The 57,259-nt window shown below is 59.4% G+C and carries 52 protein-coding genes and 1 tRNA gene (2 of these 53 only partly in view); 27 read left to right on the forward strand and 26 right to left on the reverse strand.

What is annotated here, in order from left to right:
* Positions 1-237 carry the beginning of an RNA polymerase sigma factor gene (locus tag RGV06_RS00210; RefSeq protein ID WP_072022833.1) on the reverse strand. 261 nt of this gene lie to the left of the window's left edge, so 237 of the gene's 498 nt are visible here — the first part of the coding sequence; its start codon is at positions 235-237; its stop codon lies beyond the left edge, outside the window.
* 393 nt (positions 238-630) lie between these two features.
* On the opposite strand from RGV06_RS00210, the gene RGV06_RS00215 reads away from it, so the two are divergent.
* On the forward strand, positions 631-1,341 hold the full coding sequence (locus RGV06_RS00215) for a trypsin-like peptidase domain-containing protein (RefSeq protein ID WP_148561536.1): 711 nt from the start codon (positions 631-633) through the stop codon (positions 1,339-1,341).
* A gap of 295 nt (positions 1,342-1,636) precedes the next feature.
* Here the strand turns inward: RGV06_RS00215 and RGV06_RS00220 are convergent, their stop codons facing one another.
* From RGV06_RS00220 to RGV06_RS00235, 4 genes are all read right to left on the reverse strand, one after another.
* The gene (locus tag RGV06_RS00220) at positions 1,637-2,095 is read right to left on the reverse strand and encodes a GNAT family N-acetyltransferase (RefSeq protein WP_019821859.1); all 459 of its coding nucleotides are present in this window, start codon (positions 2,093-2,095) and stop codon (positions 1,637-1,639) included.
* Positions 2,096-2,243: 148 nt separating this feature from the next.
* On the reverse strand, positions 2,244-2,609 hold the full coding sequence (locus tag RGV06_RS00225; RefSeq protein WP_019821858.1) for a cupin domain-containing protein: 366 nt from the start codon (positions 2,607-2,609) through the stop codon (positions 2,244-2,246).
* Positions 2,610-2,672: 63 nt separating this feature from the next.
* Positions 2,673-3,191 carry a hypothetical protein gene (locus RGV06_RS00230; RefSeq protein WP_019821857.1) on the reverse strand — a complete coding sequence of 173 codons (519 nt, stop codon included), beginning with the start codon at positions 3,189-3,191 and terminating at the stop codon, positions 2,673-2,675.
* Positions 3,192-3,224: 33 nt separating this feature from the next.
* Positions 3,225-3,920, reverse strand: coding sequence for an RraA family protein (locus tag RGV06_RS00235; RefSeq protein ID WP_322149040.1), 696 nt, complete (start codon positions 3,918-3,920; stop codon positions 3,225-3,227).
* 575 nt (positions 3,921-4,495) lie between these two features.
* Here RGV06_RS00235 and RGV06_RS00240 point away from each other — a divergent pair.
* Positions 4,496-5,068 carry a nucleotidyltransferase family protein gene (locus tag RGV06_RS00240; protein ID WP_322149041.1) on the forward strand — a complete coding sequence of 191 codons (573 nt, stop codon included), beginning with the start codon at positions 4,496-4,498 and terminating at the stop codon, positions 5,066-5,068.
* Between the two features lie 87 nt (positions 5,069-5,155).
* Here the strand turns inward: RGV06_RS00240 and RGV06_RS00245 are convergent, their stop codons facing one another.
* Both RGV06_RS00245 and RGV06_RS00250 read right to left on the reverse strand, forming a co-directional pair.
* Positions 5,156-5,995, reverse strand: a complete 840-nt coding sequence (locus RGV06_RS00245) for a hypothetical protein (RefSeq protein WP_019821851.1) — start codon at positions 5,993-5,995, stop codon at positions 5,156-5,158.
* Between the two features lie 101 nt (positions 5,996-6,096).
* A complete protein-coding gene (locus RGV06_RS00250) occupies positions 6,097-6,597 on the reverse strand; it encodes a GNAT family N-acetyltransferase (protein ID WP_173667394.1) in 501 nt (166 codons plus the stop codon).
* Positions 6,598-6,737: 140 nt separating this feature from the next.
* Here RGV06_RS00250 and RGV06_RS00255 point away from each other — a divergent pair, with 140 nt between their 5' ends.
* Complete coding sequence (locus RGV06_RS00255) at positions 6,738-7,220, forward strand: GNAT family N-acetyltransferase (RefSeq protein ID WP_019821847.1); 483 nt, start codon at positions 6,738-6,740, stop codon at positions 7,218-7,220.
* Between the two features lie 763 nt (positions 7,221-7,983).
* A tRNA-Gln gene (locus RGV06_RS00260) sits at positions 7,984-8,058 on the forward strand.
* Positions 8,059-8,211: 153 nt separating this feature from the next.
* On the opposite strand, the gene RGV06_RS00265 is transcribed toward RGV06_RS00260, so the two are convergent.
* The 10 genes from RGV06_RS00265 to RGV06_RS00310 form a co-directional block, all read right to left on the reverse strand.
* A complete protein-coding gene (locus RGV06_RS00265) occupies positions 8,212-9,624 on the reverse strand; it encodes an amidase (RefSeq protein ID WP_019821845.1) in 1,413 nt (470 codons plus the stop codon).
* A complete protein-coding gene (locus RGV06_RS00270; protein WP_322149042.1) occupies positions 9,621-10,901 on the reverse strand; it encodes a Zn-dependent hydrolase in 1,281 nt (426 codons plus the stop codon). Before RGV06_RS00270 ends, RGV06_RS00265 begins: the two co-directional genes overlap by 4 nt.
* A 16-nt stretch (positions 10,902-10,917) precedes the next feature.
* Positions 10,918-11,613, reverse strand: coding sequence for an ABC transporter ATP-binding protein (locus tag RGV06_RS00275; protein WP_019821842.1), 696 nt, complete (start codon positions 11,611-11,613; stop codon positions 10,918-10,920).
* Entirely contained in the window at positions 11,613-12,371 is a 759-nt protein-coding gene (locus tag RGV06_RS00280) for an ABC transporter ATP-binding protein (RefSeq protein WP_048352062.1), read from the reverse strand. The genes RGV06_RS00275 and RGV06_RS00280 overlap by 1 nt, the downstream gene beginning before the upstream one ends.
* Positions 12,368-13,378 (reverse strand): branched-chain amino acid ABC transporter permease, encoded by a 1,011-nt coding sequence (locus RGV06_RS00285; protein ID WP_019821839.1) that lies wholly within the window; start codon positions 13,376-13,378, stop codon positions 12,368-12,370. The genes RGV06_RS00280 and RGV06_RS00285 overlap by 4 nt, the downstream gene beginning before the upstream one ends.
* Position 13,379: 1 nt before the next feature.
* On the reverse strand, positions 13,380-14,240 hold the full coding sequence (locus RGV06_RS00290; protein ID WP_019821837.1) for a branched-chain amino acid ABC transporter permease: 861 nt from the start codon (positions 14,238-14,240) through the stop codon (positions 13,380-13,382).
* A gap of 69 nt (positions 14,241-14,309) precedes the next feature.
* Positions 14,310-15,512, reverse strand: coding sequence for an ABC transporter substrate-binding protein (locus RGV06_RS00295; RefSeq protein WP_019821835.1), 1,203 nt, complete (start codon positions 15,510-15,512; stop codon positions 14,310-14,312).
* Positions 15,513-15,603: 91 nt separating this feature from the next.
* On the reverse strand, positions 15,604-16,374 hold the full coding sequence (locus RGV06_RS00300; RefSeq protein WP_322149044.1) for a FadR/GntR family transcriptional regulator: 771 nt from the start codon (positions 16,372-16,374) through the stop codon (positions 15,604-15,606).
* Positions 16,375-16,563: 189 nt separating this feature from the next.
* On the reverse strand, positions 16,564-17,421 hold the full coding sequence (locus tag RGV06_RS00305; protein WP_322149045.1) for a GNAT family N-acetyltransferase: 858 nt from the start codon (positions 17,419-17,421) through the stop codon (positions 16,564-16,566).
* Between the two features lie 53 nt (positions 17,422-17,474).
* Complete coding sequence (locus RGV06_RS00310; protein ID WP_019821829.1) at positions 17,475-18,194, reverse strand: murein L,D-transpeptidase catalytic domain family protein; 720 nt, start codon at positions 18,192-18,194, stop codon at positions 17,475-17,477.
* A gap of 144 nt (positions 18,195-18,338) precedes the next feature.
* On the opposite strand from RGV06_RS00310, the gene RGV06_RS00315 reads away from it, so the two are divergent.
* Both RGV06_RS00315 and RGV06_RS00320 read left to right on the forward strand, forming a co-directional pair.
* Positions 18,339-19,898 carry a L,D-transpeptidase family protein gene (locus tag RGV06_RS00315; RefSeq protein ID WP_322149046.1) on the forward strand — a complete coding sequence of 520 codons (1,560 nt, stop codon included), beginning with the start codon at positions 18,339-18,341 and terminating at the stop codon, positions 19,896-19,898.
* A 602-nt stretch (positions 19,899-20,500) separates the two neighbouring features.
* Positions 20,501-21,580 (forward strand): NAD(P)H-dependent flavin oxidoreductase, encoded by a 1,080-nt coding sequence (locus RGV06_RS00320; protein WP_322149048.1) that lies wholly within the window; start codon positions 20,501-20,503, stop codon positions 21,578-21,580.
* On the opposite strand, the gene RGV06_RS00325 is transcribed toward RGV06_RS00320, so the two are convergent.
* From RGV06_RS00325 to RGV06_RS00350, 6 genes are all read right to left on the reverse strand, one after another.
* Complete coding sequence (locus tag RGV06_RS00325) at positions 21,553-22,866, reverse strand: spinster family MFS transporter (RefSeq protein ID WP_048352066.1); 1,314 nt, start codon at positions 22,864-22,866, stop codon at positions 21,553-21,555. The two genes, RGV06_RS00320 and RGV06_RS00325, sit on opposite strands and share 28 nt — an antisense overlap.
* Positions 22,867-22,937: 71 nt before the next feature.
* Positions 22,938-23,960: a 4-hydroxy-2-oxovalerate aldolase gene (gene dmpG, locus RGV06_RS00330; protein ID WP_019821821.1), complete on the reverse strand. Its 1,023-nt coding sequence runs from the start codon at positions 23,958-23,960 to the stop codon at positions 22,938-22,940.
* Positions 23,961-23,970: 10 nt separating this feature from the next.
* Positions 23,971-24,900, reverse strand: coding sequence for an acetaldehyde dehydrogenase (acetylating) (locus tag RGV06_RS00335; RefSeq protein WP_198822066.1), 930 nt, complete (start codon positions 24,898-24,900; stop codon positions 23,971-23,973).
* Between the two features lie 21 nt (positions 24,901-24,921).
* Positions 24,922-25,713 carry a fumarylacetoacetate hydrolase family protein gene (locus tag RGV06_RS00340; RefSeq protein WP_322149050.1) on the reverse strand — a complete coding sequence of 264 codons (792 nt, stop codon included), beginning with the start codon at positions 25,711-25,713 and terminating at the stop codon, positions 24,922-24,924.
* A 102-nt stretch (positions 25,714-25,815) separates the two neighbouring features.
* On the reverse strand, positions 25,816-26,589 hold the full coding sequence (locus RGV06_RS00345; RefSeq protein WP_048352068.1) for a glucose 1-dehydrogenase: 774 nt from the start codon (positions 26,587-26,589) through the stop codon (positions 25,816-25,818).
* Between the two features lie 30 nt (positions 26,590-26,619).
* The gene (locus RGV06_RS00350; RefSeq protein ID WP_019821814.1) at positions 26,620-27,600 is read right to left on the reverse strand and encodes a flavin reductase family protein; all 981 of its coding nucleotides are present in this window, start codon (positions 27,598-27,600) and stop codon (positions 26,620-26,622) included.
* A 173-nt stretch (positions 27,601-27,773) separates the two neighbouring features.
* On the opposite strand from RGV06_RS00350, the gene RGV06_RS00355 reads away from it, so the two are divergent.
* The 8 genes from RGV06_RS00355 to RGV06_RS00390 all read left to right on the forward strand — a co-directional run bounded on the left by RGV06_RS00355 (position 27,774) and on the right by RGV06_RS00390 (position 39,184).
* Entirely contained in the window at positions 27,774-29,210 is a 1,437-nt protein-coding gene (locus tag RGV06_RS00355; RefSeq protein ID WP_019821812.1) for a coniferyl aldehyde dehydrogenase, read from the forward strand.
* A 66-nt stretch (positions 29,211-29,276) separates the two neighbouring features.
* On the forward strand, positions 29,277-30,851 hold the full coding sequence (locus RGV06_RS00360; protein WP_046809707.1) for an amidase: 1,575 nt from the start codon (positions 29,277-29,279) through the stop codon (positions 30,849-30,851).
* A 186-nt stretch (positions 30,852-31,037) separates the two neighbouring features.
* Positions 31,038-32,225, forward strand: a complete 1,188-nt coding sequence (locus tag RGV06_RS00365) for an acyl-CoA dehydrogenase family protein (protein WP_322149051.1) — start codon at positions 31,038-31,040, stop codon at positions 32,223-32,225.
* Positions 32,226-32,284: 59 nt separating this feature from the next.
* Positions 32,285-34,030, forward strand: coding sequence for an FAD-binding protein (locus RGV06_RS00370; RefSeq protein ID WP_322149052.1), 1,746 nt, complete (start codon positions 32,285-32,287; stop codon positions 34,028-34,030).
* Positions 34,027-35,787, forward strand: coding sequence for an FAD-binding protein (locus RGV06_RS00375; RefSeq protein ID WP_322149053.1), 1,761 nt, complete (start codon positions 34,027-34,029; stop codon positions 35,785-35,787). The genes RGV06_RS00370 and RGV06_RS00375 overlap by 4 nt, the downstream gene beginning before the upstream one ends.
* Entirely contained in the window at positions 35,784-36,545 is a 762-nt protein-coding gene (locus RGV06_RS00380; RefSeq protein WP_048352074.1) for an SDR family oxidoreductase, read from the forward strand. Before RGV06_RS00375 ends, RGV06_RS00380 begins: the two co-directional genes overlap by 4 nt.
* 1 nt (position 36,546) lies before the next feature.
* Positions 36,547-37,578, forward strand: a complete 1,032-nt coding sequence (locus RGV06_RS00385) for a ferredoxin--NADP reductase (protein ID WP_019821803.1) — start codon at positions 36,547-36,549, stop codon at positions 37,576-37,578.
* Positions 37,579-37,597: 19 nt separating this feature from the next.
* Positions 37,598-39,184 (forward strand): FadD3 family acyl-CoA ligase, encoded by a 1,587-nt coding sequence (locus RGV06_RS00390; protein ID WP_322149054.1) that lies wholly within the window; start codon positions 37,598-37,600, stop codon positions 39,182-39,184.
* Between the two features lie 1,517 nt (positions 39,185-40,701).
* Here the strand turns inward: RGV06_RS00390 and RGV06_RS00395 are convergent.
* Together RGV06_RS00395 and RGV06_RS00400 are read right to left on the reverse strand one after the other, a co-directional pair.
* A complete protein-coding gene (locus tag RGV06_RS00395; RefSeq protein WP_048351816.1) occupies positions 40,702-40,971 on the reverse strand; it encodes a hypothetical protein in 270 nt (89 codons plus the stop codon).
* A 691-nt stretch (positions 40,972-41,662) separates the two neighbouring features.
* Positions 41,663-42,448: an enoyl-CoA hydratase gene (locus RGV06_RS00400; protein WP_019827398.1), complete on the reverse strand. Its 786-nt coding sequence runs from the start codon at positions 42,446-42,448 to the stop codon at positions 41,663-41,665.
* A gap of 143 nt (positions 42,449-42,591) precedes the next feature.
* Here RGV06_RS00400 and RGV06_RS00405 point away from each other — a divergent pair, with 143 nt between their 5' ends.
* The 10 genes from RGV06_RS00405 to RGV06_RS00450 all read left to right on the forward strand — a co-directional run bounded on the left by RGV06_RS00405 (position 42,592) and on the right by RGV06_RS00450 (position 54,000).
* On the forward strand, positions 42,592-43,365 hold the full coding sequence (locus tag RGV06_RS00405; RefSeq protein WP_019827399.1) for an SDR family oxidoreductase: 774 nt from the start codon (positions 42,592-42,594) through the stop codon (positions 43,363-43,365).
* Between the two features lie 53 nt (positions 43,366-43,418).
* Positions 43,419-44,396: a bifunctional MaoC family dehydratase N-terminal/OB-fold nucleic acid binding domain-containing protein gene (locus tag RGV06_RS00410; RefSeq protein WP_198822052.1), complete on the forward strand. Its 978-nt coding sequence runs from the start codon at positions 43,419-43,421 to the stop codon at positions 44,394-44,396.
* Between the two features lie 12 nt (positions 44,397-44,408).
* Positions 44,409-45,542, forward strand: coding sequence for an acyl-CoA dehydrogenase family protein (locus tag RGV06_RS00415; protein WP_019827401.1), 1,134 nt, complete (start codon positions 44,409-44,411; stop codon positions 45,540-45,542).
* Entirely contained in the window at positions 45,514-45,933 is a 420-nt protein-coding gene (locus RGV06_RS00420) for a MaoC family dehydratase (protein ID WP_019827402.1), read from the forward strand. Before RGV06_RS00415 ends, RGV06_RS00420 begins: the two co-directional genes overlap by 29 nt.
* 18 nt (positions 45,934-45,951) lie before the next feature.
* Entirely contained in the window at positions 45,952-47,130 is a 1,179-nt protein-coding gene (locus RGV06_RS00425) for a lipid-transfer protein (protein ID WP_322149056.1), read from the forward strand.
* On the forward strand, positions 47,131-48,300 hold the full coding sequence (locus RGV06_RS00430) for an acyl-CoA dehydrogenase family protein (RefSeq protein WP_019827404.1): 1,170 nt from the start codon (positions 47,131-47,133) through the stop codon (positions 48,298-48,300).
* A 140-nt stretch (positions 48,301-48,440) separates the two neighbouring features.
* Positions 48,441-49,631, forward strand: coding sequence for an acyl-CoA dehydrogenase family protein (locus RGV06_RS00435; RefSeq protein ID WP_198822039.1), 1,191 nt, complete (start codon positions 48,441-48,443; stop codon positions 49,629-49,631).
* Between the two features lie 11 nt (positions 49,632-49,642).
* The gene (locus tag RGV06_RS00440; RefSeq protein ID WP_322149057.1) at positions 49,643-50,803 is read left to right on the forward strand and encodes an acyl-CoA dehydrogenase family protein; all 1,161 of its coding nucleotides are present in this window, start codon (positions 49,643-49,645) and stop codon (positions 50,801-50,803) included.
* 37 nt (positions 50,804-50,840) lie between these two features.
* Complete coding sequence (locus RGV06_RS00445; protein ID WP_322149058.1) at positions 50,841-52,529, forward strand: class I adenylate-forming enzyme family protein; 1,689 nt, start codon at positions 50,841-50,843, stop codon at positions 52,527-52,529.
* 88 nt (positions 52,530-52,617) lie between these two features.
* Positions 52,618-54,000 (forward strand): DUF1329 domain-containing protein, encoded by a 1,383-nt coding sequence (locus tag RGV06_RS00450; RefSeq protein WP_401016403.1) that lies wholly within the window; start codon positions 52,618-52,620, stop codon positions 53,998-54,000.
* Between the two features lie 84 nt (positions 54,001-54,084).
* On the opposite strand, the gene RGV06_RS00455 is transcribed toward RGV06_RS00450, so the two are convergent.
* Complete coding sequence (locus RGV06_RS00455; protein WP_019827409.1) at positions 54,085-54,441, reverse strand: VOC family protein; 357 nt, start codon at positions 54,439-54,441, stop codon at positions 54,085-54,087.
* 228 nt (positions 54,442-54,669) lie between these two features.
* On the opposite strand from RGV06_RS00455, the gene RGV06_RS00460 reads away from it, so the two are divergent.
* The 3 genes in view from RGV06_RS00460 to RGV06_RS00470 are tightly spaced (at most 33 nt apart) and all read left to right on the forward strand, a layout consistent with a single transcriptional unit that may run on beyond the window.
* Positions 54,670-56,334, forward strand: a complete 1,665-nt coding sequence (locus tag RGV06_RS00460) for an AMP-binding protein (protein WP_322149059.1) — start codon at positions 54,670-54,672, stop codon at positions 56,332-56,334.
* A gap of 33 nt (positions 56,335-56,367) precedes the next feature.
* Entirely contained in the window at positions 56,368-57,135 is a 768-nt protein-coding gene (locus RGV06_RS00465; RefSeq protein WP_019827411.1) for an SDR family NAD(P)-dependent oxidoreductase, read from the forward strand.
* Positions 57,136-57,145: 10 nt separating this feature from the next.
* Positions 57,146-57,259, forward strand: partial view of an acetyl-CoA C-acyltransferase gene (locus RGV06_RS00470; protein WP_019827412.1) — the 5' portion only. The gene runs 1,080 nt beyond the window's last position; the window shows 114 of its 1,194 coding nt (coding positions 1-114); its start codon is at positions 57,146-57,148; its stop codon lies off the right edge, out of view.

The raw sequence follows: 57,259 nt of genomic DNA on the forward strand, positions 1-57,259 counted from the left end.
GAGGTGCTCTCGGATTTGGCTGCTGCGCGCGTGGTCAATGACCAGGTTTCGGGCAATTTTAAAGATAAAACCGCGTAAATTCAGCACAGGCTTGCGTGGCGGTTGACGGAGCAGGCGCAGGTAGGTTTCCTGAGCCAAATCGGCAGCGGTCTCGGGATTGCGCAACTGGCGATGAAGAAAAGAGCGCAACTCTGTTGCATGGGCCCGAAAGGCCAGCTCAAGCTCTTCGGTGGTCATGCTCGTCATAAGCAGAGATCACGCAGCGGAAGGTCGCACACTTTAATGATAACGAGTCGTATTAACAATATTTATTTCGCTGCCGCCAAAAACAGCCTGTAACTGATGGGTGGCTGCTTTTAGCCCCAGGCAGCTCTTAGTGACAGGGAGCAAGCGTCCATAAGCGGCCGCTCGGATATATCCACGCATCTAGGTGCCATTCACAAGGGAATCCAGGCCAACCTGGACATTGTCTACCGTGTCGCAGTTGGATTTAGAAATTCATGTTATTAGAAATTCGACTATAAGTAATACGGCGACCACTAAGATAGAGGATTAGGTGCTATACCCTGCATTGTCAAATGACTGACAATAACATTCGACCGTAATATTTCTATGAGCCGATAATTTATAATGATCAAGATAACAGTGATTTTACTAGTGGCACTTTCCACCGTGGGATGCAATGGCTTTGTAAAGCCCGATTTGTCGGGAGAATATAATGATTCGTACTTTGTGGTCTTCTCAGGCTTTCCAGCACCGTTTCTATATACGGCCTCGGCAGTGCAGTGGAACGATGATTACGCCGTAACGACCCGGCATACTCCATTCTTGCCCGATATTGCATACTCCTGCAGTACAGGCTGTGACCTCGCCTTCATCAAGCACAAAGCAGACGGCAGCTACCCTTCATGGCGAGCACCATGTCTGGGTGAGGAAGTAACGGCCGTGGGGGTAAGCCCCTACATGATGACCACAACAGGCAAGGGTAAGGTGTATCAAACTCCCTTCCTCAATGTAAAAGAAAATAGCGGTGATCTTTATGGTATTCACGATGCCCCAGTGATCAAAGGGATGTCGGGTGGGCCGGTCATCGGCGTTGACGGTAGTGTGGTTGGTATTAATGAAGGGTACTACTCGGTCACACCACACGATATACCTGCTCAGACCGATTTAAGAGGTGCTGAGAGGGTAAGTATCTTTGTCCCTTACTCCATTATTGCGCGTGAGTGGAGATTGTTCCAGGCTCAGCTTAATCACGACACTCGCCCGATAGGGCCGACCCCGAAAACTGATTTCTGCCCTGAGTTGGGTTTGAAGCCGCTGAACATAAAAGCCAAATAAATAATAATTTTTATGCCAACTGCAGCGCAGCGTGAGCCAGTTTGTTCTTATATGCGTTCCGAGTGGGCTCTCACTCGCTCTGAAAAATTACTGGATGGATCACGTAATTATTTCGCACTAGCCCTGGGGGCCGCCTGTCTGTCACTCAGTGCCCCCAGCTGTGATTTAGATGCCGTTGTACCTGGGATCGACTGAGGCGAAAAAATTGATACATACCCGGTTCACTAGGTAGTGGCTTGCAAGGTGCCCAGAAAATCCGGTGTGTTTCACCACCACCACCTGCTGCTGGTTGGAGTCAGAGAGTCCGGGTCATAAGCCACTGTTCCTTCTCCCATGCCTGGAAGCACTCCAATACCTGCCATCCGCGCCTCGCGTAGTAATCGTGGCGATCATGAGTGTGCAGGTAGAGTTGTGAGCAACCGCCGCTCTTTGCTGCGATGCAGATACCCTCAATCAGTTGCTCCGCCAAGCCTCGCTTTCTTGCATGCGTGGCTATGAACACGCATGCGAGCCACGGGCCGAGTTCCGGACGCTCCGGCAAGTCGTTTGTTGCGAGTGCCGCCCCTCCGAGAAGCTGGCCATCTTCTAAAGCAATCAGGCTTGGCCAATCGCCGTTAGTCTGCCCCTCAGCGAATTCATGTTGCCAGTCAGCCAAAGGTTGCCCGGTGAACTCGTAAGTGAACTGTCGGTGTAACCACTCGGCCATGGTGTTGCTGAACTGCATATGGTCACGGAGCCAAACCAGCTGGAGCATGGGGGTCTTCCTTGTTTGATTGCGATGAACAAGCATGGGGCTTAAGGAGGGTTGAAGCTGATTCTATCGCTGAACTGTCGTTCGGGAAGTGGGAGCGATGATGCCGCTCGGTCCTGACAGGTGAGCGGCATCTTTTCGCATTGCGTGTCTACGCAATTACATCCCAGGCCACTTTGTGGAAGTCGAGCTTCTTGTAGTCTTCCCGAACGGGGGAATAAATTTCAAGTATCTCGCAAGCTTCCAGGGCGATTGCTTCGTGTCCGATATTGGATTGAACAATGGCGCATTGTCCGTCGGTCAATACATAGGGGATGTTGTCGACGATTAGCTTCAGCGTTCCTTTAATGATGATGGGGCAGGCTTCTTGTACATGCTGGTGGCGAGGGATTATAGCGCCTTTGTCCAAAGACCAGAATGCGATCGTGCAATGCTCTGTATGGATGAAGCGCGCTCGCGCGGTGCCCTCGGAGTTAATGTTGTGTTCAGTCAAATCTTGAATGGTTATCTTGCCCATGACGGTCACTTTCTCCATAAAGTTTCAGAAACGGCTAAAGAGATCAAAGACAGTAGCGTGCGATCAGGTTTTAAGGTGGATGCTGAATCCCATCGGCACCGGACCAAAGTTCCTGGCAATCTCCAGTTTGTTGGCGTGTGCCGCAGCCATTGTAGTGATGCAAGCGTCGATACTTCCTTGCGCGCACTGCAGGGCCGCCTCACTGTTCGATGTGCACAGAACTATATCCGGGGAGGCGCCTAACGCTTTAAGTTGGTTCAGCAGGCTGACGGGGGCGGGGTGCGATCCAATACGGTTAATCGTATGGCTCTGGTTTGTGGCGAAAACCATATCGTGAGTATCCATCAAGTGGTGGTCCACAAGCTTCAAACAGTCGAGGTGACGAAACACCAGTTCATGCAGTTGTGGGTACACGATACAGCCCATCAAGACACCAGGCTCGGGCGAGCTCAGTAAATCGTCCAGAGCATCCTCGAGGGTCGTGCGAAGATTTATTTGGCCGGACCAGTGTTGTTTTTCCATGTACTGGTGGGCTGCTTTTTCACAGTTTGTTCCGGCAGGTCCAAGCGTATATATATTCATGCCCAACTATTCCTTGTAGGGATGGTGAATGATTTAGATGCGGTTGCGTTCTTCTACCAAGGTGATCAAACTCCGTGTGTCATGTTTGTCATGCAGGATGTCTAAAATCTCCCTCTCTGTCTTCTCGATCTCGAGTGCCAGGTAAACGATGTCTGTCAATACATCAGGCGGCAGTATGACTGTCCCGTTGGCATCCGAAATGATGACGTCTTTTGTCTTTATCAGGCAGCCGTCAATCATGCAGCTGTCACCCACGGACTTGACCCGATAGCTGCCTTGGGTATCCACGGGGGTGAAGTTAGTGGCAAGGACTGGCATCGCAAGGGCTTTTAATTCCGATACGTCGCGTACAGCGCCACCCAGCACGACGCCTTCGAAACCCAGTTTAGCGAAATAACTGCAACTCAGACCTCCGGCGAGCGCCTCTTCCTTTATTAAGTGGCCTCCACCGGCCACATAAACAAGGCCGTCGGCAGAGTGTATGTCTGGAACCAGGAAGTTTTTTACTTGGTGCCATGTAGGCGGTTGAGACTCAGAGATATTGCCTGTTTTTCTAACGCGCTCCCACTCTATCGTATAGGCTTCGCCCACAAAGTAGTGCTGTTCGGTATTGACTGATTTTATGCTTCGGCAAATAACGCTTCCGATGCCTTTGGCGTCCATGATGTCTGCAAAAGTAGAAGTGCTTATCTTGTTGAATTTTATAAGTTCAGTAAGGCTCTTGTTCACGTAAATTTCCTTTTTAAGTGAATTGTCCATGTGTCTTGTTTGAATGCTCGAGGTGCCGTGGGAATGCAAGAGAGGCGCTGTATTTGTATTGGCTTGTGTTCGGGAAGTCAAGGATGAGCCGATTGATTTCCATATGATAAATCGGAATAACTAATCCTTGGTTTTTGAGGTGCGAAACCAATTTTATTGCCTTAAACAAAAAAAGCGCTACATGTTATAGCTGCTTGCATAGGTTTTATGAGGTGGTGATTGATTGGAGTGCTATGTTGGAGGGGGTAGCGTAGCCGTTAGTTTGCACGAGGCCTGCTAAAGTTGATGCTCTGCGTGAAAATATTTATATGTTGACTGTACGATTTGTCGATTTTTTTACTATTGGGTCAATGGCAATGTTGGTGTTCTTTATTTCGCGTTTGTAATAGGCTTTCGCAAAAGAACCTGGCGCGCAGTGGTCGCGAGAAAAACTGCAAGTGGCTATTATATGAGGCCTGTATTTAAAAGAGCTGTATATCCGGCATCTTCATTCTGCAAGGCATCACTTTCAGCAAGGTGCGGGGTATTGAAACTGAGGACCCACTGTGAAATTGACGCACGAAAGTCTGGTCAAAATAGCAATGAACAACCCTGTTAACGTGCAGATCTCTGAGCGGCTGCTTTTGTTGGGGCTGAACCAATGCATGCTGACAGCGGGTTGTTTATTTCAAGCCGTCTGGAATCATCATTCGAATCTGCCACCGGCATCAGGTGTGAAGGACTACGACATTTTTTACTTTGACACGGACCTGTCCTGGGAGGCTGAGAACGGCGTTATTGTTCGAACCCGGCAGCTTTTCCAGGACCTGGACGTTAACGTTGATATCAAGAATCAGGCTCGTGTCCATCTATGGTACGGCGAACGGTTTGGCAGGGCTTATCCGCGACTTGAGTCGTCAAGAGACGGCGTTGATCGCTACCTTGTTGCCGGTACGTGTATTGGTTTGGTCCCTGAGACGGGTGAGGTGTATGCACCCTACGGACTGGATGATGTGGCACTGGGGCTTCTACGCCCCAATCCCAGAAATCTGCAACCTGACTTGTTCACACAGAAAGCCAGAAGCTATCAAGCGCGCTGGCCGTGGTTGCGGATCGTTGAGTCCAGCTCACATGGCTAGATTTTGAAGGTAAAACCCGGGGAGGAAACCGGAACACAACGATCGCACTCGGCTTGATTTCCACAGTAGCGGCAAGCAGACCGTCTTCTACGAAAGCAGGATGATGGTCGTGCTTTCTAACAGCACGGGTCGCACCAGAATCTTGTAGCAGTCGGCATCGAATGCTTGCCCCGTGAGCTTGGGGGCCTTTCTGGCATCAGCCTCGCAGGCGTAAGTCCCAATGTAACGCCAGCTGTCTACGACGTGGTATTCCTCGGCCTGCCCATGCCGTTCGTGCAAAGCGATTGGGCCGGGGAACGGCCAGTGATGCACTGCCCAGCGTTCTAAAGCAGCGAGCAAGCGTTCGGTATGCGCCTCATGACTTTCTGCGCCTTTGCAGGCCCCGGCGCACTTTCCAATTTGTGCCCTGAAGCAGGCGCGTCCCGAGGATTTATCAATCCCTAGCAGGGTATGGCAGAGGCGATGCTCGTCCGCAATCAGCATCAGAGCGTCGGTAGCCATTCGCCGGTTACGGAAAAGTCCGTACAGCTGAGGTCCTGCGCCAATCGCGGTAGTGTCGATGATCTCCAGCACCCCGTCGCGAATACGCAGCGAACACAGGCGTTGCTGACGACGAAGCCGCTTGTTCTTCAAGGGTTGCAGTTCTTTGATCAGTCGGGATTCAAGCAGCAGGGCGCCTATTTCCCCTGCGGTTTGCTGGTACTCGATTCGTTGCGCCTGGCGCAGCATTCTGGCTTCTTCGGGCGCGCGCAGGTGGGCAAGCAGTCGGCTGCGAATATCGATGCTTTTGCCGATATAAAGCGGTATCGAATCGCCTTCAGCGTAAAAGAAATAGACCCCTGGCGCCCGGGGAGCAGCTTCGACCTGAGCACGCAGGTGCGATGGGTATTCATAAATGAGGTCTGGGCGAGCAGGGGGGGCGGGCATACCGGAAACCTTCGTGGCGGATCAGTGTGGCTGTTAGCCAGATCATCGATCTTCAGACACTTATCTGATTGGCTAGTTTCGACACCACGCGGTCTACCCGTTTATGCAACGTAAGAAAACACGGCATAAACAGATCCCTTGAATGAAAACGATGCAACTTGATTCATGCCCATTTTCACGTGCGCGCGCAGTGAAGGTTCGTTGTCCTGACGGATGAAAAGAATCCCCTCACGGCCTGGTTCAAGGCGCTTCAGGGCGGCGAACATTTTTTGCGCCAAGCCCTTGCCACGTTCCTCCTCGCCAACACAGACCGGACCATAGACATAGGCCTCAGGGGTGCCTTGATAGGCGTCGAACATGGCTTTTACGATGGGTATATCCGCATTCATTGTCCGGCTGGTGCTCATCAAAAAGCCGGTTACGTGGGCGCCGCGCCGGGCAACGATTAACGGCATTTCTTGCATCATGGCTGCGATACGCGAGCGGGGCAGGCTTGCAGACAGTGAGCCGCCACGGGCTGTCTGATTAGCTTCTTGAAGCTCAAGAATGCCGTCCAGATCGCTCTCGACAGCCGTACTGACAATGCTTTCATACTCGGTCATGGGTACTTCTCCGTCAGTTTTAAAAAATTACAAGCCGAGCCTCAAGGCAGCGAGCCCCTGGTCTGCGCTCGAAACAGCCAGGTGCTTGAGCAAATGGCGGTGAGCTAGAATGCCGGGGCCATAGATCTCAAGGACGCGCTATGAAAATACACCACCGGCCTGTGAAAGCGGATGACATCAAAACAATCTGCGGCCTTCCTCAGGGCGCTCAGGAACTGTTTTATATGTTCCCAAAAGCGCAATACCCACTGACGGAGTCACAAATGGCCGACGCGATTGCGCAGCGGTTCGATTCAACGATTTTCGAAGCCGATAATAGAGTTGTCGGTTTTGCCAACTTCTATCGGGCTGAGCCGGGCGGGACTTGCTGTATCGGCAATGTCATCGTTGCCCCGCAGGCGCGATGCAAAGGTGTGGCGAGCTTCATTGTGGAGACGATGACAGCGCTGGCGTTCGACCGATACGACGCCTCTGAAGTACAGCTCTCGTGTTTCAACGGTAATACTGCGGGCTTGCTGCTTTATCCAAAGCTGGGATTCCAGCCCTTTGCTATCGAAGAGCGAGCTTCACCGGAGGGCGACAGATTGGCGCTGATCCATATGACCCGCAGAAGGGCAGGCTGAAGAGATCGGCCAGTGGTGAAGGTAATGCTGACAGTACATCTGTGGGGCCGAGCCTGCTCGCGAAGGCATCACCGCGATCATTCGGATAAGCCGTGTCGCCTGCATCGCGAGCAGGCTCACTCCCACAATATTCCCTGCAAGGCACACATTCTGTGGGCGCCGAAGTTGAAGTGGGGCCGAGCCTGCTCGCGAAGGCATCACCGCGATTCTTCGGATAAACCGTGTCGCCTGCATCGCGAGCGGGCTCGCTCCCACAATATTCCCTGCAAGGCACACATTCTGTGGGCACCGAAGTTGAAGTGGGAGCGAGCCTGCTCGCGAAGGCATCACCGCGATCATTCGGATAAGCCGCGTCGCCTGCATCGCGAGCAGGCTCACTCCCACAATAATTCCTGCAAGGCACACATTCTGTGGGCACCGTAGTTGAAGTGGGGCCGAGCCTGCTCGCGAAGATCGGTGTTGACTGGGGATAGCCGAGGCGCTTTTGCAGTCTTCGCGAGCGGGCTCGGCACCACAGTTGAGGTGTCACGGATTTTTAGTGGGGTGGCCCGCATTACGGCCAAAAGGGCTTAATTTTGCCCCGAGAACCACTAAGTAGCTGTTTTTGAATAAATTTATTTAAAAAGTGCTTCCCCAATCCAAAGAGTGTTGGTATATTTGCGCCCGTTCTTGCAGCGAACCCTTACAGGCTCGCAGCAAATGGCGACATTTGCAGGCTGCAAGCATCAGTAAAAGAGTGCCAGGCACTCATCGCTACAGATACAGGGGCGTCGCCAAGCGGTAAGGCAGCAGGTTTTGATCCTGCCATGCGTTGGTTCAAATCCAGCCGCCCCTGCCATTTTCAAGAGTTCATCCGCCACGTGATGGATATCTTCACGTTCAGCGTCAACGCCATCGGGCCTGACGCGCACTTATCAGCAAACAATCCTTCTGCTTCAACGTCTTCTGCGTGCCATGCCGGCTCATGCAGCATGGCAACGTTTTGCCCGGATCAGTCCTGGCCGTTTTTCGGCACCAAGGGGTGTGTGGCCGGGAAGTGTTGTTCATACGCCCGGCAGACCCGCAGCACCTGATCATCCGCAAACCGTGCAGCCACCACTTGCAACCCCACCGGCAAGCCGTTTTGAGCCAGGCCGCACGGGATTGACGCCGCCGGTTGCTGAGTCAGGTTGAAGGGGTAGCTGAAGGGCGTCCAGTGCATCCACTCGGTATAGGCCGAATCCGGCGGTACGTTATGCCCGGCGGCAAACGCCGTGATGGGCAGCATCGGTGAGACCAGCACATCGTAGCGCTCATGGAACGTCGCCATCTGTGCCACCAAAGCCGCTCGTGCTTCCAGGGCTGCGCTGTATTCGCTCAACGTGATGCGTTCACCTAGCGACGCAATGCGTTGCAAGCCTGGGTCGAGCAAGGCGCGCTGGCTGCTGTCGAGTTGTCCGGCCAGGCGGGCGGCACCTGCAAACCACAGGGTATTGAACGTATCCAGCGGATCACTGAACCCCGGGTCGATCTGCTCAACATGGGCTCCCAGCTCCACCAGCCGCTCGACGGCGCGAGCTACCACGCTGGCGACCTGCGGATCGACCCCCACATGGCCGAAGTCCGGGCTGTAAGCGATGCGCAGCCCTTTGAGGCTGTCACCTTCAGGCAGCCACGGCAGGCTGCGCGGTGCGCCGATCAAGCCGTCGCGAACGTCCGGTTGTGCCACGGTTTGCAGCATTAGCACGGCATCTTCCACCGTGCGGGTCATTGGTCCGAGGTGGGAGAGGATGGTCATCGAGCTGGAGGGCCACTGCGGCACATAGCCAAATGTCGGCTTGATGCCAAAGGTGCCAGTAAAGGCGCAGGGGATACGGATCGAACCGCCCGCGTCGCTGCCCTGGTGCAACACCCCCAGATTGAGTGACGCAGCGGCGGCTGCACCGCCCGAGGACCCGCCCGCAGTCAGGCGGGTGTCCCACGGATTGCGGGTGATGCCGTAAAGCGGGTTGTCGGTGACACCTTTCCAGCCGAATTCCGGGGTGGTGGTTTTGCCCAGCAGCACGGCTCCGGCCTGGCGCATGAACGCCGTGAACGGTGCATCCACCTCCCACGGTCCCTGGGCCGATGTGGTGCGTGAGCCTTTACGCGTGGGCATGCCGCGGGTCAGGGTCAGGTCCTTGATCGATGACGGCACGCCATCCAGCGCGCCGCAGGGTTGGCCTTTCAACCAGCGCTGCTCGGATTCCCTGGCAGACTGCATCGCACCTTCGGGGTCCACGTGGCAGTAAGCGTTGACCGCCGGGTTGTAGCGCTCGATACGCAGCAAGGCATCTTCAGTGACTTCTACCGGCGACAGGCTCTTGTCGCGAAAGCGGCTCAGCAGTTCAACCGCGTTCATTTGCCCGATATCCGTCGTGCTCATTGTGCAGCTCCTGCTTGCGCGGCATTGACCATTGCCCGCAGTAATACGGCGCACCCGTCAGCCAGATCCTGAGGCGCAGCATTTTCGATTTCGTTGTGGCTGATGCCACCTTCACAGGGTACGAAGATCATCCCGGCGGGGCCCAACTCAGCGATGAAAATCGCGTCATGGCCAGCGCCGCTGACGATGTCCATATGGCTCAGGCCCAGCTGTTGCGCGCCCTGGCGCACGGCGTCGATGCAGGCGGGGTTGAAGTCCAGCGGCGGGAAATCTGCAGTAGGTGTCAGCTCGAAACTCAGCCCATGCTCGGTGCACGCGACGTCAATAGCCTCGCGGACCTCATTGACCATCGCTTGCAACCGGTCGGTATGCAAATGCCGCAGGTCGATGGTCATGTGCACCTGCCCCGGGATTACATTGCGCGAACCCGGGTGCAGGGTCAGGCAGCCGACAGTACCGCAGGCGTGGGGTTGATGCTGATGGGCAATACGGTTCACGGCGCTGACCACATGTGCGGCGCCCACCAGCGCATCCTTGCGCAAATGCATCGGTGTTGGGCCCGCATGGGCTTCGACGCCGGTCAGGGTCAGGTCAAACCACTTCTGCCCCAGGCATCCCATCACCACACCCAAGGTGATGTTGCGGTCTTCCAGCACCGGACCTTGCTCGATATGCGCTTCAAAATAGGCCCCAACCGGATGGCCGAGTACTGCACGGCTACCGGCGTAACCAATGCGCTGCAACTCCGCACCCACTGACAGGCCTTGCTCATCCTGTTTGCTCAGGGTCTCGTCGAGGTCGAATTTACCGGCGAAAACTCCAGACCCCATCATGCACGGCGGGAAGCGCGAGCCTTCTTCATTGGTCCATACCACCACTTCGATCGGGGCCTCGGTGCTCAAATTCAGGTCATTGAGGGTGCGAATCACCTCCAGCCCGGCCATAACGCCATAACACCCGTCGAACTTGCCGCCTGTGGGCTGGGTATCGATATGGCTGCCGGTCATCACCGGTGGCAGGTGCGGTTGGCGACCGGCGCGACGGGCAAAAATATTGCCGATGGCATCAACCGTGACGGTGCAACCGGCTTCTTCGCACCATTGCACAAACAGGTCACGGGCCTGACGGTCGAGGTCGGTCAGGGCCAGGCGGCATACACCGCCCTTGGCTGTGGCGCCGAGTTGCGCCAGGTCCATCAGCGATTGCCACAAGCGATCGCGGTTGATCAATGGCGCGTTGCTGTTGAAAAGGTCGGATAACAGGATTGGTCTGTTCATTGACACAAATCTCCCTTCAGGCGCTCAGGGCCAGGTAACGGTTCTTGATGGTCGGGTTGGCGCGAAAATCGGCGGCGCTGCCTTCATACACCACACGGCCTTGCTCCAGTACGTAATGGCGGTCGGCCAGTTTGTCGCAGACCATCAGGTTCTGTTCCACCAGCAGCACAGGCAGACCATCGTCCTTGATCTTGCGCAGGATTTTTACCAACTCGTCGACGATCACCGGGGCCAGGCCTTCGGTGGGTTCATCGAGGATCAGCAGCTTGGGGTCATTGAGCAGCGCCCGAGCGATGGCGAGCATTTGCTGCTCGCCGCCAGACAGCGCATGACCGGCATTTTTTCGCCGTTCCTTGAGGCGCGGGAACATGGTGTACACATCCTCCAGCTGCCAGCGGCTGGTTTTGCGTTGCGCAATGCGCAGGTTCTCCTCGACGCTCAGCAGGCGGAAGATCCCGCGATGCTCCGGCACGAGCGCCAGCCCTTCACGGGCGATCTCGAAGATCTTGCGCCCGACCATATCCTGGCCGTTGAAGAGGATCTGGCCTTGACGCGGGCAAATGATCCCCAAAATGCTGCGCAACGTTGTGGTTTTGCCCGCACCGTTACGGCCCAGCAGCGTCACCAGTTCCCCGGGGTTGACCTGCAGCGAGACGCCTTCAAGGACATGGCTTTTGTCGTAATAGGAATGGATATTCTCGACGGTCAGCATCAGGCGGCTTCTCCCAGATAGGCGACACGCACGCGCTCATCGGCGCGAACGAATTCGGGTGTGCCTTCGACCAAAATCTGGCCGTGGCTCATCACGGTGATACGTTGGCTAATGGACATAACGATGCTCATGTTGTGTTCGATCAACAGCACCGTGTGGTCGCGCCCCAGGTCACTGATCAACTGGGTCATGATCGGAATGTCGTCAATGCCCATGCCGGAAGTTGGCTCATCGAGCATCAGCAGCTTGGGTTTGGAGCAGATCGACATGCCCACCTCCAGCACCCGTTGCTGGCCGTGGGACAACTCACCGGCCAGGGTGTCGGCGCGCTGGGTCAATTGCAGGCGCTCCAGCACCTGATCGGCCATCTCCAGGTGTTCGCGGCGACTGTCGACACGGCGCCAGAAGTTCAGCGCAGCCAGACCATCCCGGCCTTGGGCTGCCAGGCGCAGGTTTTCCCGAACACTGAGGTTTTGAAACAGGCTGGTCAGCTGGAACGAGCGGGCCATGCCCAGGCCAACGCGGCCGTGTGACGGTTTTTTGATGATATTCCTGCCATCAAACATGATTGCCCCGCCTGTGGCCTGACGCTCTCCGGTCAGGCAGTGAAACAGGCTGGTCTTGCCCGCACCGTTGGGGCCAATCACGGTATGAATGGTGCCTTTTTCGACGTTGAGGCTCACGCCGTTGACTGCCCGAAAGGCGCCATAGGCCAGCTCCAGATTTTCGGTTTGCAGCAGATACTCAGGCGCGCTCATGGCTGCTCCTCCTGCACGGGCAAGCTGGGTTTGCGTTGCCCCTTGATACGCTCGAACAGGCTCGAAAATCCGCCCCACAGGCCGCCGCGCATAAACACCACCACCAGAATCAAAATGACCCCCAGCAGCATCAGCCAGCGTGGCCACAGATCAGACAGGAATTCGCCCAGCAACACGATGGAACCTGCGCCCAGCAAGGAGCCGAACAAGGACCCGGTACCGCCGACGATGGTCATGATCAGAATGTTTTCCGACATCGCCAGGTCGATATTGGACAGCGGAACAAAGTGCAGGAGCATGGCGTACAGCGCCCCTGCAATACCGGTGACTGCCCCCGAGAGCATGAACACCAGAATCTTGAAGTGCCGGGTGTCGTAGCCAATGGCGGCCGCGCGGGTTTCGTTTTCTCGGATCGCCATCAGCGTACTGCCGAAAGGCGAAGCGATAACGCGGCGTGCACCGATGAAAATCAACAGGAACAACACCGCGACAAAGCCGTAAAAGTATCGCGCATCACTCAATGACATCAGCACGGTGTCACCGATGCGAATTTCTGGCCGGGGCACATTCAGCAGTCCGTTGTCGCCGCCAGTCCAGTCACTCAGGGTGTAGGTCAGAAAGTACGCCATCTGACTGAAAGCCAGGGTCAGCATGACGAAGTAGATGCCAGTCCGGCGAATCGCCAGGGCGCCCACCAGAAACGCCAGGAAGCCGCCGGCCAGCGCTGCGCCCAGCAAGGCACTGAACAGGCCCAACTGCAAATGGATCATCAACAATGCGGCGCAGTAGGCACCGGCGCCAAAGAAGATCCCTTGGCCGAATGACAACAGCCCGGTGTAGCCCAGCAGCAGGTTGCAGGCCAGTGCCGCCATGGCGAAAATCAGGATTTCGGTGGCCAGGGTTGCGGAAGGCAGCACCAGTGGCAGGCCGACCAGTACCGCCACCACCAACAGCAGCATGGAACGCGACTGGGTTTTGGCAAAGGGCAGGGGGTTTTTCTCGCTCATGTCAGGCTCTCCCGAACAGGCCGTAAGGACGCAGCAGAATGACCACGGCCATCGCGCCGTAAATCATCAGGCTCGCACCCTGGGGCCAGATAGTTGTCATCAGGCTTTGCACCACGCCCACCAACAGGCCGCCCACCAACGCACCGCTGAACGAGCCCATGCCGCCGATCACCACCACGACAAATGCCACCCCGAGAATTTCCGGGCCGACGAAGGGCTGGGCACCGCGCAATGGCGCGAATAGCACGCCGGCCACACCGGCCAGCCCGGCGCCGAGGGCGAACGTCATGGAAAACAGGCGGAAAATATTGGTGCCCAGTAGCGACACGGTTTCCGTGCTTTCACTGCCGGCGCGCACCAGGGCGCCAAAGCGCGTGCGCTCCAACAGCAGCCACAAGCCGAATCCCACCAGGGCTGAAAACACAATCAGGAACAGGCGATAGTAGGGATAGACGAAATCGCCGATCACCAGTACGCCACGCAACAGTTGCGGTACGGCGACGCTTTTGCCCACGGGGCCCCAGATCATCACGCTGGCTTCCTGGATGATCAGGGCGATACCCAGGGTCACCAGAATCTGGAACATGTGGGGCAAGTGATAAATCCGCTGGATCAGCAATCGCTCAATCACCCAGGCCAGGGCGGCGACCAGTAAGGGGGCAAGCAGCAAAGACAGCCAAAAATTGCCGGTCAGGCTGACCGCGGTGTAGCAGATGTAAGCGCCCAGCAGGAAAAACGCACCGTGGGCGAAATTGACGAAGTTTAGCAGGCCGAAAATGATCGTCAGTCCGACGGCAATCAGAAAGTAGATCATCCCCAGGCCCAGGCCATTGAGAATTTGAAACAGGTAAAGTTCGAGCATGCAGATACCCTCTGCAGGCGATCACGGGTGATCGGCTGCCAGTAGCAAAAGCTGAAGAAGTGCCGGGATTCAGCCCAGAACGCAGCCGGTGTCTTGTACCGGGGCAAATGACTGACCGGAGCTGACCACTTGAGCCAGATCGTCCTTGTCACTCATTTCGTCAGCCGGTTTTCCGATCAGCAGGTAGTAATCCTTGATCACCTGGTGGTCACCGGCGCGGATCGACTCGGTACCGGTCGGGCCCTCATAGCTCAAGCCCTGCATGGCTTTGGCCACCGTGGGGCCATCGAAACTGCCGGTGGCAGCGATGGTGTCGAGCATGACCTTGGTACTGATGTAGTCAGCGGCCAGGGGGTAGGTGGGGTTGATCCCGTACCTGGCCTTGGTGATCTTGACCAGTTCGCGATTGAGCGGTGTATCCACCTGATGCCAGTACTGGGCACCGAGGTACACTCCTTCAAGTATGTCGCTGCCCAGCTCCTGGAATTGATCCAGACCCGCCGACCACACCAGCAGGACCTTCATCCGCTCCTTGATCCCGAAGTTCACCGCCTGGCGCAGGGTGTTGGACGATTGGCTGCCGAAGTTGAGCAGCACCAGTACATCGGGCTTTGCCGCGATGGCATTGGTCAGGTAGCCAGAAAACTCCTGCTCCTGCAGGGAGTGATAGCTGTTGCCGACATGTTCCAGGCCATGCTCCTTTAGCACCTCTTTGGTGCCATCGAGCAGCGCTTCGCCGAATACATACTGCGGGGTGATGGTGTACCAGCGCTTGGCTTCGGGCAAACGCTTGATCAGCGGCACCAGGGTTTCGCGTACCGCACCGTAGGTTGGCACCGACCAGCGAAACGTGGCTTTGTTGCAATCCTTGCCGGTCACTTCGTCGGCACCCACGGGCGTCATGAAGACACCGCCTGCCTTGTCCACTTCCTTGGCGACTGCCAGTGCTGAAGACGAGAGTGTGCAGCCCTGAAAGAAGCGCGCGCCATCCTGTGCAATGGCTTCCTGCACCTTGCGTACCGCTTTGCCGGCGTTGCCCTCGGTGTCGATCACCTTGTAATTCAGGGGCCTGCCCAGCAACTGCGGATACTGCTCCACTGCCAGGCGCGAGCCCATGTCGGCGAACTTGCCGTAACTGGCAAAGGCGCCGGACATGGACTTGAGGCCGTAGAAAGTAAAGGGCTCGGAGGCGAAGGCATGGCGTATGCCCAGCGGAAGGCTCAGGGCACTGGCAGCGGCCAGGCTTGCTTTCAACAAAGTGCGACGTTGCATGGGGAAACTCCCTGGTTTGATTAGTTATTGGCAGGAGTAGCAATGGCAAACGGCGGAACATGGCCTGTGGGCAGGCCTTTTATTGGCACAGTTAGTGGTTGTGATCGAATTCCAGGAGGAAATGCGGGCTGACCTGGCCCTCGAGGGCGGTCATATGGTGTTCGGCGTCACACATGTGTTCGTGCATCAGGTTGCGCACAGAGGCTTCATCCTCGGCCTGCAAGGCAATCAACAGTTGCTTGTGATAATCCAGGTTGGCGGCGTCGAACTGTTTGCGCTTGGGTTTGTAGGCTTTCTTCAGCACCACCAGATCGCGCAGCAGGTCATTGAGAAACTGCGCCATAAAACTCAGGAGCGGGTTAGGGCAGGCCCGTGCCAGCAGGTTATGAAACTCCAGTTCCGCCAGACGCTGTTCGCGCTGTCCGGCTTCGCTGTCTTCGGGAGCGCTGCAAAAATCCACGTTGGCCTGCAGGGCCAGATAGTCTTCGGCACTCAATCTGCCAATCACCGATACCGCGAGTTCGACTTCGATCACCTTGCGCAACTGATAGACCTGCTCGCCGTCCAGATGCTGAAAGTGCAAGTAGTTACGCAGTGCGCGACTGGCGGGCTCGGTCCCGGCCTGGTTCAGATAGGCGCCACCGCTGGGGCCAGTGCGGGTGTTGACCAGGCCTTCGACTTCCAGCGCCTTGAGTGCTTCGCGGGCAGAACCCTTGGAGCACTGAAAGCTCCCCATCAGCTCCCGTTCGGTGGGCAACCGGTCACCGGGCTTGAGTGCATCGGTGACAATCGAGCGTTTGACCGACTCGACAATCACATCGGAGAGCTTCTGGCGTTTACGGTGCAGGGGGCGACTTAGCATATGTTCTATTTATCGTATTAATGCGGATTAATAGTAATAAATAGCGCCGAGCCCGATGAGTCAACAACAGGCCCGGGGCGGTGTCGCTTTCAGTGGAAAAGGGTCGGTAACGGATAAGAAACGGCAGGGCGGGGTACTGCGGTGATGCTATCGCGAGCAAGCCCGTTCCCACATCCTTCGCTCGACAGCTCAACCAATGGCCTGTGAAACCAGTGCGAACTGGCGTACGAGCGGGTTGGGTTGCGGGGGCGACCCCAGAGCCATCTGGGTTACGCGGTCCACCGGTTCAAGGCCGGCCAGTGTCAGCCACTCACACAGTCCGCTGTCCATCGGGACATCGATGCGCACAAACTGATTGGGGATTTGGGCGAGCAGGGTGGTGATCAGGTGTCTGGCCTGCCGGGTATTTTGTGCAATGACAGGACCAATGCAGTGTCCGCGCCCGGCCCGGCGCAATAAAGCAAACGCCTGTAGCTGGCCATCTGTCTCGATGCCTGCCGTGTGTTCGATCGTATCGTGCAACTGTGCGAAGAGGGCGCTTCGGTCCAGCCCGCTGCCCGCGTTGGCCAATGCCAGTTGCCGGACCTGATCCTGTTCGCAGAGGGCCCGCAGATGCTCATCTTCGGCCAGGGGTTCGAGTGCGACGGCCCGGGCCAGGCCCTGGCGCTGTTCAATGGTGCCGAATTCGACAAAGCCCTGACTCAGATACAGCGGTGCACCAGCAACGGAGGCATTTAGGATGGGAGTGCCCGGTTGGCAAGCATCAAGTGCCAGCTCCATCAGCAGGCGGCCGATGCCCTGGCCCTGGAAGTCGGGATTGACCACCACCAGGCCGATGGTTGCAAAGTTGCCTTGGGGGCAGGCGAATGCCGTGCCGATCAAACGGTCATCGACAGTCGCTACAAATCCTTTGAAGACCCGATGCAGCAGGCCCCAGTCTTCGAGGCGGTGGGGCCAGTCGAGTTGCGAGGACAGCCCGTGGGCTGCGGGTAAATCGGACTGGGTCATGGGGCGATAAATACAGGCACTCGTGTGCAACGCGGACATGGTGAATCTCCTTGAACATGTACGCACTATGTACCGGTATTGCTTCCGGGCTTTCAACCCCCTGGCATGACCTCATGCTTGGCCGACACAATACTTGCCACCTGCCGTGACTGGCAGTTGAGGTAAGCCGAGGATTGCAGCCAGCGCTTGTCGGGGTACCAGGCGAACATGAACTGGCCATTCTTGAGTTTGTCCACCACCTGGCGCGCCACTTGCGGGCGTACTGCCGGGCAGCCAAGGCTGCGACCGATTCGGCCCTGGGTTTTGCTCCACAGCGGATTAACGTAATCGGCAGGGTGAATCACGATTGCACGTTCGCGAGCTTGATCATTGATGCCCGGCTCCAGGCCGTCCATGCGCAACGAGTAGCCGTGGCTGCCCACATAGCTTTCCTGGGTACTGAACAGCCCCAGGCTTGACTGATTGCTGCCTTCGGTATTGGAGAAACTGGTGGCGAAGTTTTCACCGGATTTTTTGCCGTGGGCCACCAGATCTCGCAGAACCAACGTCTTGCGATTCAGGTCAAAGATCCAGAGACGACGCGCAGTCGAAGGTTGCGAGTAATCGATTACGGCCAGATGCTGGGCCTGCTTTGCGCCATTGTTGACCGCGCATTGCATGGCGCTCAGGGCGCTTTTAAGGGCCTGTGGGTTCAGCTCGGGGGCAGCATGGCTGAGTTTGCTGAGTAATAGAGGGTTGGCTGCGTAGGCAGTGCTGCAGGTTGCACTCAGTGCAAGGGCTGCCAAACAAAAGCGACGTAAAAAGTTAAGCATAAATAGCGTGTTCTCGATGATGTCAGGCCAGCAATCCTGCGCCGATAACTTGGCGATCCTGCGTTAGCTGCTAGCCTGTGGGTTTACCGTGACTGCAGATTCAGTTGATGTACCAAGTGACGGCCCTTAATTGGAGTTAAGCAGTTGTTCAAAAAACGCGCATTTTACTTGAGCATTGCCTTGCTGACTGCGCCATTGGTCGCTGTAGGCGATCCCCTACCTGTGAGTTCACTGAATCCGGTGCAGCAGGCGCTCAGTCAACTGCCTCAGGACTGCCCGGGGCTGGCGGCGCGAGTCAGCGAGTCTTCTAAACAACTGCTGCAGGGTTTTTATCTGGGGCATAACGATCAGTTGGTCTGGACCGACAATCAGCGCCTGAGCGCCTTGCAAGCAGCACTGGCTCAGTTGGCCGATGACGGTCTGAACCCTGGCGACTACACACTGCCCTCGACTCGGGATCTGTGCGCCGATATCGAGACCAGCCAGCAGTACCTTCAAGCATTGCAGGACCTGCACTATGGTCGCCTGCCACAGGCAAAGTTTGAGCCGGTATGGCATGCCAGCGAAGTGCCCCAGGACCGTCAGGCCCGGATTCTGGCCCTGGCAGGACCGGGCCTGAATGATATTCCGCGGGCCTTTGACCAGGCGCGGCCGCAAGGGGAGATGTATCAAAACCTGCGCCGGGTCTATGCCCGCCAGCGTCTGCAACCGTTGCCACAATGGCAGCCGCTTGCGAGCGGTCCTTTGTTGCGACCCGGCATGCAGGATGCACGGGTGCCCGAACTGGCAAAGCGGCTGTTCAGTGAAGGCTACCTGAATCAATTACCGGCCTCTGTCGATCACACTTACACCAATGAGTTGGCTGCAGCCGTGAAGAGCTTTCAGCTCGATCACTCGTTGCAGGCCGATGGTGTGATCGGTGCGGGTACCTTGAAAGAGCTGAATATCAGCCCTCAGGAGCGGCTCGAACAACTGCGCATCAACCTTGAGCGTTTTCGTTGGATCGCCCAGGATTTTGAGCCCGACAGCTTGCTGGTCAACGTGCCCGCTGCGCAATTGACCGTGTACCAGAGTGGCGTGCCCGTGTGGCAGACCCGCACACAAGTGGGGCGTGCCGAACGCCAGACACCGTTGCTCAAGTCCCGGGTCAATCGCCTGACCTTGAACCCGACCTGGACCATCCCGCCGACCATTTTTCGTGAAGACAAACTGCCGCAGATCCGCCGCGATCCGTCTTTCCTCAGCCGCCAGGATCTGCAGATCGTGGACAGCAACGGCCAGCCGTTGGCGGCCCAGGATATTGACTGGGACCGCCCGGGCAATATCCTTCTGCGCCAGGGCGCCGGGCCGAGAAACCCTCTGGGGCGAATTGCAATCCGGTTTCCCAATCCGTTCTCGGTCTACTTGCACGACACCCCCAGCCAGGCGTTGTTCAGCAAGGGACCACGGGCTTTCAGTTCGGGCTGTGTACGGGTCGAGTCGGTGTTCCAGCTGCGTGACCTGCTGGTGACCCCGGCCGAAAAGACCCGCACCGAAGAACTCTTGAGCACGGGGTTGACCCATGAATTCAGGCTGTCCCGACCGGTGCCGATCCTGATGACTTACTGGACGGCCCAGGCGAGCAAAGATGGAAAAGTGACCTATGCGCCGGACATCTACAACCATGACCCGGCTTTGATTTCGGCGTTGGCCGGCAAGAAATAAGAGGCCTGTAGCCGCTGACGCAGGAACGAGGCTGCGATCGGCTGCGTAGCAGTCGTAAGGTCGGCTTCCACGGTTAATCAGGCAAACCGCGTGTACCGGTTTTGCGACCGCTGCGCGATCGAACGTAGCCTCGTTCTACTCGTCAACTGCTACAAACGCGGGGTAGGTATCCGTAGCAGCTGACGAGCCGTGCGAGGCTGCGTCCGGCTGCGAAGCAGTCGTAAGGTCGGCTTCCACGGTTAATCAGGCAAACCGCGTGTACCGGTTTTGCGACCGCTGCGCGATCGAACGTAGCCTCGTTCTACTCGTCAACTGCTACAAACGCGGGGTAGGTATCCGTAGCAGCTGACGAGCCGTGCGAGGCTGCGTCCGGCTGCGAAGCAGTCGTAAGGTCGGCTTCCACGGTTAATCAGGCAAACCGCGTGTACCGGTTTTGCGACCGCTGCGCGTTCGAACGTAGCCTCGTTCTACTCGTCAACTGCTACGTAGAGGGTTAGCGGGTCAGACGACGAATGTGTAGCCGCTGACGAGCAGAACGAGGCTGCGCCTTCGTAAGCCAGCCGCTAGTATTGGCATCCCGATCATTACCCGTGAGCGCCCTCATGAGCTGCTGGCCCGATTCTCGCCTTATCGACTTGCTCGGCATCACCCATCCCATCATCCAGGCCCCCATGCTCGGCGCTGGCGCCGATATCATGATCGGTGTCGCCAGGGCCGGAGGGCTGGGGTCCCTGGCCTGTGCCACGTTGAACCTCGAATCGATTCGCGCTGAAGTGGCGGCTTTCAGGGCCGCAAGCGAGCAGCCCTTGAACCTGAATTTTTTCTGCCATCAAGCCCCAGAATACGACGAGGCCGCAATCGAGCAGTGGAAGTCGCTGTTCAAGGCCTACTACATCGAGCTTGGGGTCGACTATGACGCGCCGACTCCCGTGTCGAGCCGCGCACCTTTCGACGAAACCACCTGCGCCCTGGTCGAAGAGCTGCGCCCGGAGGTCGTCAGTTTCCACTTCGGCCTGCCGGCACCGGAGCTGGTGGCGAGGGTCAAGGCCTGCGGGGCAAAAATCCTCAGTTCAGCCACCACGGTTGAGGAGGCTCAATGGCTGGAGCTTCACGGGTGTGATGCGATCATCGCCATGGGCTACGAGGCCGGTGGGCATCGGGCGATGTTTTTGAGCCGTGAACTGACTACCCAGATCGGCACCTTTGCCCTGGTGCCACAGATCGTTGATGCGGTAACTGTGCCGGTGATTGCCGCGGGCGGGATCGCCGATGCGCGGGGCATCGGCGCTGCGTTTGCACTGGGCGCCAGTGCCGTGCAAATCGGCACCGCGTACCTGTTTTGTGCCGAGGCCAGCGTCACCCAACCCCATCACCGGGCGCTGCGTGAAGCCAGCTCCAGCCAAACTGCGTTGACCAACCTTTTTACCGGCCGCCCGGCCCGCGGTATTGTCAATCGGGTGATGCGCGAAATGGGTCCGATCAATACCCAGGCGCCGGTCTTTCCGCTGGCGGGCGGGGTGCTGCTGCCCTTGAAGGCCAAGTCAGAGGGCAGCGGTGACTTCATCAACCTGTGGGCGGGTCAGGCATTCCCCCTCAGCCCCGGGCGCAGGGCGAACCTGTCGTCCTATGAGCTGACCCGCACATTTATCGATGACTATGCGGCTCGCTCTGCCTGTAGATAATCGGTTTGTGCGGCATGGCTGGAGGTGCGGATCAGCAGCATGATCGCACCTGCCACCGGCAGACTGACCAGCAGTAACGCATAGCGCAGCGATTCAACGCCGAAAGCCGGTTGCAAGGCATCACTGAACAGTCCGGCCAGTAACGGGCCCACCCCAACCCCCATAAGTGTCGAGATGATGGTCTGTAAAGCCATGGCCGTGCCTCGACGGTTGGCCGGAACCAGTTGCGTGACCAGGTTGTAAGACGGGGCCACCCACCACACCACAAAAAAGCTGTACAGCGCGCACCACAGCATCGAGCTGGGGACGGGCACGCTGCCCAGCTGCGTCCACACTGTGTCGGGCCACAGCAGGTAGGCGAACAGCGCAGCAAGCGCGGCTACATTGCCGATTATTGGAATACCCACTTGCCAGTGCGGGTTGCGCGGCGTCAGGTGGTCGCTTAGCCAGCCGCTGAACAAGGCGCCGATCCCGGCAAAACCGCCACAGATAAAGCCCGCCAGCAACCCCGCATGCTGGAGTGACAATCCGTGGGAGCGCACCAGAAAGCTGGTGTTCCACATGCCGATAGCATAGGAGCCCAGAGTGGTCAGGCCGCCCGCCATGACCAGGCAACGGTAGGCGGGCAGAGCCCAGAGTTTGCGTGCCTCACTGCCCATGCTTTGCAGCGGATGGGCAGCATGGGCGCTGGCCAGGTCCCAACGGCCCCGGGCCGGATCGTTTGCGACAAAAGCCAGCAGCGTGGAGAACAACAGCGCGGGCATGCCGATCACGATAAACGCCGTGCGCCAGCCATAGTGCTCGACCACCCATGCCCCGAGGCTGAGGCCGATAACGGCGGAAAAGGTCGGGGCGGCAGTGAAGCAACTGATCGCAAACGAGCGACGATGCGGCGGGTACAAGTCGGCAATGATCGACATCGACGCCGAGGTGGTCGGCGACTCGCTCACGGCAACCGCCATGCGCGCCACGGCCAGCATCCAGAAACTGACTGCCAGGCCACAGATCATGGTCGCCACCGCCCATAACAGGCAGGCAATCGCCAGCAAGCGGGTGCGTGACATGCGATCGGCCAGCCGCCCGGCGGGCAAGGCGAGGAGGGCGTAGACCCCGGCAAATGCCAGGCCCGAAATCAGCCCCATCGCCGTATCACTGACCCCGAACTCTGCTTTGATCGGTTCAATCATCACCGCCAGAATCTGGCGGCCGACAAAGTTGTCGGCAAACATGGCCGCCAGCAACAACAGCAAAGCATGGCTGCGCCAGCCGACCTGGGCATTGGACATGGTTGAATTCCTGTCAGATAAAAACGCCAAAGGCGCTGACCCGGTCAGCGCCCCTGGCAAGGAACAAAGCCTCAGGCCCGCTGGCGAGCCAAGGTCATGGCAGTGTCTTCAATCATGTCTTCCTGACCGCCAACCATGCCGCGACGGCCCATTTCCACCAGGATTTCCCGTGCCGGTACGCCATATTTCTTCTCGGCGCGCTTGGCAAACAGCAGGAACGAGCCATAGACCCCGGCATAGCCCATAGTCAGGGCATCACGATCGCTGCGGATCGGGAAGTCCATGATCGGCACCACCAGGTCTTCGGCGACATCTTGAATGCCGAATACGCTGACCCCGGTTTCAATGCCCATGCGGTCACACACCGCAACCAGGATTTCCATTGGCGTGTTACCTGCACCGGCGCCCAAACCGGCAGCGGCGGCGTCGATCCGCGTGGCCCCGGCCTCGATGGCGGCGATGGAGTTAGACACACCCATGGACAGGTTGTGATGGCCGTGAAAGCCGATCTCGGTGTCCGGATGCAGCGCTTCACGCAACGCCGCGACCCGGGCCTTGATGTCGTGGGGCAGCATGTAGCCGGCCGAGTCGGTGAGGTAAACGCAGTTGGCGCCGAAACTCTCCATCAGCTTGCCCTGCTTGACCAGGCCTTCGGGGCTATTCATGTGGGCCATCATCAGGAAACCCACAGTGTCCATGCCCAACTTGCGCGCATAGGAGATGTGCTGCTCCGACACGTCTGCTTCCGTGCAATGGGTAGCGACCCGGATCGTATTGACCCCCAGCTCATACGCCATTTGCAGATGATCCACCGTGCCTATGCCGGGCAGCAGCAGGGCCGACACCTTGGCTTTTTTCATCATCGGGATAACCGCAGACAGGTACTGCTCATCGGTGTGCGCCGGGAACCCGTAGTTCACCGAACTGCCACCCAGGCCGTCGCCGTGGGTGACTTCAATCAAGGGCACGCCAGCGGCGTCCAGGCCACAGGCGATGTCTTTCATCTGTTGCAGGCTGATCTGGTGACGCTTGGGGTGCATGCCGTCGCGCAGGCACATGTCATGCACGGTGATTTTTTTGCCGCGAAGATCCATGGTCGGCTCCTTAAGCGAGGGCAGGTTGAGGGGCGGATGCCTTGAGTTGCAGTTCACCCTTGAGGATTTCCTCGGCGAACATCTCGGCGGTGCGCGCAGCGGCAGCGGTCATGATGTCGAGGTTGCCGGCGTACTTGGGCAGGTAGTCGCCCAGGCCTTCGACCTCCATGAAGATCGACACCCGATTGCCTTCAAACACCGGCCCGTTGACCAGCTTGTAGCCCGGCACGTACTGCTGCACCTGCTCGATCATGTTGGCAATGGCCAGGGTGATCGCGGCTTGATCCGGTTCGGTTTCAGTCAGGCAATGCACGGTGTCGCGCATGATCAGGGGGGGCTCGGCCGGATTGACGATAATGATCGCCTTACCTTTTTTGGCTCCGCCCACCTGTTCGATGGCACTGGCCGTGGTGCGGGTGAACTCGTCGATATTCTTGCGCGTGCCCGGGCCGACCGACTTGGACGCCGCTGTGGCGACGATCTCGGCATAAGCCACCGGTTGCACGCTGCTCACGGCAGCCACCAGCGGAATGGTCGCCTGGCCGCCGCAGGTGACCATATTGACGTTCATTACACCGCGCTTGAGGTTGGCCTTGAGATTGACCGGGGGCACACAGTACGGGCCAATGGCGGCAGGGGTCAGGTCGATCATCAGCACGCCCAGCTCGTTGAGCTTGCGGCTGTTTTCGGCGTGAACGTAAGCCGACGTGGCATCGAAGGCAATCTGAATATTGTCCGCCAGCACATGCGGCAACAGCCCGTCGACCCCGTCGCTGGTAGTCTTGAGGCCCATCTCTCGGGCGCGGCTCAGGCCTTCGGACGTGGCATCGATGCCCACCATCCACACCGGCTCCAGCACGTCGCTGCGAAGCAACTTGTAGAGCAGGTCGGTGCCGATATTGCCCGGCCCGATCAGGGCGCATTTGATCTTTTTGGTCATGGGAAAGGTCTCGAACGGGGTTTAGGGCACGAAGCGCAGACGGGCAGAGCCCAGACCGCTAAGGGTCAGGCTGACCTCATCCCCGGGTTGCACCGGCACCAGCGGTGCCAATGCTCCGGACAGAATGATTTCACCCTTGCGAAACGGAATGTCGAACTTGCCCAGGGTATTGGCCAGCCAAGCCACGGCGGCGCAGGGGTGGCCCTGTACTGCCGAGCCAAAACCGTTACCCGCCGGCTGACCGTTTTTCAGCATGTGCAGTTCGACCTTGGCCAGGTCCAGTTCACGGGGATTGATCCGTTGCTCGCCCAGGGCGAACACGCCGCATGAGGCGTTGTCGGCCACGGTGTCTTGAATGCGGATTTTCCAGTCGGCGATACGCGAGTCGACAATCTCGAAACACGGCCCCACCCATTGGCTGGCAGCCATGACGTCTTCGGCGGTAATGCCGGGGCCGTGCAGGTCTTCGCCGAGGATAAAAGCGATCTCGCCTTCAGCCCGTGGTTGCACCAGATGGTGGGTGACGAAGCTCACATCACTGTTGTCAGCGACCTGCATGGGATTAGTCAAAAAACCGAAATCGGGCTGATGCACATCGAGCATTTCCTGCACGGCACGGCTGGTGACGCCGATCTTCTTGCCGATCACTTGCTCGCCCAGCGCTTCGCGGCGCTGTAAAAAACGCAGGGAGATCCGGTAGGCCGTTTCCAGGGTCAGGTCCGGATAACGCTGGGTCAGCGGCTGCACACTGCGGCGCTCACGCAGCGCGTGAAACAGCTCGTCGCCCAGGGCTTCAATCAACTGTGTGTCCATAAATACGCTCTCTTAAAGCCAGATCCCGGTGAGGGCTCTGCAGAAAATCCCTTGTGGGAGCGAGCTTCGCGAGCAGGCTCGCTCCCACGGTTTAGTCTTGGCTCAGCCCGGCCACACGCTCGATTCGGCGCCACCATCCACTTCCAGGATCTTGCCGGTGACCCAGCGCGAAGCCGGGGTGGCCAGGTACAGCGCAGCGGCGGCAATGTCTTCGACTTCGCCCAGGCTTTGCAGCGGGGTGGCGTTGATCATGCCCTCGCGCATGGCAACCGGCAGGACGCGGTTCAGGGCGTCGGTCAGGATCGGGCCGGGGGCAATTGCGTTGACCCTCACCAACGGCGCGAAATCCTGGGCCAGCAAGCGGGTCATGTGGCTCAGCGCGGCTTTGGCAGTGCCATAGGCACTGAATTGGGTTTGGGCATAACGCGCCGCGCCTGAGGTGATATTGAGAATGTTGCCGTTGCCCGCATCACGCATGTGCGGCACGCACAGCTGGCACAGGTGATAGGCCGAAGACACGTTGAAACGCATGATTTCTTCGAAGCGCTCGACACTCAGGGTCAACGGGTCGTTGGGGCCGGCACCGCCTGCGTTGTTCACCAGATGAGTAATGCGCCCCATGTGCTCACGGGCTTGGGTGACCACCGCACTGCGTTGTTCGGCATCATTCACGTCACAGCTCAGGGCCAGGGCACGGCGGCCCAGGCTGCGAACTTCTTCGGCCACCGCTTCAACGTCGCTCAAGGTGCGGGCTGCCAATACCACATCGGCGCCAGCCTCGGCGTAGGCCAGGGCGATCCCGCGGCCAATGCCCCGCCCGCCACCGGTGATGACGGCCACGCTGCCGGTCAGATTGAAGCGCTGAATAATGTTCATAAAGGGTCCTGTTCCTTTTTGACTAGGGATTTAACGGGGCGCCCATAGATCGGGCAAGCCTGGATCACTGGCTGCAATCAGGCGCTTGAGCAGCACTTTAAGGGCCTGGGCATCGCCGGGAGCGAGTCTGGCCGATACGTTCTCCTCCACGGCCTTGGCCAGTGCCACTTGTTGCAGCGACGCCTCACGACCGGTGGCGGTCAGTACATAGCGCGGTGCCTGCTGGCTGCCTTCGAGAGCGACCAGATTCTGCTTTTCGAGAAAGCGCATGCTTGCCACGGTCACCACATGCCCGGTGTAGCTGACGAAATGATTGATTTCATCCAGGGTCAGGTTGTCGCGAATACACAGGACCGAGAGGATGAAAAATGCATGCTCATCCAGTTGCTGATTGCTCAGCAGGCGATGCAGGGCGTCGAGCAACTGGTAGTGGGCGCGGCCCAGCAGATAACCGAGCAAGTCCTCGGTGTAGCTGCATTCCGGCGGTGGCGGAGTGGTTGCCAGGCGCAGCTCGCTGCGTGGCTTGCGCGTCGCCAGGGCATATTGGCCGCTTTGAAAGGCCAACGGTGCACGGTCGCTGTGATCGAAGGCGAGTACTTCCCCGACAAAAATCACATGGTCGCCGCCTTCATATTGAAAGGCCGTGCGGCACTGAAACCTGGCGGTGCAGTCCTGTAGCAGCGGCGCTTCGCTGATGCCGTTGTCGAGTTCAATTTCGGAGAACTTGTTCTCGCCCTGCATCGCAAAACGTCCGGACAGAGGTTCCTGTTCGGTCGACAGCACATGCACGTTCCAGTGTTTTCCGGAACTGAACACCGGCAGACTGCGAGCAGTCTTGGCCAGACTCCACAGCACCAGCGGCGGGTTGAGGGAGACCGAGTTGAAACTGTTGGCAGTAATGCCGATGGGCGAACCATCTTCAGCCTGGGTGGTGATGATCGTCACCCCGGTGGTAAAGGTGCCCAGCGCGGTACGGAATGCCTGCGGGTCGAAGCTGCTTTGCATTGCCATGACGAACCTCATGGATTGAATTTTCGTGCTTGCAGTATTCGCCTCGAAACGGTGCGCTACATCGTCTTAATGGACTAACGAATGCAGCCGATTATCGTCCGATTGGACGAGGCGTTCGGGAGGCGGATTCGCTAGCGTCGGCTCATTGAACCGGTGTATCAGAGGACTCATCCATGACGTTCAGCAGCACTGCTCCAGAACAGCTGTCCAGCCTGTTGGCGGCGCAAAAAGAAGCCTTTATCAATGCTGGGTACGTCAGCCCAGAGCTGCGTCGGGCACGCATTCAGCGCGTGATAGAGCTGCTGGTGCGCTATCAGCAGCCACTGATCGAGGCAATGGATGAAGATTTTGGCGGTCGCCCGCAGGGTTTTTCATTGATGAATGACGTGCTGGGTTCGCTGGCATCACTCAAATATGCGCGCGACCATCTTGACCATTGGGCACAAGATGAGCCGCGACAAGTGTTTTCGCCCTACGACCAGATGGGTGCCAAAGCCTGGGTGATGCACCAGCCCAAAGGCTCCATCGGCATTCTGGGCACCTGGAATGCGCCGCTGTTCACCTTGCTCAGCCCTTTGGCATGCGTCCTGGCTGCGGGCAATCGAGCCATTCTCAAACCCTCCGAAGTGGTGCCTCGCACCGCTCAGGTCCTGACCCAGGCCTTTGCCGACATGTTCGACCCGCTTGAAATCGCTGTGGTGACCGGTGATGCCGAGCTGGCGCAGGTATTTACCTCCCAACCCTTCGATCATCTGGTGTTCACCGGCAGTACCGCTGTGGCACGTTCGGTCATGCGCAATGCGGCTGAAAACCTGGTGCCCCTGACCCTGGAACTGGGAGGTAAATCCCCGGTGATCATTTCCCGCAGCGCAGATCTGGCCAAGGCTGCCTTCAGCATCGCAGTGGCCAAGGCCAATAACGGTGGGCAAATCTGCATCAACCCGGACGTGGTGTACGTGCCGCGTGAGCTGCTGGAAGATTTTATCGGCCTGCTGGGTACTGCCTACACCGAACTGCTCCCTACCACGGACGACAACCCGGATGTAGTGGCTGTGGTCAATGCCCGCCATGTGCAGCGCATCGACGGTTACGTGCAGGATGCCCGTGAGCGGGGTGCCCGGATCGAGAGCTTCCCGCAGGCGCCAGAGGCCGACGCCCGAACCCGTCGACGCGCGCTGCAGGTGGTGATCAACCCGCCCCGTGACAGCCAGATCATGCACGAAGAAATCTTCGGCCCGGCGTTGGTGCTGCTGCCTTATGAGCACATTGATCGGGCGCTGGGCGACATCCACTCCCGCGAGCGACCGCTGGCGCTGTACTACTTTGGCCAGAATGAAGAAGAGCAGCGCCATGTGCTGCAGCACACGATTTCCGGCGGTGTGAGCATCAATGACGTGATGATGCACGCGGCTCTGCATGACGCGCCGTTTGGCGGGATCGGTGCCTCGGGCATGGGCCACTATCATGGCCGCGAAGGCTTCCTTGAATTCAGCCACATGCGTACGGTTTACAAGGCTGCGGCCCACGATCCGCGCCGCGAATGGGGCCTGCTGCCGCCCTATGGCGAACACTTTTTGCCCACCATGCAATCGATGGTAACGGCTGACTGAAAACGCTGTGCTCCCACAGGGGGCATGCGTTTTTTACAAAAATAAAATGTAAATCGGAGTGATACTTTGCCAATCCCAGCCTCTACCCCCGAAGACACGCAACTTGCCACCGGCTGGCAGCGTCGTCATGTGCTCAAGGCCGGTGCCCTGACTGTGGGCGCAGGCCTGCTCGGGCGCTTTGCCAATGCGGCCGGTTCCAGCGGTATATCCCCTGGGGAATATCTGCAAATGGATGCCTGGGACATGGCCAAAGCCGTGCAAAAAGGTGAAATCAGCCCGCAAAATCTGCTGTCGGCGGCCATGGCCCGTTGTGATGCGGTCAACCCCAAGGTCAATGCCGTCAATATGCGCCATGACGACTACGCCAACGCGCTGCTCAAGGCCCGTACCGCCAGTGGTGCATCAACCACGGGGGCGCTGGCCGGGGTGCCGATCCTGATCAAGGACCTCAATACTTACCTCGAAGGCACCCGCACCACCAATGGTTGCCGCCTGTACAAAGATGCACCGCTGGCGCCCCATACCAGCACCCTGATCACCCGTTATCAGGCGGCCGGGGCCGTGCCGTTTGGCAAGACCACCTGCCCGGAATTCGGGTTGACCACCACCACCGAATCCCTGCTGTGGGGGCAAACCCGCAACCCGTGGAACCTGGCTAAAAGCGCAGGAGGCTCATCCGGTGGCGCGGCGTCGGCCGTTGCTGCGGGCATTGTGCCGGTGGCCCACGCCACAGACGGCGGTGGCTCGATCAGGATACCCGCGTCCTATTGCGGCCTGGTCGGGCTCAAGCCCACGCGCTACCGCACCCCCAGCGGCCCGGGTAAATATGAGGGCTGGTTTGGAGCCAGCGTAGGCAACGTGGTGTCGCGCAATGTGCGTGACATGGCGTTGTTCATGGATGCGGGGCAGGGGCATGAGGCTGGCAGTCCGTACTGGGCCAAGCCACTTGAGCGCCCCTATGTCGAAGAGTTGCGCACCGCCCCCGGTCGTTTGCGCATCGGCGTGGTACGTGACTCATTGACCGGCGCGCCGCTGGACCCTGAGGTGGAGAGAGTGCTGAGCGATACTGCCAAACGCCTGGCAGCACAGGGGCATGAGGTTGAAGAGCTGCGCCTTGGCATCGATCCGCGCCAGTTGTTCGGCGCACACGGTTCGGTGATTGGCGATGCATTGCTGACCATGGTTCACGATCGCGAACAGGTACTGGGTCGCGCTGCCACTGCCGATGACTACGAACGTATCACCCGGGTGGTGCTGGACCGCGCGCAAAAAGTTACCGGAGAGGGCTTGTACCGTGCGCGTCAGTCGTTCGAGACCATTGGCGGCTACATGGAAGATCAATTCCAGAAGTTTGACGTGATCCTCTCGCCGGTGACCGCCAATGTCACCCCGGACCTGGGGCTCTTGAGCCTCGATCAGCCCTGGGAGAGCTATGCCCACAACGCCATGGGCAGCGCGTCCTTTACCGTACTGGCCAACGTCAGCGGCCAGCCGGCCATTTCCTTGCCGGTGGGCATGAGCAACAACGGTCTGCCCATCGGCATGATGTTTACCGGGCCTTTGGGTGGCGAAGACGTGTTGCTGCGTTTGAGTGCGCAGATTGAACAGGATCGGCCTTTCGCCAGGCTGCCGGTTCTTTAAGCCTGTTCCCCCCAGGGTCATTGTGGGAGCGAGCCTGCTCGCGAAGTGATCCCGGCGCGTGCGCAAGTTCCGTGTGATGCCCTAGCCTAGTCCGCTTTGACGATGATCCACAGCGTGCCAGGCCGGATTATTCGTCATACACCGCCCGCGCATTCGCGCAGCGAGAGACTGACGGAGAACACACGGATGGATCAGATACGAGAGAAAAGTCCGATTGAGCTTGAGCTGCTGCAACGTGCGCGTGACCTGATTCCTGCGCTAAAAAGCCGTTCAGCCCAGGCGGACAAAGACTGCAAACTGCCCGACGAAACCGTTCGTGACATGCAAGAGGCCGGTTTGTTTCGAGCCCTGCAGCCCAAGATGTGGGGCGGTCATGAAGTCGACCTGCGCACCTTTTTTGAAATCCAGATGACCCTGGCTGAAGGCTGCATGTCCACTGCCTGGGTATTTGGTGTGGTGGGCGTGCATCCATGGCAACTGGCGCGTTACCCGATTGAAGCCCAGCGTGATGTGTGGGGTGAAGACAGCTCCGTGCTGGTGGCTTCGACCTATATGCCGGTGGCCAAGGTCACGCCGGTCAAGGGGGGTTATCAGGTCAGCGGGCGCTGGGGGTTTTCCAGTGGCAGCCAACATGCACAATGGTGCCTGCTCGGCGGTATCGTGCCGCAAGACGAAATGGGCCCAACCGAACACGGCACCTTCCTGATTCCGGCCAGCGATTACCGCATCGAACAGAACTGGGACGTTTTAGGCCTGCGCGGCAGCGGCAGTCACGACATCGTTGTTGAAGACGCTTTTGTCCCGGCTCATCGGGTGCAGCGCACCAACAACTACAGCATCGAAGCCACGCCGGGCCGACTGGTCAATACCAACCCGATGTACTCGATCCCGTTTGCCCAGGTGTTTGCCCGCGCTGTATCGACCTCGGCCCTTGGCGCCTTGCAAGGGGCAATCAACGAGTTTTGCGACAACGCGGCAAAGCACATCGGCAAACACGGCGCCAAAACCGCCGAAGATCCGGCGGCCCAAGCGGCTGCAGCTGAAGCCATCATCACCGTTGACGCGCTCAAACTGGTGCTGATGCGCAACTACGGGCACCTGATGGCGCTGGCCGCAGCCGGGGAATACCCGGATGTCGAAACCCGCTTGTTATATCGCTACCAGTCCTCCCACGTGACCAATGTGTGCGCCGACCGTGTCAGTGACCTGCTGCGTTGCATGGCCGCTTCGGGTTTGTACAACACCAACCCGGTGGCGCGTTACTTCCGTGACCTGCACCAGGCTCGCGGGCACATTGCCAACAACGAGGCGGCTTACCGCCGCAGTTACGGTCTTGTACAGCTGGGCCTGCCCAACGCGGACCCTTTTGTTTGATCGGGTCAGCCCTCTGATTCCGTAAAACACCTCTGACTTCAGCGCAAGGCATAATAAAAATGACGGCTCACGATCAGTCTCAGTCCAGCTATGACGTAATTGTTGTCGGCTCCGGCGCCGGCGCCATGACCTCGGCCCTGTTTGCGGCTGATCAGGGCCTGTCGGTTCTGATTGTCGAAAAAAGCGATAAATATGGTGGCACCTCGGCGATTTCAGGCGGCGGTATCTGGATCCCCAACAACCATTACTTTGCCACCATTGGCGGTCAGGACAGCCCTGAGCTGTCGATGCAGTACCTCAAGGCCGCGACCGGTGAGCACGGCGACCCACTGCGCCTGCAGGCGTACCTGGATAACGCCGCGCCGATGATCAAAAAGCTCACCGACAACAGCCGCGTGCGTTATGCCGTGGCCGATAAATACCCTGACTACTATCCGCAGTTGCCAGGTGCCCTGGCGGGGGGGCGCACCCTGGACCCGGAGCTGTTCGACACAAGCCTGCTGGCGGACGAATTGCCCAACCTTCGTAAACCTTCGCCGTCGACCCTGTTGATGGGCCGCATTGCCTGGACTGCCCGCGACGCGCACAAGGCCATGGCTCGCAGCTTTGGCTGGCAATGGCTGATTTTCAAGCTAATGGCGCGCTACAAACTCGATTTCAAATGGCGTCGCAAAAGCAAGTACGACCGCCGCGCCGCATTGGGCAGCTCGCTGGTGGCGTCGTTGCGCCGCTCCCTGATGGACCGCAACGTGCCGTTATGGCTCAACACCGATTTTCAGGACTTGCTGCTCGACGGTGATCGGGTAGCGGGGATCAAGGTCGCCACGGGTGGCAAAGTCCTTGAGCTCAAGGCTCGCCGTGGCGTGATTTTTGGCTCCGGCGGCTTTGAGCAGAACCAAACCCTGCGTGAAAAATACCTGCCGCAACCCACCCGTGCCAGTTGGAGCGCCACCCCGCCGGGCAACAACACCGGGGCTGCGCTTGAAGCGGGGCTCACAATCGGCGCGGCCACCGCGCTGATGGACTGGGCCTGGTGGGCACCGACCATTGCCGTGCCCGGCGAAGAAAAACCCCGTGGCGTGTTTGCCGAACGGGCGTTCCCGGGGGCCATTGTGGTCAATAGCCTGGGGCATCGATTTGTCAACGAAGCGGCGCCGTACCTGGAGTTCGTCGACGCCATGTACCAGGACAACCGCAAGACCGACGGCCGGTCAGTGCCGTCGTGGGTGATCTTCGATGGTCACTTTCGCTTCAACTACGCCATGGGCCCGTTGATGCCGGCCCAGGTGGTACCCGACAGCCGTCTGCGTAAGGAATGGCTCAATACCGTGTACTGGAAGGCCGACAGTCTTGAGGCGCTGGCCATGCAAATCGGTGTTGATGCGCAGGGGTTGAGCAGCACCGTGCAAAAGGTCAACGGTTACGCCCAGACCGGTGTCGACCTGGACTTTGATCGCGGCGGCAACGTGTTTGACCGTTACTACGGCGACAGCAACATCAAACCCAACCCGTGCCTGGCACCGTTGCGCAAAGGGCCCTATTACGCCATGCGCCTGGATGCCGGGGATATCGGCACCAAGGGCGGATTGCTGACCAATCAGCACGCTCAGGTCGTACGCGAAGACGGCCAGCCAATTGCCGGGTTGTATGCCATCGGCAACTGCTCGGCATCGGTCATGGGCATCAGCTATCCCGGTGCAGGTGGCACCCTGGGCCCGGCCATGACCTTCGGCTATATCGCCGCCAACCATATCGCCAGGAACGTATCCGTCATGGCCAGCGCCAAGGTCGGAGCGTTGTCATGAGCCGAGCCAGGAGCGCCAGCAGCAACAGTAAAATCCTTGAGCCACTGTATGAAAATCAACTGGGGGGCAGGGAGTGGGATGACACCTGCGACGTGCTGGTAATCGGCTGGGGAGCGGCAGGTGCCTGCGCCGCACTGGAAGCTGCAAGCCAGGGTGCCCATGTGATTGTGGCCGACCGTTTTACCGGCGGTGGCGCCAGTGCCAAAAGTGGTGGCGTGGTGTATGCAGGCGGTGGGACCCGGCACCAGCAGGCGGCCGGTTTCGATGACAGTCCACAAGCCATGTTCGATTACCTCAAGCACGAAACCCAGGGTGTGGTCAGCGATGCCACCCTGCAAAAATTTTGTGACGACAGCGTCAGCAACCTTGGCTGGCTTGAAGGCCACGGGGCGAGTTACGCCCATAGCGTGCCGCCCGGAGGCAAGACCTCATACCCGTCCGATGGCTACTTCTTGTATTACTCGGGCAATGAGCTGGTGCCATCCCATGCGGGCGCTCAACCACCGGCTCCGCGCGGCCATCGCACCGTTGGCAAGGGCCAGTGTGGCGCGGTGTTCTACGCGCATTTGAAAGCTGCCTGCCTGCGTGCCGGAGTGCAACCCTTGCTGCAATCCGCCGCCCGGCGCCTGGTGCTGGATGACAGCTCAAGGGTGATCGGCGCGCAATTCTGGAGCCTGCCTCAGGGCAGCCGCGAAGCACGTTTGCATGAGCGTCTGGCGGCACGGGCCGAGCGCCTGCAAAATTTTGCGCCCGCCTACTGCGACCGGCTGCGACAAAAAGTCAGCCAGCTGGAGCGTGATCACGGGCAACCGGTGCTGATTCGGGCCAGACGCGGAGTGATCCTCAGCACCGGTGGTTTTATTTTCAATCGCGACCTGATTCGTGAGCACGCCCCCGACTTTCGTCGCAACTTCAAGGTCGGTGCTACCGGCTGCGATGGCAGCGGTCTGCTGCTCGGGCAATCGGTGGGTGCCAAAAGCGAGCGTTTGAGCCGGGTATCGGCCTGGCGCTTTATCAACCCGCCGCACTGCTGGCCCAAGGGGATTGTGGTCAACACCCACGGGCAACGGTTTTGTAACGAAGAAGTCTATGGCGCCACCCTGGGCCAACCGTTGTGCGAAGAACAGGGGGGGCAGGCCTGGCTGGTGCTGGACGCGCGCTTGCGTAAACAGGCGATCCGTCAGGCGCTTTTTGGCGGCTACTGGTGGTTTCAGACCTTGCCCGCACTGGCCTTGATGCTGTTCAAAGTCCGCAAGGGCGACAACCCGGACCGATTGGCAGCCGTGTGTGGCATGCAGGCTGGCGAATTGAATGGTGCGCTGTGTGCCTACAACGCCGGTGCCCGGGGCGACGGGCCGGATGCCTTTGGCAAGTCTGAAGGCAGCCGGCAGGTGCTGGATAACGGGCCGTTTTATGCCTGCGATATCAGCGTCGGCAACCCGATATTCCCATTGGGGGCGCTGACCCTGGGGGGGCTTAAAGTCGATGAAAGCAACGGCGCGGTTCTCAATGAACAGGGTCAGCCGATTGCCGGCCTGTTCAGTGCCGGGCGCACGGCGATTGGCGTGGCATCACACCTGTACATCAGCGGCTTGTCACTGGCCGACTGCGTGTTTTCGGGGCGCCGGGCTGGCTTGTCGGCCTCTTGTGGGAGCGAGCCTGCTCGCGATGCAGGCGCTGCGGTACATCAGTCAGATCAGGTAGATGCCTTCGCGAGCAGGCTCGCTCCCACAGAAGCTACAGGGGTGACCTTATGAGCGCACGGGTTGAAGGCAAAGTGGCGCTGATCACCGGTGGCGCCAGCGGAGTGGGCCGCGCGACTGCGCTGCTGCTGGCCCGTGAGGGCGCGCGTGTGGTGATCAGTGACATTGATGTGGAAGCAGGGTTAGCCCTGGCCGAAGAAATCGGTCCCCAAGCGCTGTTCATCGAGCACGATGCAGGCAGCGAAACCGACTGGATACGGGTTATCGACACTATCCGCCAGCGCCATGCAAGTCTGGACATCCTGTTCAACAACGCCGGAATTCTGTTGAAAGGCGATATTGAAAACACCGAGTACGCCGACTGGCAGCGGGTGCAGAGGATCAACAGCGACAGCGTTTTTCTGGGTTGTCGCGCCGCCATCAGCCTGATGAAGGAAGGCGCTGGCGGCTCCATCATTAATATGTCGTCGATTGCAGCCGTGGCCGGGCGTGATGATTACGTCGCCTATAGCGCTTCGAAAGGAGCGGTGGCGGCGCTTTCACGCACGGTGGCGGTGCACTGCCGTCGGCGCAAGTACCGCATTCGCTGCAACTCCCTGCACCCTGACGGCATCCTTACACCCATGACCACGGCCACTTTGCCCGCAGGGCTGGACCCGTGGAGCTTGACCATCGACGCCGACCCCATGGGGCGCATGTGCCTGCCCGAAGATGTCGCCGCCAGCGTGCTGTTTCTGGCCAGTGATGAGTCTCGCGCCATCAGTGGTATTGAGCTGCGTATCGACAGTGGCCAGTTTGTGATGAGTATTTGATATGACCCAACCTGCGTATTTCTCCCTGCGTGTGGCGCAAGTCGTGACTGAAACGGCGGACTCCAGATCCCTGGTGTTCGACGTTCCGTTGGCCTTGCGTGAACAGTTTGTCTACAAGTGCGGGCAGTTTTTAACCCTGCGCGTACCCTTTGAGGGTGGCTGGTTGCCCCGTTGTTATTCACTGTCCAGCACTCCGCTGCAAGACGAGCCACTGCGCGTGACGATCAAGCAAGTCCGTGACGGTCGTGCTTCCAACTGGTTGTGCGAGCACGTGCGCGAAGGCGATCTGCTTGAGGTGCTGGCCCCGGCCGGGGTGTTTGTCCCTCGGCATTTTGATGATGACTTTGTGCTGTTTGGTGGCGGTAGCGGGGTGACTCCGGTGCTGTCGATCCTGCGCTCGGCCTTGATTGCCGGTACGGGCCGAATTCTGCTTGTTTACGCCAACCGCGATGAAGCATCAGTGATCTTTGCGGCCGAGCTTAAAGCCTTGGCCAGTGCCTACCCCCAGCGCTTGCAAGTGATTCACTGGCTGGACTCGGTTCAGGGTATTCCGGCCGTGGCACAACTGGCGAACATGGCCCGGCCGTTCGTCCATGCCCAGGCGTTTATCTGCGGGCCCGGCCCGTTTATGGATGCTGCTGTCAGCGCCTTGCATGACATTGGCATGGACCACGGGCGTATCCATGTCGAGCGGTTTGTGTCGTTACCCGAGGAGGGCAGTGTGGCTGCCCCGGGGCCGGTCAACACCGATGTGATTGGCAGCCAGCTCTCGGTGCGCCTTGACGGTGAAGAGTTCGAAGTGCCCTGTGCCGAAGGCGAAACACTGCTCAACGCCATGCAGCGAGCGGGTTTGAAACCGCCCAGTTCCTGTTTGGTGGGTTCCTGCGCAACCTGCATGTGTACGGTTGAACGCGGCAGTGTAGAGATGCTGCGCAACGATGCCCTTGATCAACAAGAACTGAACGATGGCTGGGTGCTGGCGTGCCAATCGGTGCCCAACAGCGAACAGCTGCGTGTGTGCTTTCCCGAATAATCTGCCAGACGAGTGACCGATGACTTCCAGCCTGCAACAGAGCCTGCCGAGTTCGATTCCGCAATTGCTGCTCAACGCCTCGCATCAACATGCCGGGCGTACCGCCATTGAAGAAAACGGGGAATGCACCGACTACAGCGAACTGCCAGGCCTGGCCCTGGCCGTAACCCGCAGCCTGATGGCCCAAGGCATCGGCAAAGGCGATCGGGTGGCGATCTGGGCACCCAATGGCCGGGACTGGATCATTGCCGCATTGGGTATCCATTGTGCTGGCGCGGTGATGGTGCCGATCAACACCCGCATGAAAGGCAGCGAAGCGGCCGATATCCTGGAGCGCAGCGGGGCAAGGGTGTTATTCGTGCAGCCGATGTTTCTGGGCACGGACTATCTGGCTTTACTGGCTCCGTGTCGTCCGGCGAACCTTGAGTGCCAGGTCTTGCTGGGCGAGACCTGCGCCGGTAGTTCCCATGGGCTGAACTGGAACGGCTTTCTGGCCCTGGGTGCGGCCATCAGCGAATCGGCAGCGACGTTGCGGGCATCCAGCGTGGGTGCTGACGATCTGAGCGACTTGCTGTTTACGTCCGGCACCACCGGCAAGCCAAAGGGCGTAATGAGCGCGCACGGGCAAAATATCCGGGCTTTTAGTGAGTATGTGAAAGTAATCGGTTTACAAGCCGGTGACCGTTACCTTGTGATCAACCCGTTTTTTCATGCCTTTGGCTACAAGGCGGGCTGGCTGACGTGCCTGCTGGCTGGCGCGACTATCCTGCCGCACCCGGTGTTCGATGCCGAAGCGGTATTCCAGCGCATTGCTGCTGAGCGCATCAACGTGCTGCCGGGGCCGCCGACCTTGTACCTGTCGATGCTTGCCCATCCCAAGCTGGCTGAAACCGATCTGTCGAGCCTGCGCATTGCCGTCACCGGTGCGGCGACCATTCCACCGATCCTGATTGAGCGCATGCGCCGCGAATTGGGTTTCTCGGTCGTCACCACCGCGTATGGCCTGACCGAATGCGGCGGGCTGGCGACCATCTGTGATCCCGCCGATCCCGCCACCACCATTGCAGGCACCAGTGGCCGAGCGATTCCAGGTACCGAAGTGAGCATCCGCGATCCGCAAAACCGGGCATTGCCGGCGGGCAGCACGGGGGAAATCTGCCTGCGTGGTTTTCATGTGATGCAGGGCTACTTTGAAGACCCGAAGGCCACGGCTGAAACCATCGACAGTGAAGGCTGGTTGCACACTGGCGACATTGGCGAGCAGGACGCGGCGGGTAACTTGCGCATCACCGACCGGTTAAAGGACATGTTTATCGTGGGGGGGTTTAATTGCTATCCGGCGGAAATCGAAGCGGGGTTGATAGAGCACTCGGCCATTGCCCAGGTGGCGGTGATCGGTGTGCCTGACGAGCGCATGGGGGAGGTGGGGTGTGCCTGTGTGGTGTTGCGTCATGGCCAGGTTCTGGATGAAGCCGGGTTGATTCAGTGGGCGCGTGAGCATATGGCCAACTACAAGGTGCCGAGGATGGTGCGGTTTTATGAGGCACTGCCGGTGAATGCGTCAAACAAGGTCGCGAAGAATGAGTTGCGGGCGGGGATGCTGTAGGCGTCCTACGCAGCCTCGTTTCACTCGTCAGCTGACATATCGAATGGATATGGACTCGGCATAGGTGCGGGCGCTTCGCAAAACAACGAGCACACGGGGTACATATCCGGCATTTGCGGTGAACTGAAATGATGGTTTCGCTCTTACAGCGAGTCACTTTGCAAAAGCGGCAAAGTAACCAAAGCGCTTTCGCCCCCGCGTACGGCCCTCGCTGCGCTCAGGTTCCCTCGCTCCGGCCCTGCTCCGTGGGCACGCCGTGACGGGCCATCCCTGGCCCAACACGGCTCTCCCGGCATCCATGCCGGTCGACCCACTGCGCAGAACCTCCTCTCGGCCTCCCGAAGGGGCGGGCAGATCAAAAGCACTGCACGCCGAGGCGGCCGACCGGCCGGCCTGGTTGGTGGGTTGCCTTCACGATCCGTAGCAGCTGACGAGCCGTGCGAGGCTGCGATCGGCGGCGTAGCCGTCGTAAAATCAGCCTCCCAGGTTTATCAGGTAAACCGCGTATTCCGGTTTTGCGACCGCTGCGTGATCGAACGCAGCCTCGCACTACTCGTTAGCTGCTTGTATGTTGGCGCTAAAACGTTTTGCGCAAGGTTCTGTGGCGTCTGCGATGGATTTTGCTTTTGCTTTTGCTAGAGCCACACGAATGTCCAGACGACGCGAATGCCCATCACAGAAGGCCGAACGCAGGTGCTGTTATGGGGGTGGCGCGGCAGGACGCCGCGCCAGCCGCGATGGGCCATGGATGGCCCGTCGCGGCGTGCCCCCATGACAGTGCCGGAGTGAGGGAACCACCGAGCCTGGGCGAGGCGGCCGTATGGTAGGGCAAGCCTTTTTGGTTACTTTTTCGGCGTCTGGAAAAAGTGACCCGCCGTAAGGGCGGAACCCGTAGAAAGTCGTGACATATCGAATGGATATGGACTCGGCATAGGTGCGGGCGCTTCGCAAAACAACGGGCACACGGGGTACATATCCGGCATTCGCGGTTAACTGAAATGATGGTTTCGCTCTTACAGCGAGTCACTTTGCAAAAGCGGCAAAGTAACCAAAGCGCTTTCGCCCCCGCGTACGGCCCTCGCTGCGCTCAGGTTCCCTCATTCCGGTCCCGCTCCGTGGGCACGCCGTGACGGGCCATCCCTGGCCCAACACGGCTCTCCCGGCATCCATGCCGGTCGACCCACTACGCAGAACCTCCTCTCGGCCTCCCGAAGGGGCGGGCAGATCAAAAACACTGCACCCCGAGGCGGCCGACCGGCCGGCCAGGTTGGTGGGTTGCATTCACGATCCGTAGCAGCTGACGAGCCGTGCGAGGCTGCGTTCGGCTTGGTGCGCCACTGCGACGCAGCAGTCGTGAAATCGGCTTGCACGGTTAATCAGGCACTGCGCGTATAACTGTTTTGCGACCGCTGCGCGATCGAACGTAGCCTCGTTCTACTCGTCAACTGCTACGTAGAGGGATAGACGACGAATCCTGTAGACGCAGCCGTCGTATAACCCTGCACTGGGGGGTTTTTCTATGCAGGCTGCAATCGCCAACCCAACACATTCAACACGTCACAACCATCTCGCAGTAGCAGCGCAGCCGCCGTGGCCAGATGTTTGAGATCAACCGAATCTGCCTGCTGCAATTCGCGGCTGGAGAGTGTTTCCATAAGTTGGGTTGCCGCCAGCATGCGGGCCACGGCGTTGGCGTGAAGCACATCGAGGGGCGTATTGCGGTCGATAAATAAGGCGGGGATGGTGCAGTCGATGGCGGTTAGCGGAATAAATGGATGTTGCGTCATAAGTGATGCTCCTTGTTGCTGGGTTGGAACCACACGCTAACGTCGCCAAACGAAAACAGGTGGCCGCTGTACGCGGGTTGGCGAACCGGTAGAACAAGGAACACCGGCAGACCCGAAGATCTCCCACGTACAGCTGCCATAAAGCATCGCGATGCAAAATACACGCTCTGCCATATATCACAACAGCCCAACGTAACCATTGTTCAAGTTCCAGGTCGCCAAACCCGGTCGCCTTATCGGCGAGGGCTGACTATAGGCGTCGTGCCAATACCTCAGCAATTGGCAAACCTGTGCGAAAAATCCTGAAATTTCGTAGTGGGGCTGGTGATGTGCGGGGCCGCGATTGGGGGCTGTGGTGATAACTGGCAGACCGGGTACCTATCCCGCATGGGTACCTAACTGGAATATGGATTTCGCCCCTCCGCTCGGCCTCCCGAAGGGGCGGGCAGATCAAAAGCACTGCACGCCGAGGCGGCCGACCGGCCGGCCTGGTTGGTGGGTTGCATTCACGATCTGTAGTCGCTGACGAGTAGTGCGAGGCTGCGTTTGGCTTGGTGCGCCACTGCGACGTAGCAGTCGTGAAATCAGCTAGCACGGTCAATCAGGCACTGCGCGTGTACTGGTTTTGCGACCGCTGCGCGCTCGAACGCAGCCTCGCACTACTCGTCAGCGACTACAGGGGGCGCAACGCTCAATGCCCTTCAAACCGTGCTGCACGTTTCTCGATAAATGCCTGCATCCCTTCTTTTTGATCCCTGGATGCAAACAGCAGCGCATTGGCCTTGCGCTCAAGGGCCAGCCCGGTCTCCAGCGGTGCGTCCACGCCCGCCAGTATCACTTCCTTGATTTGCTCGGCAGCCAGCGGTGGCATGGCGGCGATCAGTTGGGCCATCTCCAGTGCATATGCCTGTACCTGTTCATCATCGACCACGTTACTCACCAACCCCGATATCCAGGCTTCGTCAGCCGTAATCGGCTGCCCGGTCAGGGCCATGCGCATCGCCTTGGCTTTGCCCACGGCACGCACCAGCCGTTGGGTGCCACCAATGCCCGGCATGATGCCAATGCGTATCTCGGGCTGGCAAAACCTGGCGCTGCGCCCGGCCACGATGATGTCGGCCAGCATCGCCAGCTCGCAACCGCCGCCATAGGCATAGCCGCACACCGCAGCAATGACAGGTTTTGGACAATGCTGGATCGGCGCCCAGACCCGCTCGGTGTGGCGCTGGTAGATATCAATCGGGCCGACGCCAGCCATGCTGTTGATATCGCCGCCAGCGGCAAACACCTTGTCGCCACCCGTCAGCAGGATGCAGCGCACCTCAGGGTTTTGCCCCAGCTCTGTGAAGTAGCGTGACAACAACGCCTGCAACTCAAGGCTCAGGGCGTTGGTGGCCTGGGGGCGATTAAGGCGCAGGAGAGCAACGCCCGGGGTCGGGAATTCAAGCAATACCGGCGCGGCAGATGGGTCTGACATGGGGTTCCTCGTTAACAGGGGCTGTCACCACAGCGTGCGCTGGATTGTTGCGTTCACCCGGTTGTGCTTCATCGTCCGTTCAGACGACGAGCAGCCCACGGATTGTCCCTAGAGTGGCTCCATCAGTAGAAAAGGAGCACGTCATGGGCCAACTCTCAGGGCTGGACTACAGCGGTAAGGTGGTGCTGGTCACCGGCGGTACAAAAGGCATCGGCGCGGGTATCGCCCGCAGCTTTCTGCAAGCCGGGGCGCAGGTGATTGTGTGTGGCAGGACAACACCTGAAATGTTGCCCGCGGCAGGCTCGAAGCAGGCGATTTTCATGGCATGCGATGTGCGCGACCAGGAATCGCTCAAGGCGTTGTTTGATGGCATTCGTGCTGACTTCGGTCGTCTCGATGTGGTGATCAACAACGCCGGCGGCAGCCCGCCCGCAGAGGCTGGCAGCGCATCGCCACGTTTTCACGAAGGCATTATTCGCCTCAATCTCATCGCCCCCTTGAATGTGGCGCAACAGGCCAACGCCCTGATGCAGCAACAGGCCGAGGGCGGCTGCATCGTGTTTATCGGCAGCATCAGCGCCTTACGCGCATCCCCGGGCACTGCGGCTTATGGCGCGGCCAAGGCCGGGGTATTGGCGCTGGTGCAATCGCTTGCGGTGGAGTGGGCGCCGAAGGTGCGGGTAGTCGCGGTCAGCCCGGGACTGGTACGCACCGAGCAGGCGCACCTGCATTACGGCGACGAACAAGGCATTGCTGCCGTCAGCGCCGGCATTCCGGCCGGGCGCATGGCGCTGCCTGAAGACATCGGCAATGCCTGCCTGTTTATCGCGTCGCCCATGGCCGGCTACGCCAGCGGCTGCAACTTGTTGTTGCACGGCGGCGGCGAACGGCCGGCATTTCTGAGCGCTGCGCACTGACGACCTTCAGCGGCGACCACGGGGTTGCTGCACTTGACACGCAGGAGACGAACTTGGCTGATTCTCAATTGCTAACCGACGTGCGCGCCCTGGTGGGGCGTGAATATGGTCGCGTCTACGCCTGGGACGAAGTCAACGCCCCGATGATCCGCCAATGGTGCGAGATCATGGGCGTGGACAACCCGCTTTACACCGATCCGGCCTTTGCCGCCACCAGCGTACAGGACGGGCTCGTTGCGCCGCCTGCGATGCTGCAGGTGTGGTGCATGGAAGGCTTTCACCTGAACAACTACGCACCGGGCTCGACCACCGAAAACCCCTATGAAGTGCTCAAGCTGATTGAGTCTTATGGCTATGCATCAGTGGTGGCGGTGAACTCCGAGTTGACCTTCGAGCGCAATCTGCGTCCGGGCGAAAAACTCTATTACACCACCCGGCTGGACTCGGTAGGCGACGAGAAAACCACCGGTCTGGGCACAGGTTTTTTCGTCACGCTGGTGATGAACTACTTCGTTGAACACAAAAGTGGCGATGAAGCGGTGGGGCAGTTGCTGTTTCGCGTATTCAAGTTCCGCCCGGCCAACAACCACTCGCCGCAAGAAGCACCGACCAAGGTCGAGGCAGCCCCCGCAGTCAAGCGTCCCAAGCCGGGCATGAGCGATGACACCCGTTTCTTCTGGGAAGGTTGTGATGCGGGCAAGTTGCTGATTCAGCGCTGCACCCAGTGCCAGACCCTGCGCCATCCGCCGGCGCCCGTGTGCATCGAATGCCACTCGTTCGATTGGGACAGCGTGCAGGCCAGCGGCCGTGCCAGCCTCTATTCGTTTGTGATCATGCACTACCCCGAAGTGGCGCCGTTCGACCATCCCAATCCGATTGGCCTGATCGAGCTGGAAGAAGGGGTGCGCCTGGTGGCCGGGCTTACGGGCGTCAAGCGTGACGAGCTGAGTATTGGCCAGCCCTTGCAGCTTGAGTTCCAGACCTTCGACGGCGAGCTGACCTTGCCCATGTTCCGGCCTGTGGTCGAGTAAGGGGAGGGCAGCATGGATTTCGAATTCACCGAAGACCAGAGCGCCATTGCAGAAATGGCCGGCAGTGTATTTGCCGACTATTGCACCGATGACCGCTTGCGTCAGTTCGACACCCGCGAGCAGGCCTACATGGAGCCGCTGTGGCAACTGTGCGTAGAAACCGGCCTGCAAGCCCTGGCCATCCCTGAAGCTCAGGGGGGCAGCGGGTTGGGCATGACCGAGTTGATGCAAGTCCTTCAGGCCCAGGGCCAGGCGCTGGGGCAGGTGCCGTTGTGGCGTCATCAACTGACGGCCGCGACTCTGGCGCAATTTGCCGATCCCGCCTTGCAGCCTTGGGCGGTTGAAGCTGCGGCCGGGAGGACGTTGCTGACTCTGGATTTGAGCGGTTTGTACAACGCCCGGGGCATTGACCTGAACGCTGTAGAAACGGGCGCAGGATGGTGCATCAATGGTCGTGTTGGCGCCCTGGCGCTGGCCGAGCAATCACAGGCGGCATTGCTGCTGGTGAGCGTTGATGGTCAGGCGCGACTGGCATTTGTCGAGCTGGCAAGCAAGACCATCAAGCATCTACCCGGACGTATGACCCACGGTGAAGCCATTGCCGATTTGCACATCGACGGGCTGCTGATCAGCGCCGAGCAGTTGCTCCCGGCAGCCGCTCTGAGCTGGCTGGAGCCACGGGCCATTGCCTCGCTGGCGGCGCTGCAACTGGGCGTCAGCGCCGAACAGATTCGCCGCACCGTGGAGTACGTCACCGAGCGTCGCCAGTTCGAACGCAGTATTGGCAGCTTTCAGGCCGTGCAGATGAGCATGGCTAACGCCCACATCGCCCTCGAAGCCTTGCGCAGTTGCCTGTGGCAGTTGTGCTATCGCCTGGATGCCGGTCTGCCTGCGCCGAGCGAAGCATTGGCCACCGCCTGGCAGGCCTGTGAAGCGGGGCATGTGATTGGGCACAACGCCCAGCACGTACACGGCGGTATCGGCGTCGACCTGACGTACCCGATGCATCGCTTTCTCTACTGGAGCCGCGCTTTGGGCTGTGCCCTGGGTGGATCGGCAGCAAGCCTTGAACGCCTCGGCGACTGGCTGAGCCATAACGACAAGCTGGGATGGAAATATGACCTTGCAGAACACCAAGCGCTTTGACGACGTGCGCCCCGGCGAAACCCTGCCGGAACTGGCGATCCCGATCACCGTGGGCCTGGTCACCGGCGGCGCTATTGCCACCCGCGACTACTTTCCCGGCCACCATGACCTGAACGCTGCCCAGGCCCTGGGCTCGCCGCACATCTTCATGAACATCCTCACCACCAACGGGCTGGTGCAGCGTTATGTCGAAGAATGGGCCGGCCCCGAGGCACGTTTTGCCTCGCTGAAAATCAAGCTTGGCGCGCCGAACTACCCTGGCGACAGCATGACGTTCAATGGCGCGGTTACCGGTCTGGACGCCGCCACTCGCACGGTGGAAATCACCCTCAGCGGCAAAAATTCCATGGGCAACCACGTGACCGGTACGGTCGCGCTGGTTCTGCCCTGATCGCGGGAGACAGCACACATGACGCAATCGACACTTTCCGGCAGCGCTGCCATTGTTGGCCTGGGCGCGACCGAATTCTCGAAAAACTCCGGGCGCACTGAATTGCGCCTGGCGCTTGAAGCCACGTTGGCTGCGTTGAAAGACGCCGGTATCGACCCGTCCGAGGTTGAGGGTTTCAGCTCGTACTCGGTGGACAAAGTCCCGGAATACGAAATCGCCCGCTTGCTGGGTTGCAAGGACGTCAAGTTCTTCTCCCAGGTGCCCCACGGTGGCGGTGCGGCCTGCGCACCGATCATCCACGCGGCCATGGCCGTCGCCACGGGTGTAGCCAAAGTGGTGGTGGTTTACCGCGCCATGAACGAGCGCTCTTGGTATCGCTTTGGCAGCGGCAGTTACGGCTTTGCCTCCACACCGATCTTTGAAAACGTGAACTACGGCTGGTACATGCCGCACGGCCTGCACACCCCGGCTTCATGGGTCGGCATGTTTGCCCAGCGCTATATGCACACCTACGGCGCCACCTCTGAAGACTTCGGTCGCGTGGCGGTGGCCGTTCGCGATTTTGCCGCCACCAACCCGGCTGCATTCTTTTACGGCAAGCCGATCACCCTGGAAGAACACCAGGCCTCGCGCTGGATCTGCGAACCGTTGCACTTGCTCGATTGCTGCCAGGAGTCCGACGGTGCGGTGGCCATGGTGATTACCTCGGCCGAGCGCGCCAAGGACCTGCGTCAGAAGCCGGTGATGATCAAGGCAGGCTCGCAAGGGATCACCTCGGGCCAGCAAATCATGACCTCGTTCTACCGCGACGACATTACCGGGCTGCCGGAAATGGGCGTGGTCGCCAAAGAGCTGTATCGCCAGTCGGGCCTGGGTCCGGAGGCGCTGCAAACCGCGGTCATTTACGACCACTTCACCCCGTTCGTACTGCCGCAACTCGAAGAATTCGGCCTGTGCGAGCGGGGCGAAGCCAAGGAGTTTATCCGCGCCGGACACCATGCCCGTGGCGGCAAGTTCCCGATCAATACCCACGGCGGACAATTGGGCGAGGCCTACATTCACGGCATGAATGGCGTGGCTGAAGCGGTACGTCAGGTGCGCGGCAGTGCGGTCAACCAGGTCGCTAACGTGGAAAACGTATTGGTGACTGCTGGCACGGGTGTTCCCACCAGCGGCCTGATTCTGGGAGCAGCCTGAATGTTCGTCGACCTCACGCCCGAACAACATGCCCTGCGCCTGAAGGTGCGGGATTACTTCCAGAACCTGATGACCCCGCAGTTGCGTGAGCAATTGCGCGGCAAAGAGGGCGGCGAACTGTACCGCGACACCATCCGCCAGATGGGTCGCGACGGCTGGCTGGCCGTGGGCTGGCCCAAGGAGCACGGCGGGCAGGGGTATGGTCCCACCGAGCAATTTATCTTCTTCGAAGAAGCCAATATCGCCGGTGCGCCGCTGCCGTTCGTGACCATCAGCACAGTGGGCCCGGCGTTGATGGCCCATGGCACCGAGCTGCAAAAGGCCAAGTTTTTGCCGGGCATAGCCGCAGGCGAAATCATCTTTGCCATCGGCTATTCCGAACAGGATGCGGGCAGCGATCTGGCCGTGCTCAAAACCACGGCCCGCCTTGAAGGTGACGAGTTTGTGGTCAATGGCAACAAGCTCTGGACCTCGGGCGCCGAGTCGGCAGATTACATCTGGCTGGCAGCCCGCACCGACCCTGAGCGTCCACGGCACAAGGGGGTGTCGATCCTGATTCTCGACACCCAGGCGCAAGGCTTTGCAACCACGGTGATTCCGACCACCAGCAACCCGACCGCGGCCACCTACTACGACAACGTACGGGTGCCCAAAGACATGCTGGTCGGTGAGTTGAACGGTGGATGGAAGCTCATCACTGCCCAACTGAACCACGAACGACTGGGCCTGGGTGCCTGGTCGGACAAGGTTGTCGGGCTATATCGACGGGTTCTGATGTGGGCCAGGGAAACGGATGAAAACGGCGCACGCGCCACCGACAAAGCCTGGGTGCGCGCGGGTCTGGCGCAATGCTACGCCAGGCTTGAAGCCATGCGCCTGATCAACCTGCGCATTGCCGCTGATCTTGAACGTGAGCGCATGGACGTGGCCCTGGCCTCGACCACCAAGGTCTACGGCTCGGAGTCGGCAATCGAGATTTTGCGCGTATTGAGCAACATCGTTGGCGCCAATGGCCTGGTTCGTGGCGGCTCGGCGGCGTCGTTGCTGCAGGGCGAGCTGGAGTACGAAGTGCGTGCCTCGGTCACCCTGACGTTTGGTGGCGGCACCAATGAAATCCAGCGTGAGCTCATAGCCCAATTCGGCCTGGGCATGCCGCGCACCCAGCGCTAACCATTGCCGACAACTGTAGCCGCTGACGAGGTACGAGGCTGCGACAAGGGCCGCAGGCCCTTCAAAGCCACCGGGGCCGCTGCGCAGCCCGTCGCAGCCTCGTACCTCGGCAGCGGCTACAAGAACTGAAAGGTATAGAAATGAACGCGATTGACCAGTTCAGAGAGCAAACCCGCGCTTGGCTTGAAGCCAATTGTCCGCCATCGCAGCGCAAGGCCATACCTGAAGGCGAATTGGTGTGGGGCGCAAGCGAGGTCGAGTTTCCCAACGCCGATGCTCAGCTGTGGTTTGAGCGCATGCGCGACAAAGGCTGGTTCTGCCCGGACTGGCCAGCCGAATACGGCGGTGCAGGGCTAAGCCCTGAATACAACGCCGTGCTCGAAAGTGAGCTGCGCCGCCTCAAGTGCCGCCCGCCGCAAATCAATCTGGGCATCTGGATGCTCGGCCCGGTGCTCCTGGAATTCGGTAGCGAAGAACAAAAGAAAGACCTGCTCACCCCGATGACCCGCGGTGAAGTGCGTTGGTGTCAGGGCTTCTCCGAGCCCAATGCCGGTTCTGACCTGGCCAGCCTGAAAACCTGCGCCCGCGATGCCGGCGATCACTTTGTGGTCGATGGCAGCAAAATCTGGACCTCCTACGGGGACAAGTCGGACTGGATGTATGCGTTGGTCCGCACCGACCCCACGGCCAGCAAGCACGCGGGCATCAGCCTGATCGTGCTCGACATGAAAAGCCCGGGGGTAAGCGTTGCGCCGATTGATTTGATCAGCGGCAAATCTGCGTTCTGCCAGGTGTTCTTCGATGGGGTCAAAGTCCCGAAAAGTCAGTTGATTGGCCCGTTGCACGGTGGCTGGAACCTGGCCAAGCGCCTGTTGCAGCACGAACGCAAAGCCATGTCCAAATTCGGCGAGTTCAGCTTGCCGACACACTTCCATTTGTTGCCGTTGGTGAGTCAGTACTTGCCAGAACCTGCGGGGCAGAGCGAGTCAGCGTTGGTGGCGCGTGCTGTGGCCAGTGCCATGAATGAACACAGCTACAACCTGACTGTACAGCGCATGGGGGAAGAGGCCCGTACCGGGCAAGACGTCAGCGGGCTGATGTCGATCATGAAACTGGTGCACACCGAACAGGAACGCGACAAGTTCGAAGTGTTGCTGGACGTCATGGGCTATCGCGCATTGGGCTGGGACAAGGGTGCTTTCAGCCCTCAAGAGCTGGCCATCACACGCGGCTGGTTAAACAGTTTCGCCCTGACCATTTCTGGTGGTGCCTCAGAAATCCAGCTCAACGTGATCGCCAAGCGGGTCCTCGGCCTGCCTGACGTGAAGTAAGGAAACACACCATGAACCTGCTTTATAACGATGATCAACGACTGTTGGCCGACAGCGCCCGCGAGTTTCTGGCAGCGCGTAGCCCGGCCTCCCGCCAGCGTGCCCTGCGCGATGAGCCTCAGGCCAACGGGTTTGACACCCGACTATGGCAAGACGCAGTAGCGTTGGGCTGGAGTGCTATCCCGTTCCCCGAAAACCTCGGTGGACTGGATTTTGGCTGCATGGGCCTGGGCCCTATTTTTGAATCCATCGGCTGCAATCTCAGCGCTTCGCCGCTGCTCTCAAGTGTGGTGCTCAGTGGCTCCTTGCTGCACTTGCAGGGCAATGCTCAGCAGCAGGATTGCTGGCTGTCGGCGACCATTAGTGGTGAGCGGCGCCTGGCGCTGGCGCTGGATGAGCACCCGCGTCACAACCCGGCACGGATCTCCTTGCAAGCGGTGCCCAATGGCGATGGTTACAGCCTGACCGGGGATAAATATTGTGTGATCGATGGGGTGGGAGCCGATGGTTATCTGGTGGCTGCACGCACCGGCGACACGTCGCCTTTCCAAGCCCGCATGAGCCTGTTTCTGATACCCGCAGATGCTCCGGGGCTCACCGTCATTGCGTTACCGCTGATTGACTCGCGTAACCATGCACGCCTGCAGCTGGAGCAGGTACAGGTCGGACCGCAAGCGCTGCTCGGCGAAGCGGGATCTGCCATGCCTGCATTGGATATTGCACTGGATCGCGGTCGTGTGTGCCTGGCTGCCGAGATGCTCGGTATGTCAGAGAAGCTCTTCGCGATGACCCTCGATTACCTCAAGACCCGCGTCCAGTTTGAGGTGGCTATTGGTTCTTTCCAGTCGCTGCAACATCGCGCTGCGCAGTTGTATGTCGACCTGGCACTGGCGCGCAGCGCGGTGATGGCCGGTCTGGCAGCGCTGGACGACACACGCATGAGCGAGGTCGAGCGTCAGCGTCTGGCCAGTCTGGCCAAGTGGAAGGCCGGGCAAACGGCGATCAAGGTCGTGAATGAAGCGGTGCAAATGCACGGCGGCATTGGTGTCACCGATGAGCTGGATGTGGGCTTGTATCTCAAACGGATCCGGGTGGCCCAGGCAAGCCTGGGAGATGCCGATTATCACTGCGAGCGCTATGGCGCTCTGGAGCTGGCGCACGCGCACGCTTGAGCCTGTAGCGAACTGTTCGAGTCTGGAGAATAACAAGATGAAACTTGAGCAATGGCAGAGCGCCTGGCAACAGTTGATTGGTGCCGGCTCGCCTTTTGAAGTACTGACGCCGCCGGAAGGCGGGCCGAAGTATTTTCGGCATTGCGCCGCCAGTGTCTGGGCTGCCATCGACAGCGGTCGGGTTCACGCAGATCGCGAGTTTCTGGTGTGGGAGCAGCAACGACTCACGTTCAGCCAGTTTTTCGATCAGGTGGATCGACTGGCCGGGCAACTGGTGGAGCGCTTTGGTGTACACAGGGGCGACCGTGTGGCGATTGCCATGCGTAATCAGCCCGCCTGGCTGGTAGCGTTTGCCGCTATCCAGCGATGCGGTGCGGTATGCGTGCCGCTCAACAGCTGGGGGCTGCGTGACGAGCTGTTTCATGGCCTGCAGGACAGCGGTGCGTGTTTGTTGCTGTGCGACGAGCCGCGATTGCAGTTGCTTGCCAGCGACCTGCGTGACCAGGGGCTGGCAACCATTGTGGTTGGCCTGAGCGAAGATACTCCGCTGGAGGAGCACTGCCAGCGTCTGGAAGACCTGCTGGCTGCACCGGCCTTAAGCACTCCGGTGCAAACCGTCAGTGCCAGCGACCCGGCCATGATTCTCTACACCTCGGGCACGACCAGCCTGGCCAAGGGTGTGTTGTCGACCCACCGCGCTGTCTGCCAGGCGCTGGTTGCGCTGGAGTTTCAGGGCGCGTTTTGCGCGGTCAGTTCGCCGGAGCGCATCAGTGTGGTGATCAACAGCGGCTATGCCCCCACCACCTTGATGGCGGTGCCGTTGTTTCATGTCAGTGGCTTGCATGCGCAGTTTTTACTGGCCTTGCGCAGCGGTCGGCGCCTGCTGCTGATGTACAAGTGGGACGTGGAAAAAGCCTTCGACCTGATCCGTGACGAGCAGTGCACCCAATTCAACGGCGCGCCGGTGATGATGCAGCAATTGCTCACCTCGCCACGCTTTGGCAGTCCTGACACGGCAAGCCTGTTTGGTCTGGGACTGGGCGGGGCGGCACCGTCCAGCAGCCTGTTGGCCCACCTGACCCAGCGCAAACCCGAAGCGGTCGGCGGCAGTGGTTATGGGCTGACCGAGAGCAACGGGATTTGTGCAGCGATTGGCGGTGATCAGTTTGTCTACAAGCCGTCGTCAGCGGGCTGGCCCTTGCCAATTGTTGACGTGCGCATCGGCGACAGCCCGAATCGCCCCTTGCCCAGCGGGGTCAGCGGTCTGATCTGGGTGCGCTCGCCAACGCTGATGAGCGCGTACTGGAACCTGCCTCAGGCCAGTACCCAGACCTTGCAAGAGGGTTGGCTCGATACCGGCGATATTGGCCTGCTGGATGACGAAGGTTTTCTCTACATCACCGATCGGGCCAAGGATCTGATCAACCGTGGCGGCGAGAAGATTTCAGCGGCCGAGGTCGAGTCCTGTGCCTGTGAGATGCCCGGTGTAATCGAAGCCGCCGCCTTTGCCGTACCTGATGATGTGCTGGGCGAGGTGGTGTTTCTGGTGGTGCGCGGCGACCCGGCCTCAACCCCGGACCGCGATGCAGTGCGGGGTTTTATTGCGCAGCGCCTGGCGAGCTTCAAGGTCCCTGCACAGATCCATATCCAGCACACACCGTTTGCCCGGAATGCTTCGGGCAAGATGCTTAAAAGCTTGCTCAAAGAGCTGTTGGTAACGGCCTGAATAGTCTTTGTGGACGATGTACTCGCCTGTGAATGGCGAAGAATGGACGCATACCCCTCAGCAAGCTAATTCGCGTAGGAGGCAATACATGAAAATAACAAGAACAGGCGTAATGCTCGCAGCCGCCATAGCTGTCAATGTGGCAGCCATCGGTACGGCATCCGCTCAGGTATCTCCCGCAGAAGCGGCCAAACTGGGTAAAGAGCTGACCTGTGTAGGGGCCGAACAGGCGGGTAACGCAGCCGGGACAATCCCGCCGTATACCGGCAAGTACCTGGGCGAAGTACCGGGCTGGAACCATGTGAAGTTCTCGGGCGGCCAACCCGTTGACCCCTACGCTGCGGAGAAGCCGATCCTGGTGATCACCGCGCAAAACATGGCGCAGTACGAAGACAAACTGACCGAAGGCCAGAAAGCGCTGCTCAAGCGTTATCCGACCACTTACAAGATGAATATCTACACCGGTCATCGTGATTTCCGCTACCCGGACTACGTGTGCAGCCGCGCCATGAGCAACGCTTTGAACGCCAAGCTGGTGAACGATGGCATGGGCATTGAAGGTTTGGGCCAAGTGCCGTTCCCGATCCCGAAAAGCGGGATGGAAGTGCTGTGGAACCACCAGCTCCCGGCCCGTGCCTGGACCGAAGAAAAAACCAGTGACCTGGCGTCTGTACTGCCCAATGGCAGCATTGGTTGGGGGCGTGCCTATGGGCGGGGCCTGTCACAGGCGAACTCGCCGACCGTCGAGCCCAAAACCGAAGGCAAGATTCAGGCAATGGGCAACAACACGACCCTGAAACCTGCACGTGACAACGGCGTGATCAGCATTTCCCACGAACCCTATGACTTCCAGACCAACCCGCGTCAGGCCTGGAGCTATAGCCCGTCTACCCGCCGCGTACGCTTGCTGCCTGGCTACGGCTACGACCAGCCGATGATCGGCACCAACGGCACCATGACTGTCGACGAAGACCGTTTGTTTAACGGTTCGCCGGAGCGCTTTAACTGGAAACTGATCGGCAAGCGTGAGATCTACATCCCGGCCAACGCCTACAAGCCCAACGCTGGCACGGTGAAGTACGCCGACATGCTGACGCCCAACCATCCCAACCCAGACTTGATGCGTTACGAGCTGCGTCGTGTGTGGGTCCTGGAAGGGGACCTGAAAGAAGGCTATCGCCACGTCTACGGCAAGCGCGTGCTGTTTATCGATGAGGACACCTGGAACTCGGTCATGGCGGACAACTACGATGCCCGTGGGCAGCTGTGGAAACACGCAATGGTCAACTATTACTACCACCCGGACATGAGTGGCTGGCAGGCGGGTTCGCAGTTCTTCATGGACTTGAACTCGGGGCAGTACACCGGCTACGGCATGACCAACGAAGCCAAGAAAGGCCCGATCCTTAACGAAGGCAAATTCACACCTGACCAGTACACCGCTGATGCGGCACGTGCCATGGGCCGCTAAAACGCTCGCGGTACGTTGCCAGTGACAGCAAAAAGCCCCGTCAGTTAATGCCTGGCGGGGCTTTTTGTGTTCAGGGTTGGCGATTTATTCGCCTGCGGACCAGATCGCCAGCTCATAGCCGTCCAGGTCGCAGAAGTGGAAACGGCTGCCGCCCGGGAACTTGAATTCAGGTCGCGTAATCCGGCCGCCAGCGGCAATGACCGCCTGCTGTGCCCGGGCCAGGTCATCGGCATACATGATGATGAGCGGACCCCCCGGGCGTACGGCCTCGCCCGTGGTGAAGCCGCCGCTCAGGCGGCCATCGCTGAACTCGGTGTAGGTGGGGCCGAAGTCAGTGAAAGTCCATCCAAATACGGCGCCATAAAACGCTTTGCTGCGCGCTATGTCGTGGACATTGAATTCGATGTTGTCGATCTTGTAGTGGCGGCTGTCTAGGGTCACGGGCATCTCCTTATGTGGGTGAAATATAGAGCGGTGCAGGGATATACGCCACTAGACGACAGGTGGGGAACCCAGGGCCTGAGGCGCGTTGTGGTCGAGCCGGTCATTGGCCAAAGCAGTCATTCAGCTTGAGCGGTTTGACCATTGTTGCAGAGCCTTCGCGGGGCGATTATCAACAGGATTTTTCACGGTTCCCATCCTAAAAATAAAGACCGAGGGATTCTGCTGATGCGCGACTACCTGACCGCGATGACTGATTTTGACTACCAACGTACTGTGACGGGCGCACTGGACGGCCATCTTGAGGCCGTCAATGCCTGCGTCGAGTGCTGCGATCGCCATGCCTTGCCGGGCCGCATTGCGTTGTTCTGGGAAGGCCGGGATGCCAGCAGCGCCACGTATACCTTCACCCAGTTACAGGATCAGGCTGCGCGCTTTGCCAATTTTCTGTTGGCCCAGGGCGTAAAGCGCGGCGACAAGGTGGCAGGTTTGCTGCCACGCAATGTCGAGTTGTTGATTGTTGCGTTCGCCGCCTGGCGCATTGGTGCCATTTACCAGCCTCTGTTTACCGCCTTCGGTCCCAAGGCCATCGAGCACCGGCTCAACAGTTCCGGTGCAGCGTTGGTGGTCACGGATGCGGTGAACCGCGTCAAACTCAATGAAGTCAACGATTGCCCGGCGATTGTCACAGTGGCAGGTGCCAAAGGGCAGGGTCTGGTGCGCGGCGATTTCAGCTTCTGGGCCGAACTGGACAACTACCCGGCCGTCTGTGAGCCGGTCATGCTCACAGGTGAAGACCCGTTTTTGCTGATGTTCACCTCGGGTACCACGGGCCCGGCTAAACCGCTGCTGGTGCCGCTCAAGGCCATCGTTGCGTTCCAGAGCTATACCCGGGATGCAGTGGGGCTGCGTCCTGAGGACTCGTTCTGGAACCTGGCTGATCCGGGCTGGGCGTACGGGATTTATTTCGGAATCACCGGGCCGTTGTCCATGGGCCACCCGATTACTTTGTACGATGGCCCGTTTACGGTTGAGAGCACTTGCCGGGTCATCAAGAAATACGGCATCACCAACCTCACCGGTTCGCCCACCGCGTATCGCATGCTGATTGCTGCCGGGGCTGCCTTCTCGAGCAAGATCAAGGGCCAGCTGCGAGTCGTCAGCAGCGCCGGTGAGCCGCTCAACCCCGAGGTGATTCGCTGGTTTGCCGATGAGCTGAACGTCACCATCCATGACCACTATGGGCAGACCGAAGTCGGCATGGTGCTGTGCAACCACCACGGGCTTGATCATCCGGTGCATATGGGCGCTGCGGGCTTTGCCTCGCCGGGCCACCGGATCGTGGTGCTCGATGACAACCATCAGGAATTGCCGGTTGGCCAGCCGGGAATTCTGGCAGTCGATCGCAGCCAGTCGCCGATGTGCTGGTTTGGCGGTTATCAAGGCTTCAATACCAAGGCTTTCGTTGGCAATTACTACCTCAGCGGCGACACCGTGGAGCTGAACCCGGATGGCAGCATCAGCTTCGTCGGGCGCAGTGATGACGTCATCACCACCTCCGGTTATCGCGTAGGGCCTTTTGATGTAGAAAGCGCCCTGATCGAGCACCCGGCCGTGGTTGAAGCCGCCGTGGTGGGCAAGCCGGACCCCGAGCGTACCGAGCTGGTCAAGGCGTTTGTCGTGTTGAACCCCCAGTATCTGGGTGATGCGCAACTGGCCGAAACCCTGCGTTTACACGTGCGCCAGCGTCTGGCTGCCCACGCTTATCCCCGTGAAATCGAATTTGTCACCGAGCTGCCGAAAACCCCGAGCGGCAAGCTGCAGCGCTTTATTTTGCGCAACCAGGAAATCGCCAAGGCTGAACTGGCTGCAAGCGGCAAAGCCACGGCCTGATTTTTAACAACCCTATTTTGGTCAGGAACAACCATGCAAATCGAAAACAAGGTTTTTATCGTCACCGGTGGAGCATCAGGACTGGGTGCTGCCACAGCCGACATGTTGGTCAAGGCGGGTGCCCGGGTGATGCTGGTGGACATGAACGCCGATGCCGTGGCCGCCCAAGCGAACAAGCTGGGGAGTCAGGCGCGTAGCGCAGTGGCAGACATCAGCCAGGCGGATGCCGCACAGGCAGCGGTTGCAGCCACGGTGGCAGCCTTTGGCGGGGTCAACGGACTGATCAACTGTGCGGGCATTGTGCGCGGCGAAAAGATCCTCGGCAAAAATGGCCCCCATGGGCTGGAGAATTTCAGCCAGGTCATCAACGTCAACCTGATTGGCAGCTTCAACATGCTGCGCCTGGCCGCAGCGGCCATTGCCGAGACCACCGCCGATGCCGATGGCGAGCGCGGGGTGATCATCAATACCGCTTCGGTGGCGGCGTTCGACGGTCAGATCGGCCAGGCGGCCTATGCGGCTTCCAAGGGCGCCATCGCCAGCCTGACCTTGCCTGCGGCCCGTGAACTGGCCCGCTTCGGGATTCGCGTCATGACCATCGCACCGGGCATTTTTGAAACACCGATGATGGCTGGCATGACCCCTGAAGTGCGTGACTCCCTGGCCGCCGGTGTGCCGTTCCCACCGCGCCTGGGCAAGCCTGACGAGTACGCGTCGCTGGTACGGCATATCATTGAAAACAGCATGCTCAATGGCGAGGTGATCCGTCTCGACGGCGCCTTGCGCATGGCTGCCAAATAAGGGGTGTGAAATGACAATTGCCAATGATCCGGTCGTGATTGTGAGTGTTGCACGCACGCCCATGGGTGGCTTTCAGGGTGACTTCAAAGGCCTGACCGCACCGCAACTGGGTGCCGCGGCGATC

It is taken from the genome of Pseudomonas sp. CCI3.1 (assembly GCF_034313985.1).
GTDB lineage: Bacteria > Pseudomonadota > Gammaproteobacteria > Pseudomonadales > Pseudomonadaceae > Aquipseudomonas > Aquipseudomonas psychrophila.

What these genes read in the sequence shown, in the direction of transcription:
- RGV06_RS00215 (WP_148561536.1), top strand. Translation starts at nt 631, where the DNA reads ATGATCAAGATAACAGTGATTTTACTAGTGGCACTTTCCACCGTGGGA.
- RGV06_RS00220 (WP_019821859.1), bottom strand. Translation starts at nt 2,095, where the DNA reads ATGCTCCAGCTGGTTTGGCTCCGTGACCATATGCAGTTCAGCAACACC.
- RGV06_RS00225 (WP_019821858.1), bottom strand. Translation starts at nt 2,609, where the DNA reads ATGGGCAAGATAACCATTCAAGATTTGACTGAACACAACATTAACTCC.
- RGV06_RS00230 (WP_019821857.1), bottom strand. Translation starts at nt 3,191, where the DNA reads ATGAATATATATACGCTTGGACCTGCCGGAACAAACTGTGAAAAAGCA.
- RGV06_RS00245 (WP_019821851.1), bottom strand. Translation starts at nt 5,995, where the DNA reads ATGCCCGCCCCCCCTGCTCGCCCAGACCTCATTTATGAATACCCATCG.
- RGV06_RS00250 (WP_173667394.1), bottom strand. Translation starts at nt 6,597, where the DNA reads ATGACCGAGTATGAAAGCATTGTCAGTACGGCTGTCGAGAGCGATCTG.
- RGV06_RS00255 (WP_019821847.1), top strand. Translation starts at nt 6,738, where the DNA reads ATGAAAATACACCACCGGCCTGTGAAAGCGGATGACATCAAAACAATC.
- RGV06_RS00265 (WP_019821845.1), bottom strand. Translation starts at nt 9,624, where the DNA reads ATGAGCACGACGGATATCGGGCAAATGAACGCGGTTGAACTGCTGAGC.
- RGV06_RS00270 (WP_322149042.1), bottom strand. Translation starts at nt 10,901, where the DNA reads ATGAACAGACCAATCCTGTTATCCGACCTTTTCAACAGCAACGCGCCA.
- RGV06_RS00275 (WP_019821842.1), bottom strand. Translation starts at nt 11,613, where the DNA reads ATGCTGACCGTCGAGAATATCCATTCCTATTACGACAAAAGCCATGTC.
- RGV06_RS00280 (WP_048352062.1), bottom strand. Translation starts at nt 12,371, where the DNA reads ATGAGCGCGCCTGAGTATCTGCTGCAAACCGAAAATCTGGAGCTGGCC.
- RGV06_RS00285 (WP_019821839.1), bottom strand. Translation starts at nt 13,378, where the DNA reads ATGAGCGAGAAAAACCCCCTGCCCTTTGCCAAAACCCAGTCGCGTTCC.
- RGV06_RS00290 (WP_019821837.1), bottom strand. Translation starts at nt 14,240, where the DNA reads ATGCTCGAACTTTACCTGTTTCAAATTCTCAATGGCCTGGGCCTGGGG.
- RGV06_RS00295 (WP_019821835.1), bottom strand. Translation starts at nt 15,512, where the DNA reads ATGCAACGTCGCACTTTGTTGAAAGCAAGCCTGGCCGCTGCCAGTGCC.
- RGV06_RS00300 (WP_322149044.1), bottom strand. Translation starts at nt 16,374, where the DNA reads ATGCTAAGTCGCCCCCTGCACCGTAAACGCCAGAAGCTCTCCGATGTG.
- RGV06_RS00305 (WP_322149045.1), bottom strand. Translation starts at nt 17,421, where the DNA reads ATGTCCGCGTTGCACACGAGTGCCTGTATTTATCGCCCCATGACCCAG.
- RGV06_RS00310 (WP_019821829.1), bottom strand. Translation starts at nt 18,194, where the DNA reads ATGCTTAACTTTTTACGTCGCTTTTGTTTGGCAGCCCTTGCACTGAGT.
- RGV06_RS00320 (WP_322149048.1), top strand. Translation starts at nt 20,501, where the DNA reads ATGAGCTGCTGGCCCGATTCTCGCCTTATCGACTTGCTCGGCATCACC.
- RGV06_RS00325 (WP_048352066.1), bottom strand. Translation starts at nt 22,866, where the DNA reads ATGTCCAATGCCCAGGTCGGCTGGCGCAGCCATGCTTTGCTGTTGTTG.
- dmpG (WP_019821821.1), bottom strand. Translation starts at nt 23,960, where the DNA reads ATGGATCTTCGCGGCAAAAAAATCACCGTGCATGACATGTGCCTGCGC.
- RGV06_RS00335 (WP_198822066.1), bottom strand. Translation starts at nt 24,900, where the DNA reads ATGACCAAAAAGATCAAATGCGCCCTGATCGGGCCGGGCAATATCGGC.
- RGV06_RS00340 (WP_322149050.1), bottom strand. Translation starts at nt 25,713, where the DNA reads ATGGACACACAGTTGATTGAAGCCCTGGGCGACGAGCTGTTTCACGCG.
- RGV06_RS00345 (WP_048352068.1), bottom strand. Translation starts at nt 26,589, where the DNA reads ATGAACATTATTCAGCGCTTCAATCTGACCGGCAGCGTGGCCGTCATC.
- RGV06_RS00350 (WP_019821814.1), bottom strand. Translation starts at nt 27,600, where the DNA reads ATGGCAATGCAAAGCAGCTTCGACCCGCAGGCATTCCGTACCGCGCTG.
- RGV06_RS00355 (WP_019821812.1), top strand. Translation starts at nt 27,774, where the DNA reads ATGACGTTCAGCAGCACTGCTCCAGAACAGCTGTCCAGCCTGTTGGCG.
- RGV06_RS00365 (WP_322149051.1), top strand. Translation starts at nt 31,038, where the DNA reads ATGGATCAGATACGAGAGAAAAGTCCGATTGAGCTTGAGCTGCTGCAA.
- RGV06_RS00370 (WP_322149052.1), top strand. Translation starts at nt 32,285, where the DNA reads ATGACGGCTCACGATCAGTCTCAGTCCAGCTATGACGTAATTGTTGTC.
- RGV06_RS00375 (WP_322149053.1), top strand. Translation starts at nt 34,027, where the DNA reads ATGAGCCGAGCCAGGAGCGCCAGCAGCAACAGTAAAATCCTTGAGCCA.
- RGV06_RS00380 (WP_048352074.1), top strand. Translation starts at nt 35,784, where the DNA reads ATGAGCGCACGGGTTGAAGGCAAAGTGGCGCTGATCACCGGTGGCGCC.
- RGV06_RS00385 (WP_019821803.1), top strand. Translation starts at nt 36,547, where the DNA reads ATGACCCAACCTGCGTATTTCTCCCTGCGTGTGGCGCAAGTCGTGACT.
- RGV06_RS00390 (WP_322149054.1), top strand. Translation starts at nt 37,598, where the DNA reads ATGACTTCCAGCCTGCAACAGAGCCTGCCGAGTTCGATTCCGCAATTG.
- RGV06_RS00395 (WP_048351816.1), bottom strand. Translation starts at nt 40,971, where the DNA reads ATGACGCAACATCCATTTATTCCGCTAACCGCCATCGACTGCACCATC.
- RGV06_RS00400 (WP_019827398.1), bottom strand. Translation starts at nt 42,448, where the DNA reads ATGTCAGACCCATCTGCCGCGCCGGTATTGCTTGAATTCCCGACCCCG.
- RGV06_RS00405 (WP_019827399.1), top strand. Translation starts at nt 42,592, where the DNA reads ATGGGCCAACTCTCAGGGCTGGACTACAGCGGTAAGGTGGTGCTGGTC.
- RGV06_RS00415 (WP_019827401.1), top strand. Translation starts at nt 44,409, where the DNA reads ATGGATTTCGAATTCACCGAAGACCAGAGCGCCATTGCAGAAATGGCC.
- RGV06_RS00420 (WP_019827402.1), top strand. Translation starts at nt 45,514, where the DNA reads ATGACCTTGCAGAACACCAAGCGCTTTGACGACGTGCGCCCCGGCGAA.
- RGV06_RS00425 (WP_322149056.1), top strand. Translation starts at nt 45,952, where the DNA reads ATGACGCAATCGACACTTTCCGGCAGCGCTGCCATTGTTGGCCTGGGC.
- RGV06_RS00430 (WP_019827404.1), top strand. Translation starts at nt 47,131, where the DNA reads ATGTTCGTCGACCTCACGCCCGAACAACATGCCCTGCGCCTGAAGGTG.
- RGV06_RS00435 (WP_198822039.1), top strand. Translation starts at nt 48,441, where the DNA reads ATGAACGCGATTGACCAGTTCAGAGAGCAAACCCGCGCTTGGCTTGAA.
- RGV06_RS00440 (WP_322149057.1), top strand. Translation starts at nt 49,643, where the DNA reads ATGAACCTGCTTTATAACGATGATCAACGACTGTTGGCCGACAGCGCC.
- RGV06_RS00445 (WP_322149058.1), top strand. Translation starts at nt 50,841, where the DNA reads ATGAAACTTGAGCAATGGCAGAGCGCCTGGCAACAGTTGATTGGTGCC.
- RGV06_RS00450 (WP_401016403.1), top strand. Translation starts at nt 52,618, where the DNA reads ATGAAAATAACAAGAACAGGCGTAATGCTCGCAGCCGCCATAGCTGTC.
- RGV06_RS00460 (WP_322149059.1), top strand. Translation starts at nt 54,670, where the DNA reads ATGCGCGACTACCTGACCGCGATGACTGATTTTGACTACCAACGTACT.
- RGV06_RS00465 (WP_019827411.1), top strand. Translation starts at nt 56,368, where the DNA reads ATGCAAATCGAAAACAAGGTTTTTATCGTCACCGGTGGAGCATCAGGA.